Origin of the sequence: Shinella pollutisoli (assembly GCF_024609765.1) — a bacterium.
In the GTDB taxonomy this organism is placed as follows: Bacteria; Pseudomonadota; Alphaproteobacteria; order Rhizobiales; family Rhizobiaceae; genus Shinella; species Shinella pollutisoli.
This window is the reverse complement of the sequence record NZ_JANFDG010000025.1, coordinates 1-55,295: the sequence shown is the minus strand read 5'-3', so window position 1 is coordinate 55,295 and position 55,295 is coordinate 1. Positions and strand designations below refer to the sequence as shown.

Annotated in this window: 51 protein-coding genes, 1 tRNA gene and 2 pseudogenes (1 of these 54 running past the window's edge); 19 read left to right on the top strand and 35 right to left on the bottom strand. The window is 68.8% G+C overall.

The annotated features are described in order from the left end of the window. Positions 1–584 carry the 3' portion of an LOG family protein gene (locus NNZ72_RS19005; protein ID WP_257317104.1) on the top strand. The gene continues 37 nt to the left of window position 1, outside the view, so 584 of the gene's 621 nt are visible here — the last part of the coding sequence; its start codon lies off the left edge, out of view; the stop codon is at positions 582–584. 20 nt (positions 585–604) lie between these two features. Here NNZ72_RS19005 and NNZ72_RS19000 read toward each other — a convergent pair whose 3' ends face one another. The 8 genes from NNZ72_RS19000 to cysS form a co-directional block, all read right to left on the bottom strand. Beyond that, positions 605–2,104: a replicative DNA helicase gene (locus tag NNZ72_RS19000; protein ID WP_257317103.1), complete on the bottom strand. Its 1,500-nt coding sequence runs from the start codon at positions 2,102–2,104 to the stop codon at positions 605–607. A gap of 211 nt (positions 2,105–2,315) precedes the next feature. Continuing rightward, positions 2,316–3,254: an EamA family transporter RarD gene (gene rarD / locus NNZ72_RS18995; RefSeq protein WP_257317102.1), complete on the bottom strand. Its 939-nt coding sequence runs from the start codon at positions 3,252–3,254 to the stop codon at positions 2,316–2,318. 111 nt (positions 3,255–3,365) lie between these two features. Beyond that, the gene (gene cimA, locus NNZ72_RS18990; RefSeq protein WP_257317101.1) at positions 3,366–4,982 is read right to left on the bottom strand and encodes a citramalate synthase; all 1,617 of its coding nucleotides are present in this window, start codon (positions 4,980–4,982) and stop codon (positions 3,366–3,368) included. A gap of 179 nt (positions 4,983–5,161) precedes the next feature. Then, positions 5,162–6,121 carry a prolyl aminopeptidase gene (gene pip / locus NNZ72_RS18985; RefSeq protein WP_257317100.1) on the bottom strand — a complete coding sequence of 320 codons (960 nt, stop codon included), beginning with the start codon at positions 6,119–6,121 and terminating at the stop codon, positions 5,162–5,164. Next, positions 6,118–6,603 carry a GFA family protein gene (locus tag NNZ72_RS18980; protein ID WP_257317099.1) on the bottom strand — a complete coding sequence of 162 codons (486 nt, stop codon included), beginning with the start codon at positions 6,601–6,603 and terminating at the stop codon, positions 6,118–6,120. Before NNZ72_RS18980 ends, pip begins: the two co-directional genes overlap by 4 nt. A 126-nt stretch (positions 6,604–6,729) precedes the next feature. Further along, positions 6,730–7,227 (bottom strand): GFA family protein, encoded by a 498-nt coding sequence (locus NNZ72_RS18975; protein ID WP_257317098.1) that lies wholly within the window; start codon positions 7,225–7,227, stop codon positions 6,730–6,732. After that, positions 7,224–7,706, bottom strand: a complete 483-nt coding sequence (locus tag NNZ72_RS18970; protein WP_257317097.1) for a GFA family protein — start codon at positions 7,704–7,706, stop codon at positions 7,224–7,226. Before NNZ72_RS18970 ends, NNZ72_RS18975 begins: the two co-directional genes overlap by 4 nt. Beyond that, positions 7,703–9,121 carry a cysteine--tRNA ligase gene (gene cysS / locus NNZ72_RS18965; protein ID WP_257317096.1) on the bottom strand — a complete coding sequence of 473 codons (1,419 nt, stop codon included), beginning with the start codon at positions 9,119–9,121 and terminating at the stop codon, positions 7,703–7,705. Before cysS ends, NNZ72_RS18970 begins: the two co-directional genes overlap by 4 nt. A 283-nt stretch (positions 9,122–9,404) precedes the next feature. Here cysS and NNZ72_RS18960 point away from each other — a divergent pair, with 283 nt between their 5' ends. Both NNZ72_RS18960 and NNZ72_RS18955 read left to right on the top strand, forming a co-directional pair. Continuing rightward, a complete protein-coding gene (locus NNZ72_RS18960) occupies positions 9,405–9,530 on the top strand; it encodes a hypothetical protein (protein ID WP_257317095.1) in 126 nt (41 codons plus the stop codon). A 179-nt stretch (positions 9,531–9,709) separates the two neighbouring features. Next, entirely contained in the window at positions 9,710–9,898 is a 189-nt protein-coding gene (locus tag NNZ72_RS18955) for a hypothetical protein (protein WP_257317094.1), read from the top strand. A 2-nt stretch (positions 9,899–9,900) separates the two neighbouring features. On the opposite strand, the gene NNZ72_RS18950 is transcribed toward NNZ72_RS18955, so the two are convergent. Then, positions 9,901–10,701, bottom strand: coding sequence for an SOS response-associated peptidase (locus NNZ72_RS18950; RefSeq protein ID WP_257317093.1), 801 nt, complete (start codon positions 10,699–10,701; stop codon positions 9,901–9,903). Between the two features lie 57 nt (positions 10,702–10,758). Here NNZ72_RS18950 and NNZ72_RS18945 point away from each other — a divergent pair, with 57 nt between their 5' ends. From NNZ72_RS18945 to NNZ72_RS18910, 8 genes are all read left to right on the top strand, one after another. Next, positions 10,759–11,190 (top strand): NUDIX hydrolase, encoded by a 432-nt coding sequence (locus tag NNZ72_RS18945; RefSeq protein ID WP_257317092.1) that lies wholly within the window; start codon positions 10,759–10,761, stop codon positions 11,188–11,190. Continuing rightward, on the top strand, positions 11,187–11,600 hold the full coding sequence (locus NNZ72_RS18940) for a TIGR02301 family protein (protein ID WP_257317091.1): 414 nt from the start codon (positions 11,187–11,189) through the stop codon (positions 11,598–11,600). Before NNZ72_RS18945 ends, NNZ72_RS18940 begins: the two co-directional genes overlap by 4 nt. Before the next feature lie 90 nt (positions 11,601–11,690). Then, complete coding sequence (locus NNZ72_RS18935) at positions 11,691–11,960, top strand: hypothetical protein (protein WP_257317090.1); 270 nt, start codon at positions 11,691–11,693, stop codon at positions 11,958–11,960. Between the two features lie 15 nt (positions 11,961–11,975). Continuing rightward, positions 11,976–12,752, top strand: coding sequence for a hypothetical protein (locus NNZ72_RS18930; protein WP_371747785.1), 777 nt, complete (start codon positions 11,976–11,978; stop codon positions 12,750–12,752). Between the two features lie 69 nt (positions 12,753–12,821). Continuing rightward, positions 12,822–13,667: a CAF17-like 4Fe-4S cluster assembly/insertion protein YgfZ gene (gene ygfZ / locus NNZ72_RS18925; RefSeq protein ID WP_257317089.1), complete on the top strand. Its 846-nt coding sequence runs from the start codon at positions 12,822–12,824 to the stop codon at positions 13,665–13,667. Between the two features lie 220 nt (positions 13,668–13,887). Further along, a complete protein-coding gene (locus NNZ72_RS18920; protein WP_257317088.1) occupies positions 13,888–14,508 on the top strand; it encodes a YfbR-like 5'-deoxynucleotidase in 621 nt (206 codons plus the stop codon). A 2-nt stretch (positions 14,509–14,510) separates the two neighbouring features. Beyond that, complete coding sequence (locus NNZ72_RS18915) at positions 14,511–15,044, top strand: tyrosine phosphatase family protein (RefSeq protein WP_257317087.1); 534 nt, start codon at positions 14,511–14,513, stop codon at positions 15,042–15,044. Beyond that, on the top strand, positions 15,041–16,018 hold the full coding sequence (locus NNZ72_RS18910; RefSeq protein ID WP_257317086.1) for an NUDIX hydrolase: 978 nt from the start codon (positions 15,041–15,043) through the stop codon (positions 16,016–16,018). The genes NNZ72_RS18915 and NNZ72_RS18910 overlap by 4 nt, the downstream gene beginning before the upstream one ends. 277 nt (positions 16,019–16,295) lie before the next feature. Here the strand turns inward: NNZ72_RS18910 and NNZ72_RS18905 are convergent, their stop codons facing one another. From NNZ72_RS18905 to recO, 10 genes are all read right to left on the bottom strand, one after another. Further along, positions 16,296–16,817: a superoxide dismutase family protein gene (locus tag NNZ72_RS18905; protein ID WP_257317085.1), complete on the bottom strand. Its 522-nt coding sequence runs from the start codon at positions 16,815–16,817 to the stop codon at positions 16,296–16,298. An 82-nt stretch (positions 16,818–16,899) separates the two neighbouring features. Further along, positions 16,900–17,805 (bottom strand): carboxylating nicotinate-nucleotide diphosphorylase, encoded by a 906-nt coding sequence (gene nadC, locus NNZ72_RS18900; RefSeq protein WP_257317084.1) that lies wholly within the window; start codon positions 17,803–17,805, stop codon positions 16,900–16,902. Next, on the bottom strand, positions 17,802–18,176 hold the full coding sequence (locus tag NNZ72_RS18895; RefSeq protein ID WP_257317083.1) for a type II toxin-antitoxin system RelE/ParE family toxin: 375 nt from the start codon (positions 18,174–18,176) through the stop codon (positions 17,802–17,804). The genes nadC and NNZ72_RS18895 overlap by 4 nt, the downstream gene beginning before the upstream one ends. Further along, on the bottom strand, positions 18,173–18,430 hold the full coding sequence (locus tag NNZ72_RS18890) for a type II toxin-antitoxin system ParD family antitoxin (RefSeq protein WP_257317082.1): 258 nt from the start codon (positions 18,428–18,430) through the stop codon (positions 18,173–18,175). Before NNZ72_RS18890 ends, NNZ72_RS18895 begins: the two co-directional genes overlap by 4 nt. A 64-nt stretch (positions 18,431–18,494) precedes the next feature. Then, positions 18,495–20,093 (bottom strand): L-aspartate oxidase, encoded by a 1,599-nt coding sequence (locus NNZ72_RS18885; RefSeq protein ID WP_257317081.1) that lies wholly within the window; start codon positions 20,091–20,093, stop codon positions 18,495–18,497. 178 nt (positions 20,094–20,271) lie between these two features. Then, positions 20,272–21,351: a quinolinate synthase NadA gene (nadA, locus tag NNZ72_RS18880; RefSeq protein WP_257317080.1), complete on the bottom strand. Its 1,080-nt coding sequence runs from the start codon at positions 21,349–21,351 to the stop codon at positions 20,272–20,274. 165 nt (positions 21,352–21,516) lie between these two features. Next, positions 21,517–22,746 (bottom strand): MFS transporter, encoded by a 1,230-nt coding sequence (locus tag NNZ72_RS18875; protein ID WP_257317079.1) that lies wholly within the window; start codon positions 22,744–22,746, stop codon positions 21,517–21,519. Positions 22,747–23,043: 297 nt separating this feature from the next. Beyond that, positions 23,044–23,889, bottom strand: coding sequence for an MOSC domain-containing protein (locus tag NNZ72_RS18870; RefSeq protein ID WP_257317078.1), 846 nt, complete (start codon positions 23,887–23,889; stop codon positions 23,044–23,046). Between the two features lie 81 nt (positions 23,890–23,970). Beyond that, on the bottom strand, positions 23,971–26,715 hold the full coding sequence (locus tag NNZ72_RS18865) for a DUF2339 domain-containing protein (protein WP_257317077.1): 2,745 nt from the start codon (positions 26,713–26,715) through the stop codon (positions 23,971–23,973). Positions 26,716–27,021: 306 nt separating this feature from the next. Continuing rightward, positions 27,022–27,768, bottom strand: coding sequence for a DNA repair protein RecO (gene recO, locus NNZ72_RS18860; RefSeq protein WP_257317076.1), 747 nt, complete (start codon positions 27,766–27,768; stop codon positions 27,022–27,024). Positions 27,769–28,104: 336 nt separating this feature from the next. On the opposite strand from recO, the gene NNZ72_RS18855 reads away from it, so the two are divergent. Beyond that, the gene (locus tag NNZ72_RS18855; RefSeq protein ID WP_257317075.1) at positions 28,105–28,821 is read left to right on the top strand and encodes a L,D-transpeptidase; all 717 of its coding nucleotides are present in this window, start codon (positions 28,105–28,107) and stop codon (positions 28,819–28,821) included. Between the two features lies 1 nt (position 28,822). Here NNZ72_RS18855 and NNZ72_RS18850 read toward each other — a convergent pair whose 3' ends face one another. Continuing rightward, positions 28,823–31,108: a Tex family protein gene (locus NNZ72_RS18850; protein ID WP_257317074.1), complete on the bottom strand. Its 2,286-nt coding sequence runs from the start codon at positions 31,106–31,108 to the stop codon at positions 28,823–28,825. A gap of 211 nt (positions 31,109–31,319) precedes the next feature. On the opposite strand from NNZ72_RS18850, the gene NNZ72_RS18845 reads away from it, so the two are divergent. Together NNZ72_RS18845 and NNZ72_RS18840 are read left to right on the top strand one after the other, a co-directional pair. Then, complete coding sequence (locus NNZ72_RS18845; RefSeq protein ID WP_257317073.1) at positions 31,320–32,369, top strand: polyamine ABC transporter substrate-binding protein; 1,050 nt, start codon at positions 31,320–31,322, stop codon at positions 32,367–32,369. Next, a complete protein-coding gene (locus tag NNZ72_RS18840; protein ID WP_257317072.1) occupies positions 32,356–34,719 on the top strand; it encodes a putative bifunctional diguanylate cyclase/phosphodiesterase in 2,364 nt (787 codons plus the stop codon). The genes NNZ72_RS18845 and NNZ72_RS18840 overlap by 14 nt, the downstream gene beginning before the upstream one ends. Positions 34,720–34,920: 201 nt before the next feature. Here the strand turns inward: NNZ72_RS18840 and era are convergent, their stop codons facing one another. The 9 genes and pseudogenes from era to rpoZ all read right to left on the bottom strand — a co-directional run bounded on the left by era (position 34,921) and on the right by rpoZ (position 41,682). After that, complete coding sequence (gene era, locus NNZ72_RS18835; RefSeq protein ID WP_257317069.1) at positions 34,921–35,835, bottom strand: GTPase Era; 915 nt, start codon at positions 35,833–35,835, stop codon at positions 34,921–34,923. A gap of 23 nt (positions 35,836–35,858) precedes the next feature. After that, positions 35,859–36,566 (bottom strand): ribonuclease III, encoded by a 708-nt coding sequence (gene rnc, locus NNZ72_RS18830; protein WP_257317068.1) that lies wholly within the window; start codon positions 36,564–36,566, stop codon positions 35,859–35,861. Next, complete coding sequence (lepB, locus tag NNZ72_RS18825; protein ID WP_257317066.1) at positions 36,563–37,333, bottom strand: signal peptidase I; 771 nt, start codon at positions 37,331–37,333, stop codon at positions 36,563–36,565. The genes rnc and lepB overlap by 4 nt, the downstream gene beginning before the upstream one ends. Before the next feature lie 56 nt (positions 37,334–37,389). Further along, positions 37,390–37,545, bottom strand: a pseudogene (locus NNZ72_RS25600) (endonuclease domain-containing protein); the annotation flags it as partial. Continuing rightward, positions 37,535–37,945: a holo-ACP synthase gene (gene acpS / locus NNZ72_RS18820; RefSeq protein ID WP_257317064.1), complete on the bottom strand. Its 411-nt coding sequence runs from the start codon at positions 37,943–37,945 to the stop codon at positions 37,535–37,537. The pseudogene NNZ72_RS25600 and the gene acpS, both read right to left, overlap by 11 nt. Then, the gene (locus tag NNZ72_RS18815) at positions 37,942–38,517 is read right to left on the bottom strand and encodes a DUF2062 domain-containing protein (protein WP_257317063.1); all 576 of its coding nucleotides are present in this window, start codon (positions 38,515–38,517) and stop codon (positions 37,942–37,944) included. Before NNZ72_RS18815 ends, acpS begins: the two co-directional genes overlap by 4 nt. A 113-nt stretch (positions 38,518–38,630) precedes the next feature. Beyond that, entirely contained in the window at positions 38,631–38,780 is a 150-nt protein-coding gene (locus tag NNZ72_RS18810) for a DUF3563 family protein (RefSeq protein WP_257317062.1), read from the bottom strand. Between the two features lie 172 nt (positions 38,781–38,952). After that, positions 38,953–41,163, bottom strand: coding sequence for a RelA/SpoT family protein (locus NNZ72_RS18805; RefSeq protein WP_257317061.1), 2,211 nt, complete (start codon positions 41,161–41,163; stop codon positions 38,953–38,955). Between the two features lie 111 nt (positions 41,164–41,274). Further along, positions 41,275–41,682, bottom strand: a complete 408-nt coding sequence (rpoZ, locus tag NNZ72_RS18800) for a DNA-directed RNA polymerase subunit omega (RefSeq protein WP_257317060.1) — start codon at positions 41,680–41,682, stop codon at positions 41,275–41,277. Between the two features lie 282 nt (positions 41,683–41,964). Here rpoZ and NNZ72_RS18795 point away from each other — a divergent pair, with 282 nt between their 5' ends. Together NNZ72_RS18795 and NNZ72_RS18790 are read left to right on the top strand one after the other, a co-directional pair. Continuing rightward, a complete protein-coding gene (locus NNZ72_RS18795; RefSeq protein WP_257317059.1) occupies positions 41,965–42,537 on the top strand; it encodes a LabA-like NYN domain-containing protein in 573 nt (190 codons plus the stop codon). Positions 42,538–42,647: 110 nt separating this feature from the next. Further along, positions 42,648–42,986: a hypothetical protein gene (locus NNZ72_RS18790; protein ID WP_257317057.1), complete on the top strand. Its 339-nt coding sequence runs from the start codon at positions 42,648–42,650 to the stop codon at positions 42,984–42,986. A 46-nt stretch (positions 42,987–43,032) separates the two neighbouring features. Here the strand turns inward: NNZ72_RS18790 and smpB are convergent, their stop codons facing one another. Together smpB and dapA are read right to left on the bottom strand one after the other, a co-directional pair. Further along, positions 43,033–43,512, bottom strand: a complete 480-nt coding sequence (gene smpB / locus NNZ72_RS18785) for an SsrA-binding protein SmpB (RefSeq protein ID WP_257317056.1) — start codon at positions 43,510–43,512, stop codon at positions 43,033–43,035. A 2-nt stretch (positions 43,513–43,514) separates the two neighbouring features. Beyond that, entirely contained in the window at positions 43,515–44,399 is an 885-nt protein-coding gene (dapA, locus tag NNZ72_RS18780; protein WP_257317055.1) for a 4-hydroxy-tetrahydrodipicolinate synthase, read from the bottom strand. Between the two features lie 307 nt (positions 44,400–44,706). On the opposite strand from dapA, the gene NNZ72_RS18775 reads away from it, so the two are divergent. Both NNZ72_RS18775 and NNZ72_RS18770 read left to right on the top strand, forming a co-directional pair. Next, on the top strand, positions 44,707–46,767 hold the full coding sequence (locus NNZ72_RS18775; protein ID WP_371747786.1) for a lytic transglycosylase domain-containing protein: 2,061 nt from the start codon (positions 44,707–44,709) through the stop codon (positions 46,765–46,767). Positions 46,768–47,003: 236 nt separating this feature from the next. Then, positions 47,004–47,855: an alpha/beta fold hydrolase gene (locus tag NNZ72_RS18770; protein WP_257317053.1), complete on the top strand. Its 852-nt coding sequence runs from the start codon at positions 47,004–47,006 to the stop codon at positions 47,853–47,855. A 103-nt stretch (positions 47,856–47,958) separates the two neighbouring features. Here the strand turns inward: NNZ72_RS18770 and NNZ72_RS18765 are convergent, their stop codons facing one another. The 3 genes from NNZ72_RS18765 to NNZ72_RS18755 all read right to left on the bottom strand — a co-directional run bounded on the left by NNZ72_RS18765 (position 47,959) and on the right by NNZ72_RS18755 (position 53,710). Further along, positions 47,959–48,969, bottom strand: coding sequence for a porin (locus tag NNZ72_RS18765; RefSeq protein WP_257317052.1), 1,011 nt, complete (start codon positions 48,967–48,969; stop codon positions 47,959–47,961). Between the two features lie 596 nt (positions 48,970–49,565). Continuing rightward, positions 49,566–49,655: transfer RNA gene (locus NNZ72_RS18760), tRNA-Ser, on the bottom strand. An 89-nt stretch (positions 49,656–49,744) separates the two neighbouring features. Then, positions 49,745–53,710: a beta strand repeat-containing protein gene (locus tag NNZ72_RS18755; RefSeq protein WP_257317051.1), complete on the bottom strand. Its 3,966-nt coding sequence runs from the start codon at positions 53,708–53,710 to the stop codon at positions 49,745–49,747. A 288-nt stretch (positions 53,711–53,998) separates the two neighbouring features. Between NNZ72_RS18755 and NNZ72_RS18750 the strand changes: the two genes are divergently transcribed. Next, a complete protein-coding gene (locus NNZ72_RS18750; RefSeq protein WP_257317050.1) occupies positions 53,999–55,114 on the top strand; it encodes a calcium-binding protein in 1,116 nt (371 codons plus the stop codon). Positions 55,115–55,204: 90 nt separating this feature from the next. On the opposite strand, the pseudogene NNZ72_RS25595 reads toward NNZ72_RS18750, so the two are convergent. Further along, positions 55,205–55,295, bottom strand: a pseudogene (locus NNZ72_RS25595) (IS200/IS605 family transposase); the annotation flags it as partial.

Genomic DNA, 55,295 nt, shown 5'->3' with positions numbered 1-55,295 from the left:
TTTACTGCGGCTCCCAGCCGGGCCGCGATTCCGACTATGTCGCGGCCGGGCGCCGACTCGGCAAGGCGATGGCCGAGAACCACCTGCGCCTCGTCTACGGCGGCGGCACGAAGGGCATCATGGGGGCCGTGGCGAGCGGCGTGCTGTCGAACGGCGGCCGCGTGACCGGCATCATACCGCAATTCCTCGTGGATATGGAGGCCACACGGCATTCGCTCGGCCAGCTGAGCGAACTGATCGTCACCCCCGACATGCACGAGCGCAAGCACCGCATGTTCGACCGGTCCGACGCCTTCGTGGCGCTGCCCGGCGGCATCGGCACGCTGGAGGAGATCGTCGAGGTCATGACCTGGGCGCAGCTCGGCCGCCACCGCAAGCCGATGATCTTCGCCAATATCGGCGGCTTCTGGGATCCGATGCTGAAGCTGATCCGCCACATGGCCGACGAGGGCTTCATCCACACCGCCCACCTCGTCCAGCCGCTCGTCATCGACGAGCCGGAGGAGGTCGTCTCCACCCTGCTCGACCACTGGGCAAGCCAGGTCGACCGCGAGGGCGAGCCGGAGATCATCGCGCGGATGTAGGGCGGCGTATCGTACGCCCCTCAATGCTCGTATTGCGTGAAGGACGGGTCGGCGAGGTCGCTGAAGCGGGTGAACTCCGACTGGAAGGCGAGCTTGACCGTGCCGGTAGGCCCGTGGCGCTGCTTGGCGATGATGACGTCCGCGGTGCCCTTCACCTTCTCGAACTGCATCTTCCACTCTTCGTATTTCGGGTCGAACTCGTCGCGCGGCTCCTGGTTCTTCACGTAATATTCCTCGCGGAACACGAAGAGCACCACGTCGGCGTCCTGCTCGATCGAGCCGGATTCGCGCAGGTCCGAGAGCTGCGGGCGCTTGTCCTCGCGGCTTTCCACCGCGCGCGAGAGCTGCGAGAGCGCGATGATCGGCACGTTCAGCTCCTTGCCGAGCGCCTTCAGGCCCGTGGTGATCTCGGTGATCTCCTGCACGCGGTTCTCGCCCGCCTTCTTCGAGCCGGTCATCAGCTGCACGTAGTCGACCACCAGCACGTCGAGGCCGCGCTGGCGCTTCAGGCGGCGGGCGCGGGCGGCGAGCTGGGCGATCGAGATGCCGCCGGTCTGGTCGATGTAGAGCGGCACCTTCTGCATCATCTGCGAGCAGGCGACGAGCTTCTCGAAATCGGCCTCGGAGATGTCGCCGCGCCGGATCTTCGAGGAGGAGACCTCCGTCTGCTCGGAGATGATGCGGGTGGCGAGCTGCTCCGACGACATTTCCAGCGAATAGAAGCCGACGACGCCGCCGTTCTTCGCCTTGAAGGAGCCGTCCGCCTGCACCTCCGGCTCGTAGGAGGCGGCGATGTTGTAGGCGATGTTGGTGGCAAGCGACGTCTTGCCCATGCCGGGACGGCCGGCGAGGATGATCAGGTCCGAGCGCTGCAGGCCGCCCATCTTGCTGTCGAGCGAATGGATGCCGGTGGAGATGCCGGAAAGATGCCCGTCGCGCTCGAAGGCGGCGCCCGCCATGTCGATCGCCAGCGCCACCGCGTCGTTGAAGGACTGGAAGCCGCCGTCGTAGCGGCCGGTCTCGGCGAGCTCGAACAGGCGGCGCTCGGCGTCCTCGATCTGGTTCTGCGGCGGCATGTCGAGCGGCGCGTCATAGGCGATGTTGACCATGTCCTCGCCGATGGTGATCAGCGAGCGGCGCAGCGCCAGATCGTAGATCGCCCGGCCGTAGTCCTCGGCGTTGATGATCGTCACGGCTTCCGCGGCGAGGCGCGCGAGATATTGCGGGATCGTCAGGTCGCCGACCTTGCCGTCGGCCGGCAGGTGCGTCTTCAGCGTGATGGTCGTGGCGATCTTGCCCATGCGGATCGTGTCGCCGGCGAGCTCGAAGATCCTGCGGTGCAGCGGCTCGTGGAAATGGATCGGCTTCAGGAAGTCGGAGACGCGGTAATAGGCGTCGTTGTTGACGAGGATGGCGCCGAGCAGCGCCTGCTCCGCCTCGACGTTGTTCGGGGCCTCGCGATGATGCGGCTCCGCGCTGTCGCGGACCGGCTGGCTGAGCTTGCGCACGGCGTCGTTCATCGTCCCGAATCTCTCCCTTCGCGCTTCACAAGGGCGCTTGTTTGGGTCGTTTGCGCCGGAGGGTCAAGCGCTTCGCGGGAGGCCCTGCGGTTAAGCCCGCTGTTAGACTTTTCCACAGGCGCGCCCGCCGCGGAATCCGCCGTCGGCTTGACTCGGCGAATCCCTCCGCGGGCGATTCTACGCCGGGGACGGGAAAATCAAAATGCCGCGTTCATTCTGCCGGCTTCAGCGCCGCGGCGCGGCGCGCGCGCGCCGACTGCAGCATGGAACCGGAATAGAGGAACAGGGCGGCCCAGATGAAGAGGAAGGCGATGAGCTTCGTCGTGCCGAAGGGCTCGCCGAAGGCGAAGACGGCGATGATGAAGATCATCGTCGGGGCGATGTACTGCATGATGCCGATGGTCGACAGCCTGAGCAGCTTGGCGCCGTTGGCGTAGATCATCAGCGGCACCGCCGTCACGAGGCCGCAGGAGAGCAGCAGCAGCATGTCGACCGGCCCCGTATCGCCGAAATGGCCCTGCCCGCTCGCCTCCAGCCAGACGATGTAGCCGAGGGCGGGCACGCTGAGCAGCAGCACCTCCAGGAAGAAGCCCTGGTTCGGGCCGACGGGCAGCGTCTTGCGGAAGAAGGCGTAGAAGCCCCACGAGATGCAGAGCCCGATCGACACCCAGGGCAGGCCGCCGGCGTCGAAGGCGAGGATGGCGACGGCGGCCGCCGCAAGCGCGATCGCCACGGTCTGCGCGCGGTTCGGCTTCTCCTTGAGGAGCACGGCGCCGAGGAAGATCGAGAAGAGCGGGTTGATGTAATAGCCGAGCGCCGTCTCGATCGCCCGGTCGGCGGCGATCGCCCAGACGTAGATGCCCCAGTTGACGGTGATGAGCACGGCCGTCAGCGTCGCCATCGCCAGCATGCGCGGCGAGCGCAGCGCCGCCTTGATGTCGCCGGTGCGCCCGAACCACACCAGCACCAGGCCCGCGACCGGCACGGACCAGACGATGCGGTGCGCCACCACCTCCGCCGCCGGGATATGCGCCACCGCCTTCATGAAGAAGGGCAGGAAACCCCAGAGCAGATAGGCCGTCAGCGCGAAGGCGAAGCCGCGCGGCGAATCGCCGTTCTGCAGCCCGCTGGAGGTGTTCTCGTCGGCCATCGGCCCTTTTCCCGTCATTTCGAGGATATCCCGCCGTGGTACCCCAACGGAAATGAATGCACCAATTCATTCGGGTGAAATGATGGTCGGGCGGGGCTGAACGTTATCGCCCTACTCCGCCGCCACGCGTCCCGCCTCGCCGCGGTTCTTCAGGAGCTTGTAGACGATGGAATCCATCAGCGCCTGGAAGGACGCGTCGATGATGTTGTCGGAGACGCCGACGGTCCACCAGCGGGCGCCGCTGTCGTCGGTCGATTCGATCAGCACGCGGGTGATCGCCTCGGTGCCGCCGTTGAGGATGCGCACCTTGTAGTCGGCGAGCTCCAGGTCGGCGATCTCGGCCTGGTAGCGGCCGAGGTCCTTGCGCAGCGCCAGGTCGAGCGCGTTGACGGGGCCGTGGCCCTCCGCGACCGACATCATCGTCTCGCCGTCGACCACGATCTTCACCACCGCCTCCGAGACCGTCTTGAGCTGGCCGTTGGCGTCGTAGCGGCGCTCGACCATGACGCGGAAACTGTCGACGTGGAAGAAGTCCGGCACGCTGCCGAGCGTGCGGTAGGCGAGCAGCGCGAAGCTCGCGTCCGCCCCCTCGTAGGCATAGCCGGTCGCCTCGCGCTCCTTGACGATCTGGATCAGCCGGTCGAGCTTCGGGTCGTCCTTCTTCACGTCGATGCCGCGCAGCTTCAGCGCGTTGATGAAGTTCGCCTTGCCGCCCTGGTCGGAGACCATGACCTTGCGCAGGTTGCCGACGCTTTCCGGCGTCACGTGCTCGTAGGTGCGCGGGTCCTTGAGCAGCGCCGAGGCGTGGATGCCGGCCTTGGTGGCGAAGGCGGAGACGCCGACATAGGGGGCCTGGTGGTCCGGCGAGCGGTTGAGCAGCTCGTCGAAGGTGTGGGCGAGCTTGGTGAGGCTTGCGAGCCTCTCCGCATCGATGCCCGTCTCGAAGCGATCGGCATAGACCGGCTTCAGCGCAAGCGTCGGGATCAGCGTGACGAGATTGGCGTTGCCGCAGCGCTCGCCGATGCCGTTCAGCGTGCCCTGCACCTGCCGCACGCCGGCCTCGATCGCCGCAAGCGAATTGGCGACGGCCTGGCCGGTGTCGTTGTGCGCATGGATGCCGAGGTTCCCGCCCGGCACGCCTTCGGCGATCACGGCGGCGACGATATCGCGGACCTCGGCGGGCTGCGTGCCGCCGTTGGTGTCGCAGAGCACGACCCAGCGGGCGCCGGCGGCGAACGCCTCCTTCGCGCAGGCGAGCGCATAGGCGGGGTTCGCCTTGTAGCCGTCGAAGAAGTGCTCGCAGTCGACCATCGCCTCGCGGCCGGAGGCGACGACGGCCTTCACCGATTCGGAAATGCTCTCGAGGTTCTCCTCGTTGCTGCAGCCGAGCGCCACGCGCACGTGATAGTCCCAGCTCTTCGCCACGAGACAGATCGCGTCGCTCTGCGAATCGAGGAGTGCGGCGAGCCCCGGATCGTTGGAGGCGGAGATGCCGGCGCGCTTGGTCATGCCGAAGGCGACGAACTTCGCCCGGCGCGTGCGCCTCCTCGCGAAGAAGGCCGTGTCCGTCGGGTTCGCGCCCGGATAGCCGCCCTCGACATAGTCGAGCCCGAACTCGTCCAGCATGGCGGCGATGGCGATCTTGTCCTCGACGGAGAAGTCGATGCCCGGCGTCTGCTGGCCGTCGCGCAGCGTCGTGTCGAACAGGTGGATGCGGTCTTTCTTCATCTCGTCTCTCCCGATGAACGGGTTTCTCCTCGTTCTTGCCCCTCATCCGGCTGCCGCCACCTTCTCTCCGCAAGCGGGGAGAAGGGGATGCCGCACCGTTTTCAGCCCTCGCCGACCGGGGCTTCGGGCAGGTCCCCTCTCCCCGTTCACGGGGAGAGGGTCAGGGTGAGGGGCATCCCTCAAACCTTCCCCGCGAACTTGTCCGTCGCGTAGATCAGCCGGTCGAGGATGCCGGGCTCCGAATAGGCGTGGCCGGCGCCCTCGATCAGGTGGAACTCCGCCTCCGGCCAGGCTTTGTGCAGAGCCCACGCATATTTCGCCGGGCACGGCATGTCGTAGCGCCCGTGCACGATCAGGCCGGGAATGCTGCGGAGCCGATGGGCGTCGCGCAGGATCTGCCCCTCCTCCAGCCAGCCCGCGTTGACGAAATAGTGGTTCTCGATGCGGGCGAAGGCGTGGGCGTAGTCCTCCTCGCCGAAGGGGTCGCTGGTGGCGGGCTCCGGCAGCAGCGTGATCGTCTCGCCCTCCCACAGGCTCCAGGCCTTGGCGGCGGCGAGCCGCGTGGCGCGGTCCTTGCTGGTGAGGCGGCGGTGATAGGCCAGCATCATCTCGTGGCGCTCCTCCGGCGGGATGGGGGCGAGGAAGCGCTCCCACTTGTCCGGGAACAGTTCCGAGACGCCGAACTGGTAGTACCAGTCGAGCTCCGCCTTCGTCAGCGTGTAGATGCCGCGCACGACGAGCGCGCTCACGCGCTCCGGGTACTTCTCCGCATAGGCGAGCGCCAGCGTCGAGCCCCAGGAGCCGCCGAAGACCAGCCATTTTTCCGCGGCCGCCATCCCGCGCAGCCGCTCGATGTCGTCGACGAGGTGCCAGGTCGTGTTCGCCTCCAGCTCGGCATGCGGCTTGGAGCGGCCGCAGCCGCGCTGGTCGAACAGCGTCACGTCGTAGAGCGCCGGGTCGAACAGGCGGCGGTGGTTCGGCGAGATCGTCCCGCCCGGCCCGCCGTGCAGAAACACCGCGGGCTTGGCGCCCGGCGTGCCGACGCGCTCCCAGTAGACGCTGTGGCCGTCGCCGGTGTCGAGGTGGCCGGACGCATAGGGTTCGATCTCGGGATAGAGGGTACGCAGGGAGGCATTCATAGGTTCAGTCCGTGTTCGGGCCATTGGTCCGTGTCGTGGTCGGGATGCTGGAAGGAGATGATCTCTTCCTGCCGGGCGTAGAAATCCGGGTCGTCGAGCACCGGCGCGGAGAAGATCGTCTCGACCCACGGCAGGCGCGCGGCATGGTTCACCTGGATCTGCGGGGCGAGGTCGTCGCGGATGTCGAAGGCGCCGATCGACAGTTCCAGCCCGCCCGGATGGCGATAGGCGAGCGGCGTGCCGCAATCGCGGCAGAAGCCGCGCTCGATGTTGATCGAGGAGCGGAACCAGGCGGGCGCGCCGCGGGACCACTCCACGCCGCCCTCCGGCGCGGTGACGAGGGCGGAGAAGAAGGCGCCGAACTGCTTCTGGCACATGCGGCAATGGCAGATCGACGGCCGGCCGAGCCTGCCCCTGCTGCGGAAGCGCACGGCGCCGCACTGGCAGCCGCCGCTTCTGGTTTCGCTCCGTCCGTTGCTCATGGCGCTCTCCTCAGCGATAGGACGCGTAGACGACGACCCCGATCACCACCGCGGCGACGAGGACCAGCTTGCCGGCGAAGAGATAGAGCCAGGTGCGGGGGATGCCCGTCTGCGGTCGCTGCGTGCTCATGGCTCCTCCTCCGGCGGCCAGTGGTCGGTGTCGTAGTCGGGATGCTGGCGGTTCGAGGCGAGGATGGCGAGATGGCGCGCCTCGCCGCCCTCGCCGGAATTGCACTCGCTCTCGGCAAGCTCCGGCAGGTGCGCGAACCAGACGACGCGCGATTCCACGCCCGACTGCTCGACGGGACGCACGTCGTCGGGATCGTCGAGCGAGCCGAGCGCGATGCCGAGCGTGGCCGCCGCCGTCTCGTCGAAGAAGAGCGGCGTGCCGCAGTCCCGGCAGAAGCCGCGCCGCACGATGTCGGAGGAGCGGAACCAGGCCGGCTCGCCCCGCGTCAGCGCGAAGGCCTCCCGCGCCGCACCGGCGAGCGGCAGGAAATAGTTGCCGGAGGCCTTCTGGCACATGCGGCAATGGCACAGATGCGGATGGCCGAGCGTGCCCTCCACCCGGTATCGCACCGCGCCGCACTGGCAGCCGCCGGTATAGATGCGGGCGATGCTCACGGCTTTCCCTCCGGCGGCCAGTCGTCCGTGTCGTGGTCGGGATGCTGGTAGGAGACAAGGTCGGCGAGGAAGGAGGTGGCGTCCTGGTCGGCCATCGTGTCCTCGCCCGGCAGCCTGTGGATCGCGTCGACATAGGGCAGCTTCGCCTCGACGCCCCACTGGATGCGCGGCGCGATCTCCGCCGGATCGTCGAAGGCGGCGATCGTCAGCGCGACGCCGTCCGGCGCCTCGTAGGTGAGCGGCGTGCCGCAGTCGCCGCAGAAGCCGCGGAGCGCGACGCTGGAGGAACGGAATTTCTTCGGCGCGCCGCGCGTCCAGGTGAGCTTCGCGTCACGGACGGAGACGAGCGGCAGGTAGAAATTGCCGCTCGCCTTCTGGCACATGCGGCAATGGCAGACCGACGCATCGCCGAGCGCGCCCTCCACATGGAACCGCACCGCCCCGCACTGACAGCCGCCGGTATAGAAGGGCGTGCTCATCGCTTCGCCTCCCAGGTGGTCACGCGCTCGCCGGTCGCGGGGTCCTTTCCGTCCTTGAGCTGGATGCCCTTGGCGAGGAGGTCGTCGCGAATCTTGTCGGCTTCGGCGAAGTTCCGCGCCTTCAGGAGGTCGAGACGCGTGCGGACGGCCGCCGCGATCTCGGCTTCGAGGGCGCCGGACAGCGACGCCTTCTTCGGCGCGATGCCGAGGAGGGCGGCGCTGGCGGCGAAATCGTCCGGCGCGGCGCGGCCGGAAAGCGCGTGCAGCGCCTGCACGGCGGCGACGGTGTTGAGGTCGTCGAGGAGCGGCGCCAGCACCGTCTCGTCGATCCGGCCCTTCTCCGCATCGCCCCCGGCCGGCCATTTCGCAAGCAGCCGCTCGGCCTCCTCCAGCCGCTTGACGGAGAAGTCGATCGGCTCGCGGTAGTGCGTCATCAGCATGGCGAGCCTCAGCACCTCGCCCGGCCAGGCGCGGCCGCCGAACCTCTCCTCGTGCAGGAGCTCGTGGATGGTGACGAAGTTGCCCTCCGACTTCGACATCTTGCGGCCCTCGACCTGCACGAAGCCGTTGTGCATCCAGACGTTCGCCATGACCTTGGTGCCGTGGGCGCAGCGCGACTGGGCGATCTCGTTCTCGTGGTGCGGGAAGATGAGGTCGAGGCCGCCGCCGTGGATGTCGAAGGTCTCGCCGAGATAGGCGGCCGACATGGCCGAGCATTCGATGTGCCAGCCGGGACGGCCGCGGCCCCAGGGGCTCTCCCAGCCGGGCTCCTCCGGCGAGGAGAGCTTCCAGAGCACGAAGTCGCCGGGGTTCTTCTTGTGCGCGTCGACGGCGATGCGCGCACCCGCCTGCTGCTCCTCGAGGTTGCGCTTCGAAAGCTGGCCGTAGTCCTCCATCGACGCCGTGTCGAACAGCACCTCGCCCTCCGCGACATAGGCGTGGCCGCGGGAAATCAGCCGCTCGATGAGCGTGATCATGTCCGCCTTGCCGTCCCGGCGCGGCCGGACGAAATCGGTGGCGCGCGGCTCGTGCGTCGGCGGCAGGCAGCCCAGCGCCGCGACGTCGGCGTGGAACTGGTTCGCCGTCTTCTCCGTCACGCGGCCGATCGCCTCGTTGAGCGAGAGCCGGCCGTCGGAAATCTCCGCGCCGAAATCGCGCAGCGCCCGCGCGTTGATCTTGTCGTCGACGTCGGTGATGTTGCGGGCGTAGGTGACGTGGTCTGCGCCGTAGAGATGGCGCAGCAGCCGGTAGAGCACGTCGAAGACGATGACCGGCCGGGCATTGCCGATATGGGCGAAGTCGTAGACCGTCGGCCCGCAGACATACATGCGCACATTGTCCGGATCGATCGGCGCAAACGGCGCCTTCGAGCGGGTGAGCGTGTTGTAGAGCTGAAGGACCGGCGTGTCGGCCATGAAGATCTCCCGAAATGCATGCACCCGGCTGGCCGGGTCGTTTGTCATCCGGGGATTTCGAGGGACGAAAACGGCCAGGCCAGCGCGTGCGCTAGCGAATAATGCTCCGGCGAATGCAGAGTACCGTTTTCATGGCCTGCTTTATCGCGCTCTCCGTCCGCCCGGTCAAGCCGGCAGCGGCGGGCGAAACGCGAAAAACGTCGAGCCGGCGCTGTTCCCGCGGTGACAGGATGAACGCCCGGCCCGTGCCAGAAAAGAGCGGTCCCAACCAAGGAGAACGACGATGACCGCACCGAAGAAAGACAGCCGCGAACGCATCGACCTTGCCGTGCGCTACAATCCGCTCGGCATCCGCGCCGTGATCGCGGCCGCGATGCTCGTGAAGGTCCGCCGGCTGCCCGGGAAATGATTGTTAAGAACCCGTCACAATTCTTGAACGGGCCAGGCTTGGATTTTCCGGCATCCGCCCCATAGTGATCAAATTTTCGGCAGAATTTGACCAAAACCAATAGGCAATAGGAGGCGGCCGCAGCGCAACGGGGAACGCCAGGCGCGGCGGACGAGGAAAGGCGATAGAGGAGAGTGATCATGCCGACCGCAACGACGAAACAGAGGCCGAAGAACGCTGCGCCCGCGGAGAACCTGCAGGCCCAGTACAAGCCGATCGGCCTGCGCGCCGTCGTCGCCGCGACGCAGTGCCGGAACGACGCCGGGAAGGCGAAGAAGGACGCGCAGAAGCGCGACCGTCCGGCCGTGCTGCATACCTTCGACGACTGAGCTCAGAAGAGCGAAAGCTGGCCTGGCCCCTCGTCGGATCCACCAGGCCCCTGCCCCGATCCGTCGGGCGCCCCGGCGCCCCCTGGCATTTCCTGCGGCGTTTCTTCCGCCACCGGCTCCAGGATCTCCGGTCCCATGTTGGCGACCTTGTTGACCCGGTCCGAGACCGGCACCGCCTCGAAGAACCCCTCCTCCACCGGCGTCATCAGATCGGCCACGTCGCGCGGCTCTTGCGTCCTGCAGTCGAGCCAGCGCGAGAAATCCTCGCGCCGGACGACGATCGGCATGCGGTTGTGGATATGGGCGATGTCGCCGTTCGCCGCCGTCGTCAGGATCGCGCCGGTGTCGACCTCGGAGCCGTCCGGCGAGGACCAGGTCTCCATCAGGCCGGCGAAGGCGACGATCTCGCCGTGCCTCGGGCGGATCCAGTAGGCCTGCGATTTCGCCCCCTTTTCCGCCGGGCGCCGCCACTCGAAGAAGCCCGAGGCGGGCACCAGGATGCGGCGGTGGCGCATGGCGGCGCGGAACGAGGCCTTGCCGACCGCCGTCTCGGCGCGGGCGTTGATGAGGAGCGGGAAGTCGCGCGGGTCCTTCACCCAGCCGGGCAGGAAGCCCCAGCGCACCAGGATCGCCCGGCGCTCCGGCAGGTTGCTGCCGGGCGCCCGCTTCTCGCCCGCCACGACGACGAGGATCGGCTGGGTCGGCGCGATGTTGTACCGCGGCGGCGGATCGTCGAGGTCCGCCACGTCGAGGAATTCGCGCAAGAGGTCGCTCTTGGCGATCAGGGCAAATCGTCCGCACATGGCGTCGTCATCGCACTTTGCCTATAAGGGGTCAATCGAACCGCAGTGAACGGACCCATGACGCGCAACGCCCAGCCCGCCTCCTCCGCCATCCTCGAACGCGACGGCCGCTATCTCCTCGTGCTGAGGCGCAACCCGCCGGCCGCCGACATGTACGCCTTTCCGGGCGGCCGGGCCGAGCCGGGCGAAACGCCGGCCGAGGCCGCGCTGCGCGAGCTCTTCGAGGAGACCGGCATCCGCGCCCGCAATCCCCGCCTCTACGCCACCTACGACCTGCCCGGCCGGCGCGGCGAGGGCGCCGGCGGGCCGGACTTCTTCCTGTCCGTCTTCCGGGTGGAGGCGGACGCCGGGGCCGTGGCCGTCGCCGCCGACGACGCGGCCGGCGTCGGCTGGTACTCGGCCGTCGAGATCGACCGGATGCCCGCGCCCGACAGCGTGCGCGACTGCATCCGCCGCCTGGAGGACGACCGGAAGGACGGACGGGCATGAAAGCGATTCGCCTCGCCCTCCTTTTCCTCCTCGTGCTGCCCGGCGTCCCCGCGCTCGCCCAGCAGGCGGCGGACAAGCCGGCCGAAACGGCGGTCGAGGAGAAGCCCGCGCCCTATGACGAGCGGCTGGAACGGCTCTCGGAGATCCTCGGCGCCGTCCACTATCTGCGCAACCTCTGCGCGGGGTCGCCGGAGGACGCCTGGCGCGCCTCGATGCAGAGGCTGATCGAGCTCGAAGCCGCCAACGAGCCGAAACGGCAGGAGAAACTGACGGCCGCCTTCAACCGCGGCTACCGGTCCTTCGCGGCGATCTACACGGCCTGCACGCAACCGGCGATCGTCGCCGAGGAGCGCTACCGTGCCGAAGGCGCAACACTCGCCGCGGAAATTACCGCCCGCTTTGGAAATTAGCGTTTAATTAACCTCTTTTCGCGGGACCCGGTGCCGTTTTGGGAAAAGGCTGCTAAAGTCGTTAACAGTACAGTAAGGACCGATGCCGGCATGGACCGACCGATGGAACCCACTCTCACCGATATCGACGAGATGATCGTGCATGAGAAGATGCAGGCCGCGCTGGAATACCAGAACGAGGCCTGGGCCGACGGCATGGCGGACGGCATCGAGCCGGAGATCATCGCCGATGCGGCGATCGCGCTCGCCATGCGCGAGACCATCCGCATCCATGGCGAAAGCGGCGCGGAGGCGATGCTCGAATCGCTGCGCACCCGCATGCTCGCCGGAGAGTTCTCCCCCGAGCGCATCCTGCAATAGCTGGAAAGACGGAACATGCGCGTGTCTGGCGGTAAAGGGCTGTTCCTCGGCAGCATCGTCCTGCTGTCGGCGCTGTTTTCCACCACGGCGCTGACGCTGCCGCTCCGCCCGGCCTTCGCGCTCAGTGAGCTGAAGCAGCTTCCGGACCGGACCGGCGAGACGCCGGAGAAGGACGAGCCGCGCGAGCCCGTCGAGGAGGACGGCGGCGAGGATCTCCGCCTGCCGATGCCCGACCCGCTGATCCGCAGGGACGGGAGCGTGACGGGGCAGCCCTCGGAGACGCCGCCCGTCGTCGAGGACGGCGCGCCGGAGGAGCCCGAGGAGCCGGCCGAGGTCCTCTACGACATCGGGAAGGCGCCGGAGCCCGTGCGGCGGATGCGCGAGCTGATCATCGAGGCCGCCGCCTCGGGCGACATCGAGCGCCTGCGCCCACTGCTCGGCAAGGGCGTGACCGAGACGCAGGTCTCCGCCGTCGAGACGAACGAGGGCCCGGTCGAGACGCTGAAGGGCCTTTCGGGCGATCCGGACGGCATAGAGATCCTCGCCATCCTGCTCGACGTGCTGGCGACCGGCTTCGTCCATGTCGGCGCCGGCACGCCCGACGACATGTATGTCTGGCCCTATTTCGCCGAAAAGCCGCTCGCCGCGCTGACGCCGCCGGAGAAGGTGGAACTGCTGCGCATCGTCACGGCCGGCGACGTCGCCGACATGCTGGAATTCGGCAGCTACAATTTCTACCGCGTCGGCATCACGCCGGACGGCCAGTGGCGGTTCTTCGTCGCCGGCGATTGACGGCCTCGTCTTGCGAAAGCGGCCGGGGCGCTCTACCTCTGGGGCCTCGCGAGCAACCTGGACCGAACCATGCCATCCGTCACGCTTCCCGGCCGCGCCTTTCTCCGCCTTTCCGGCAAGGACGCCGAATCCTTCCTGCAGGGCCTGATCACCACGGACCTTCCCTCCCTGCCCGAGGGGGAGCTTCGCCCCGGCGCGCTCCTGACGCCGCAGGGCAAGATCCTCTTCGCCTTCCTGATCGTCCGCGACGGGGAAAGCGCCTTCCTCCTAGAGACCGGCGCGGGCGAGCGCGACGCGCTCGCCAAGCGGCTGACGCTCTACAAGCTGCGCGCCGCAGTCGAGATCGCCGCCGTGGACGGCGACAGCGTCGCCGTCGCCTGGGAGCCGGCCGATGCGCAGGCGCCGCGCGACGCCCGGTTCGCGGCCGCCGGCATCGCCGTCTCGCGCCGGCCGGGTGCCGGCGGCACGGACGATCCTTCCCTCTACGACGCGCTGCGCATTTCGGCCGGCCTTCCCGAGGCGGGCGCCGACTATGCACTGTCCGACGCCTTCCCGCACGACGTGCTGCTCGACCTCTCCGCCGGCCTCTCCTTCCGCAAGGGCTGCTATGTCGGGCAGGAGGTGGTCTCGCGCATGCAGCATCGCGGCACGGCGCGGCGCCGGCCGGTGATCGTCACCGGCGCGGCGGCGCTTCCGCCCTCCGGCACCGAGCTCCTTGCCGGCGGCAAGCCCGTCGGCGCGCTCGGCACCGTGACCGGAAGCACGGGCCTCGCCATCGTCCGCCTCGACCGGGCGGCCGACGCCATGCGCGCCGGCACGCCGGTCACGGCGGCGGAGGTGCCCGTGACGCTCGCCCTTCCCGCCTGGACCGGCCTTACCTTCCCGGACGAGGCTGCCGAGGCCGCCGCGCCATGAGCGTGCTTCACGGGCCGCACCCCCCTCTGCCCTGCCGGGCATCTCCCCCTCAGGGGGGGAGATCGGATGGGGCATCGTCTAGCCCATCTTGGACGGTGCCATTGGAGCAAGGTTCTTCCGTCTTGCCGATCTCCCCCCCTGAGGGGGAGATGCCCGGCAGGGCAGAGGGGGGTATCGCGCGGCGCATTGGAGGGATCGCCATCGGCGATCGCGGCATCCGATGAGCGGGGCGAAGACGGAGCCGCGCGCCTGGCAGCGCATGCTCTCCGGCCGCAGGCTCGACCTCCTCAACCCCTCGCCGCTCGACGTGGAGCTCTCCGACATCGCCCACGGCCTTGCCCGCGTCGCCCGCTGGAACGGGCAGACGGCCGGCGACCACGCCTTTTCCGTCGCCCAGCATTCGCTCGTCGTCGAGACGATCTTCCGCCGGCAGAACCGCTGCAATGCCGACGAATGCCTGATGGCGCTCCTGCACGACGCGCCGGAATACGTGATCGGCGACATGATCTCGCCCTTCAAGGCCGTCGTCGGCGGCGGCTACAAGACGGTGGAGAAGCGGCTGGAGACGGCCGTGCACCTGCGCTTCGGCCTGCCGCCGGCGACCCCCGCGGCGCTGAAGGCGAAGATCAAGAAGGCCGACCGGGTGGCCGCCTTCTTCGAGGCGACCGAGCTTGCCGGCTTCTCGCATGCGGAGGCGACAAAATTCTTCGGCGCGCCGCGCGGCATCACGCGCGAGATGATCGAGATCGCACCGCTGCCGGCCGTCGAGGCGCAGAGGCGCTTCGCCGAGCGCTTCACGGCGATCGAGCGGGAACGCGGCGCCCTCGCCGCGGCGGTGTGAGCATGGGCACGATCGTTGTCGCGCCGCTCGAGAAGATCGCCGAGCTCGCCGTGCGCCACGGCTGTCGCGAGATGCTGAGCCTCGTCGCGCCGAAGCAGGATTTCCACCGGCCGGCGGTGATCGACGCCTCCCGCCACCTGATCCTCGGCGTCAACGACATCGCCTTCGCCGCCACCGGCGACCTCGTCGCGCCCGGCGAGGAGCACGTCGCCGCCATCATCGGCTTCGCCGCGGGCTGGAACCGCGCGTCCCCCCTCCTCGTCCACTGCATGATGGGCGTCTCGCGCTCGCCGGCCGCCGCGCTGATCGCCGCGCTCGCCGTCCATCCGGACCAGGACGAGCGGGCGCTCGCCGCGCGCCTGCGCCGCGCCTCGCCGCAGGCGACGCCGAACGCACGGCTCGTCGAGATCGGCGACCGGCTGCTCTGCCGCGGCGGGCGGCTCGTCGCCGCCGTCCGCGAGATCGGGCGGGGCGCGGACTATGCGGGCGACAGCCCCTTCTCCTTCCCAGCGCTGCCCGAGGACAGCCGGCCATGACGCAGACGCGCGCGCGGCCGCCGGTCGAGATCGGGCTCAACGCGGCGGTGGTCGCCATTTCCGGCCGCAGCCCGTGCATCCTCGCCATCGCCGGCGACGCGGCGAACCCGCGCGACGCGCTGCCCTTCGGCCCGTTCGACCCGCACCAGCACCGCACCTTCGAGACGAGCCTGCGCGCGAGCGTGGAAGCGCAGACGGCGCTGAAGCTCGGCTATATCGAGCAGCTCTACACGTTCGGCGACCGCGGCCGGCAGAAGCTGCCCGACGAGGCCGGCACGCACATGGTCTCCGTCGGCTACCTGGCGCTGACGCGCACGGACGCCGAGGCCAACGACCGGCTGGCCGAGGCCGGCGCCCACTGGCGCGACTGGTACGCCTACCTGCCCTGGGAGGACTGGCGGCAGGGCCGGCCGGCCGTGCTCGACCAGATGATCCTGCCGGCGCTTGCCGCCTGGGCGGGCGAGCCGCCGCGCGACGAGCGCAGCCTGCCGATGCCGGCGCGGCGCACGCGGCTTCGCCTCGCCTTCGGCCTCGACGACTTTCCCTGGGACGAGGAGCGCGTGCTCGACCGCTACGAGCTGCTCTACGAGGCGGGGCTGGCCGAGGAGGCGGTGCAGGACGGGCGCGCCCGGCCGGGCCTGCCCTCGCCCGGCGTCGCCATGCGCCACGACCACCGCCGCATCGTCGCGACCGCCATGGCGCGGCTGCGCGGCAAGATAAAGTACCGCCCGGTGATCTTCGAGCTGATGGCGCCGGAATTCACGCTGACGGAGCTGCAGTCGACCGTCGAGGCGATCTCCGGCCGGCACCTGCACAAGCAGAATTTCCGCCGCCTCGTCGAGGGGGCGGAGCTGGTCGAGCCCACCGGCGCCTCGACCTCGGCGACCGGCGGGCGCCCCGCCGCGCTCTTCCGCTTCCGCCGCCGCATCCTCGAAGAACGACCGGCGCCGGGATTGAAGGTCGGGGTCCGCTGAGCGTCAGGCCTCCGCGCGCAGCCGCCGGGCGCGGATGGTCGGAGGACGAGGCCGGCTCCCGCCGGCGTGGCGGCCCGGACGATCAGGCACAGACCTGCCGGACGCCGAAGCAGCCGTGGAGACCCATAGGGTCCGTCTGGAAACATTATCTGGCCGGGTCTCCGTACCCGTATATCCGCGCCGGTTAAAGAACAGGAACACGCCGACGGCCGGTACGATCCGCTTCGTCACGGGCGCCCCTCCGCCTCCGGCGAGCAGGCGGAGGAACGACGCACCGTCAGCGGATCACGCCGCAGGCGAGCCGCTCGCCGGCGCCGCCGGCCGGATCGCTGCGGTAGTCGTCCGAATTCGCATGGACGATCAGCGCGCGGCCGCGGATGCCGCGGTCGCCCTGGTCGAGGGTGACGAGCGTCGAGTAGACCTGGGCGCGCAGGATGCCGTCCTCGGCGACGTACTGGTTCGGCAGGTCGCCGGCATGCGGGCCGTTCGCGGCGGCAAAGCCGTGCTCCTTGTTGTCCGGGTTGAAATGGCCGCCGGCCGACTCATGGCCGGAGGCGTGGTCGCAGGTGCCCGTCTCGTGGACGTGCAGCGCCACCCACTTGCGCGGCGGCAGGCCGGATATCTCCACCTCGAACAGCACGCCGCCGCGGCCGGCGGTGAGCTGGGCGCGGCCGGTCTCCTTGCCCGACCGGTCGACGAAATCCGCCCGCGCCGTGTCGGTGGCCTGCTGGGCGAGGGACGGACCGCCGAGGAGGACAAGAGCCCCCGTCGCGGCGGCGAGCGCGAATGGCTTCCACATGATGCATCCTTCCGATTGCCGATTGCTCATTCGGACAGGAACGCATCGCCCGCCGGGGTGTTCCCCTTCCCGGTCCCGGTCGTCAGTCCAGCACCACGTCGAGGCCGATGTCGAGCGTCGGCGCGGCCATGGTGATCTTGGAGGTGGAGATGTAGTCGACGCCCGTCTCGGCGATGGCGCGGACGGTGGTGAGGTTGACGTTGCCCGAGGCTTCGAGCTTCGCCCGGCGCGGGTCGCCCGCATAGGTCCGGTCGTTGAGGCCGGCGCTGTCGCGGTTGATCTCGACGGCGCGGCGCAGGAGCTCCGGCCCCATGTTGTCGAGCAGCACGACGTCGGGCCCGGCCTCCAGCGCCTCCTCCAGCTCGGCGAGCGTCGTCACCTCCACCTCGACCTTGACCAGGTGGCCGGCGAAGGCGCGGGCCGCGCGGATCGCGCCCGCCACGCCGCCGGAGACCGCGATATGGTTGTCCTTGATGAGGATCGCGTCGTCGAGGCCGTAGCGGTGCGAGGAGCCGCCGCCCATGCGCACGGCGTATTTCTCCAGCGCCCTGAGGCCCGGAATGGTCTTGCGGGTACAGCAGACCCGCGCCTGCGTGTGGCCGATCTCGGCGGCGAAGCGCGCCGTGTGGGTGGCGACGCCGGAAAGGTGCATCAGGAAATTGAGCGCCACCCGCTCGGCCGACAGCACCGCGCGCGCCGGACCGGCGATATGGGCGATCGCGGTGCCGGACGCAAGCCGGTCGCCGTCGGCGAAGAAGGCCTCGAAGCGGATCGCCGGGTCCATCAGGCGGAAGGCGGCGCGTGCGAGATCGAGCCCGGCAAGGACGCCCTCCTCGCGCACGTTCAGCTCCGCCCGCGCGGTCATGCCCGGCGCGACCGTCGCCTGACTGGTGATGTCGCCCGCCCGGCCGAGATCCTCGGCAAGCGCCGCGCGCACCTGCTCTTCGACCATCAACGGGGACAGGACGGGGAGATGGGGGGTGGTCATGGCGCTCGATCCTTCTCGGGGCTGGTGGCGTCGACGAGCCGCTTCAGCGGCTCCATGCGTTCATGCAGGACGCGGAGGAGGACGAGATCGCGCCCGCCGTCCGGCCGGGTCCGGAGGTGATAGTAAAGGACGTGCGAGGCCGCATGGCGACGGGCGGCGGCACGGGACAGATGCAGCGACCGCACGCCGGGGCGAAGCTCGTCGCGGTTGCGCGACGCGGGCAGGCCCGGATCGGCCGCCAGCAGGCCGAGCGCCCGTTCGATCAATCCCGCATAGCGCATGGCCTGCTCCGCTCCGAAGGTCGCGACCGTGTAGCGGGCGATCTCGACGAGATCGCGCTCCGCCTCGCGCGTCAGCCGGATACGGATCATGCCTCGCGCACGGCAGCGGCGAAGATGTCGGAGACCGGGCGATCGGAAAGGTCGCCGCGCTCCGACTGCGCCAGCCCCTCGTCGACCGCGCGCCGCAGGAGGGCGAGCTTCGCCGCGGCACTTTCCTGCTCCTGCCGCATCATCCGCAGCGCGTCGCGCACGACCTCGCTCGCCGAGACATAGGAGCCGCTGGCCACGGCCTCCTCGATGAAGTCGGCGAATTCGGGCGTCAGGCTCACGTTCAGCGTCGGCATGTCACGCTCCTTTCGCCCTGATCATAGGTCGGCATGCGCCGTTGTCAATTTTTGCCAAGGCACCTCACGCCGCCGCCGTCTCCGCCACCTCGGCGACGACCTTCTCGGCGTCGGCGAGCGTCAGGAAGGTGCGGTGCTTCCAGGCGGGCTTCTGCTCGGGGAAATCGGCGCGGAAATGGCCGCCGCGGCTTTCCTCGCGCAGCCAGGCGGCGGCCGCGATCAGCTTGGCGGTGGTGACGATGTTCAGGAAGCGCATGCGGCTGTTCTCGCGCTCCAGCCGGGCGATCTCCCGCAGCGCGACGGTCAGCCCCTCTCGGCTGCGGATGACGCCGACATGATCGCTCATGACGCGGCGCAGGTGCTTCAGCGCCGGGCTGTCCTCGATGGTGACGAGGTCGTCGCTCTCGCCGGCGTTCTTGCCCCAGTCGTTGAGCTTCGGCTCGGGCAGGATGCCCTTGATGTTTTCCGCGATGCGCGCGGCGAAGACGACGGCCTCCAAGAGCGAGTTGGAGGCGAGGCGGTTGGCGCCGTGCACGCCGGTGGACGTCACCTCGCCCGCCGCCCACAGGCCGTCGATCGAGGTGCGGCCCTCCGCGTCCGTCAGGATGCCGCCCATGTGATAGTGCACGGCGGGCACGACGGGGATCGGCTGGGTCACCGGATCGATGCCGGCGGCCTTGCAGGAGGCGTAGACGGTCGGGAACATGTCCGGGAAATGGCTGCCGACGGCCTTGGTGCAGTCGAGGAAGGCGCCGCGGCCGGCCTGCACCTCGGCGAAGACGCCGCGCGAGACGATGTCGCGGGGCGCGAGCTCGCCGTCCTCGTGGATGTCGAGCATGAAGCGGTGGCCGGCGGCGTTGACCAGATGCGCGCCGTCGCCGCGCAGCGCTTCCGTGGCAAGGGGCGCGGGGTCGCGGCCGATGTCGATGGCGGTCGGGTGGAACTGCACGAATTCCGGGTCGGCGATGATGGCGCCGGCGCGCGCGGCCATGCCGACGCCCTGGCCGCAGGCCTCCCAGGGATTAGTGGTGACGGCGTAGAGATGGCCGACGCCGCCCGAGCACAGCACGACGGCGCGGGCCGGGAAATGCACGCGCTTCTTCGACTGGCCGGCATCCGGCCGCGCCACGACGCCGGAGATGAAGCGGCCCTCGCGCACCAGCTCCTCGACCACGTAGCCCTCCAGCACCCGGATCGACGGCGTTTTCCGCACGGCGGCGATCAGCGCCTCCATGATGGCCTTGCCGGCCATGTCGCCCTTGACGCGGACGATGCGGCGCTCGGAATGGGCGGCCTCGCGCGAGAGCAGGAGCTTGCCCTCCAGGTCGCGGTCGAAGGGCACGCCGTATTCGAGGAGGTCGTGGATGCGCGCCGGGCCTTCCGAGACCATGAAGCGCGCCATCTTCTCGTCGACGATGCCGGCACCCGCCTCCAGCGTGTCGGCGACGTGCTTGTCGAAGGTGTCGCCGGGGCTCATCGCCGCGGCGATGCCGCCCTGCGCCCAGGCCGACGAGGCGCCCTGGCCGATGGGGGCGGCGGCCAGCACCGTGACGGGCCGGGGGCTGAGCTTCAACGCGCAGAACAGGCCGGCGAGGCCGCCGCCGACGATGACGATGTCGTCGATGCCGTTCCACGATTGCGGACGGAAACTTTCCAGGGGCATGTGCTACTCCTCCGACGCGCCTGCCTGCCGATAAGGCCCCTCACCTGCCTGCCGGCATCCTCTCCCCGCAAGCGGGGCGAGAAACGACAGCCTTGCCGTTTTCCGCCTTCTCCCCGTTTACGGGGAGAAGGTCCCGGCAGGGGGATGAGGGGCCACGCAGAACGGACGGCCCGCCATGTTACTGCTTCAGGTTCACCATCCGCTCGACGGCTAGGCGGGCGCGATCGGCGATCGCCGGGTCGACCGTCACCTCCTCCGTCATCGTCACCAGGCTGTCGAGGATCTTCGGCAGCGTGATGCGCTTCATATGCGGACAGAGGTTGCACGGCTTGACGAAATCGACGTCCGGCAGCTCCGCCTGGATGTTGGAAGCCATGGAGCATTCGGTGACGAGCAGCACGCGCTGCGGCCGGTGGTCCCTGACGTAGTTGATCATGCCCGAGGTGGAGCCGGAGAAGTCGCAGACGGCGATGACGTCCGGGTGGCATTCCGGATGGCCGATGATCTCGATGCCGGGATGGGCTTCCTTGTAGGCGAGCAGCTCGTTGGCGGTGAAGCGCTCGTGCACCTCGCAATGGCCCTTCCAGGTGAGGATCTTCTTGTTCGTCTGCTTGGCGACGTTCATCGCCAGATATTCGTCCGGGATGCAGAGCACGGTGTCGCTGTCGAGGCTTTCCACCACGGCGAGCACGTTGGAGGAGGTGCAGCAGATGTCCGTCTCCGCCTTCACGTCGGCCGACGTGTTGACGTAGGTGACGACCGGCACGCCCGGATAGCGCTCCTTGAGCAGGCGGACGTCGGCGCCGGTGATCGAATCCGACAGCGAGCAGCCGGCCTTCGAATCCGGGATCAGCACGGTCTTTTCCGGGTTGAGCAGCTTCGAGGTCTCGGCCATGAAGTGCACGCCGCACTGGACGATGATGTCGGCGTCGACGCGGGTGGCGTCGCGGGCGAGCGACAGCGAATCGCCGACGATGTCGGCGACGCAGTGGAAGATCTCCGGCGTCTGGTAGTTGTGGGCGAGGATGACGGCGCCGCGCTCCTTCTTCAGCCGGTTGATGGCGGCGACATAGGGCGCGTAGACCGGCCATTCGAAGGCGGGGATGAACTGCTTGACGCGCTCGTAGAGATGCTCGGTCTCGCGGGCGACGGCGGGGGTGAAGGAAAGGTCGGGCCGGTCGATGACGCCGAAGCGTTCCGCCGCCGTGAGCGGGCGCTGGGCAACGGCCCCTGCCGCATGCTGGGTCGCAATGGTCATGAACCCCTCCTTCCCGCCGCTTCCCGCGGCGCCGCCATTTTGCTCATATTGAGCATAATAGCCGTAAAACAAAACCGGCATTGCCGGTGGAACTGATTTAGAAACTTTTGTGACGCTTTGCAAGAAGCGCCGCCCGATTTCCCGTCCGGCGGCGCCCCCGATTTTTCACGCCATCGCCGGACGGGCGACGCCGCGCTCCTCGATCGGCCAGTGGACGACCGCGGCGAAGACGCCGAGCGCCACGCCGAGCCACCAGACCGGATCGTAGGTGCCGAAGCGGTCGTAGAGGTAGCCGCCCATCCACACGCCGAGGAACGAGCCGACCTGGTGCGAGAAGAAGACGATGCCGCCGAGCAGGCCGAGGTGGCGCGTGCCGAACATGATGGCGACGAGCGCGTTGGTCGGCGGCACGGTCGACAGCCAGAGCAGGCCCATGACGACGGCGAAGAGGATGACCGAGGCGGGCGTGGCCGGAAGCAGCACGAACACCGTCACCGCCACGGAGCGGGCGAGATAGATGAACGCGAGGAAATAGGGTTTCGAGTAGCGCTGGCCGATGACGCCGGCGGCAAGCGAGCCGATGATGTTGAAGAAGCCGATCAGCGCCAGCGCGATCACCGCATAGCGGGCATCGATGCCGAGGTCGCCGAGATAGGCGGGGAAATGGGCGGTGATGAAGGCGACCTGGTAGCCGCAGACGAAGAAGCCGGCCGTCAGCAGCAGGTAGCTGCGATGGCCGAAAGCCTCCTTCAGCGCCGCGCCGATCGACTGCTGGTATTCGCTCCTGGACGTGATGCCGGAAGAGGAATTGCCGCGCAGCGGGATCGCCAGCAGCGGCACGGCGAGCATCATCACGCCGAGCCAGACGAGGCTGTCCGACCAGCCGTAGGCCGAGATCAGCCCCTGCGACAGCGGCGCGAACAGGAACATGCCGGCCGAGCCTGCCGCGGTGCAGATGCCGAAGGCGAGCGAGCGCTGCTCCGGCGTGACGTTGCGGGCGAAGGCGGAGAGCAGCGTGCCGAAGGAGCCGGCCGCGACGCCGAGGCCCACCAGCACGCCGCCGCCGACATGCAGCCAGAGCGGCGAGGCGCCGGAGGACATCATCACGAGGCCGCCGGCGTAGAGCAGCGCGGAGACCAGCAGGACGCGCCAGGTGCCGTACTTGTCGGCGACGGCGCCGAAGAAGGGCTGGCCGATCCCCCAGCAGAGGTTCTGCAGCGCCATGGCGAGGCCGAAGGTCGTGCGGTCCCAGCCGGTGTCCTGCAGCATCGGCAGCTGGAAGAAGCCCATGGCCGAACGCGGGCCGAAGGTCAGCATGGCGATCAGCGAGCCGGCGATGATGATCAGCCAGGGCATCGGCCGGGCTGCGGCCGGCGTCGGGGAGGTCGGGGACATGGGCTACTCCGGATTTGCGGAAGCGTAAAATACGCTTGCCGGCCGATGCGCGAAAGCGAATTAATTTGACCGGGCGATCAGCGCGATTGATGGATCATATCCAGGGCATCGCGTATGAACCGCAGCGCTCCGTCATGGCGCCTTCTCCCCCGCGGGGAGAAGGTCGCGGCAGCGGGATGAGGGGGACGCCGAAGGCGTAGAATCAAGGAATTTCGTTGGCTTCGCCCCCCTCATCCGGCCCTTCGGGCCACCTTCTCCCCGCGGGGGAGAAGGGGAAAGCGGCAACGGCTTGCCGATTCAGGCGCGGACCTTCATCGGCCAGCGCTCCGCCCGCTCGGCCACCACGCGGACCGCATCGCCGAGCCGGATCGTCCCCTCCCCGCGCGGCACGGCGTTCCAGCCGAACAGCACGCCCGGCACGCGGCGGTCGGCCGACATGCGCTTCTCGGCCAGGCCCTGGATCGGATTGCCGCCGATGCGCTCGCCGGTCCGCTGGTCCTGCGTGGTCATGATGCAGCGGGCGCAGGGCTTGACGAGGTCGAAGCGGATGCCGCCGATCTCGACCGCCGCCCAGAGATCCTCCCGCCAGGGCTCGTCGCAGGCAATCAGCACGTTGGTGCGGAAGCGGTCCATGCCGACCGGCTCCTGACCATTGGCGATCAATGTGCGGTTGAGGTCGGCGAGCGAGCCGGTGGTGGTGATCAGCGCCGGAAAGCCGTCGACGAAGCCGACCGGCACCGGCGCGCCGGCCCATTCCGCGCCCTCGGCGCGGCGGGCGCGGCCGTCCATGTGCACGAGTTGCACGGGACGGCCGAACCAGTCCGAGAGGACGGCGTTCACCGCCGGGTCGGCGACGGCGGCGTCGACCGTGCTGTCCCAGACGGTGACGGCGAGCCGGCGGTCGGGGTCGAAGCGCGCCTGCAGCCGGCGGCCTTCCATTTCGAGCAGCAGGCCGCCGGCCACCTCCCGCGCCGCGACGCGGGCGAGCGCCTGCATCTCGCGCTGAGTGATGAAGCGGCCGCCGCCGTCGACGATCATGAAGCGGCGGTCGCCGGAAAAGCCGTCGAGGCGGACCGCGGCCTCTTCGAGCGCGATGGCCCGGCCGCTCTTCAGCGGATGGATGTTCAGGCCTTCGACATGCATGGCACCGTCCTCGGATTTCGATTCAACGACCTGCCGAAGCGATTCAGCAGGCCGGCACAAAAGCATGTTCTTTCTCGGATTTCACCCTTGCGGCACGGACTTGCCGGAAAGAATCCGCTGGTAGAACAGGCCGATGCCGATCAGCACCGCGCCGAGCCCGATGAAGGAGAGCGCGCGCAGGAAGCCTTCGAGGTTCGACATGTCGATGAGGAACACCTTCACCACGGCGACCAGCACGAGGCCGGCGGAGGCGAGCCGGATGCTCTTCGAATCGAACCTCGAACCGAGCGCCAGCAGCAAGACGCCGAGGAGCAGCCAGACGACCGAATAGGTATAGGTCTCGGCCTGCAGAAAACCCTTCCAGTCGGCGATGCTCTCGCCGTGCCAGTAGCGGCGCACGGTAAGCGTCACCCAGGCGAAGGCGAGCACGACGCCGGCGAGCGCCAGCATCGTCACGTAGGGCATCGGCCGGCGGCCGCGGGCGTAGCGGGCGAGCCCCGCATAGGCCACCCCCGGCAGGAGATAGCCGATCAGGAGCAGGTCGAAGACCGGCCAGCGGCCGAGCAGCTCGCCGGTGAAATAGGGATTGAGGCCGGCGAGATGGGCGCTCGCCACCGACAGCACGGAGAGGACGCCGACCGTCATCGAGCCGTAGCGGAAGACCGGGCTCGGCGACTTCAGGTCGAGCGTCATCATCACCGCCGAGGCGCCGATGACGAGGAGCGTGTAGATCGCCTGCTCGCCGAGCGTCGGCACGGCGCTGTCGAGCACGCCGCCGTTCATGGCGTGGCGGACGAGGATCGCCGCCGTGAGCAGCACGAACAGGCTCGCCAGCGCCTGCAGGAGATTGCGCACCCGCTCGCCGGGCCAGCGGCGCAGTTCGAAGGCCGAGAGCGCGAGGAGTGCGGCGGGAATGCCGTAGCCGGCGAGGAGCTGGTTGAAGACCGGCGTCTTCGCGAGGTTCGCCGCCCCGACGATCGTCGGCTCGACGGCGATGCGGCCGGCGACGACGGCGGCAGCCCCCGCCATCAGCCAGGGCAGGACGGGCCAATGGCGCAGCCGCGTGGCGAAGACGGCGAGCGCGCCGAGGACGGCGACGCCGAGCGTGGTGGCGAGCCCTTCGGTGAGCGCATGCAGCGAAAGCACGAGGAAGGCGAAGCCGCCGGCCGCAAACGTCCATTGCGGCACGAACACCGCCTCCCCCTCCGCCCGGCCGCTCGAGAAAAGCTCGGCGGCGGCGAGGAAGGCGAGGCCGAAGACGAGGGCGACGAGGCCGTGCTTCAGGTCGAAGGCGAGGTTGCCGAAGACGAAGAGGCTCGCCGCCGTCACGGCGAAGGGGACGGCCGGCGCGAGCACGCTCCACAGCGCGGCGAACTCGCGCGACGTCCGCCCGCGCAGCCACGCGCCGGCGATGCCGAGGGCGGCATAGGCGGCGGCGGTGAGAAGCAGCAGGTTCACGGGTGCCGCGGCGGCGAGCGGCAGCGGGGAGACGGGCGTCGCGCCCTCCGGCAGCGGCGGAGCAACGAGACCGAAGCCGTCGAGGAGGGTGACGCCCGGCATGACGGCGAGGATCGCTGTGCCGAGAACGAGGGCGACGGCGGAGAACATCGCCGGATAGACCGCCCAGCCGCGCGCCGCCCCCAGCGCGGCAAGGGAAAGCACGACGAGCGCGAAGGCATAATCGGCAAGGGCGAGGCCCGGCACCTGCGTGGCGAAGACGAGGGCCGGGAACAGGAGCGCCAGCGCGCCGGTGAGCGAGACGGCGGCGGCCGGCGGCGACAACAGGCGCTCCCAGGCGTCCGTCGTGGCCCGCTCCTCCTCGCCTTCGCCTGCCGCACCGGGCCAGAGGAGACCGAGGCCGGCGGCGAGCACGAGGAGGGCAAGCAGCACCGGCGGCGTCTCGACGGTCCCGGCCTGGGTGAGATAGAGCACCGCCCAGAGCGCGAGGCCGGCATTGGCGAGCGCCGGCACGACCTGCCAGCGCCTGAGCCGCGAGGCGGCGAGCGTCGCCAGCCAGGCGACGGCGAGGAAGCCGAACAGCGGCCAGGGCCGCGGCTCGCCGGTCGCCACCAGCCCGGGCGTCGCCATGGAGGCGAGCAGGCCGAGGCCGGCGAGCGCCTGCCCGTGCAGGAGCGACAGGCCGAGGGTGGCGAAGGAGACGGCGGCGAGCAGCGCGAAGGCGGCGAGCGGGCCGACATAGCCGTAGACCGCATAGGCGACATAGGTGACGGCGAAGAGCGTGATGACGCCGGCCGCCGTCAGCACGCCGGGGATCATGGCGTTGCGGAACGCGTTGGCGATCACCGGCTGGGCGCGGCGGCGCACGGCCTCGCCGGCGGCGAGCAGCACGAGGCCGAAGAGGGCGGCGAGCGACAGGCGCACCGCCGGGCTCAAGAGCCCCGCCTCGATCGAGTATTTCACCATGAAGATGCCGCCGAGCGCCAGCGCGATGCCGCCGACCCAGACGGCCCAGCGCGCGCCGATGCGGCTCTCGAAGCTCTCCCGCGCGGCGACGGGCGCCGTCTCGGCCGGCTCCTCCTCCGCCGCGGCCGCTTCCGCCGGCGCACCGCCGAAGATGGCCCGGCCGATATCCTCCTCGCTTGCCGCCGGCCGCGTCCAGGGGCCCGGCTCGGCTTTGGCAGCCGGCTCCTCCTCGGCGGCGACGGCGACGGCCGGCTCGGGCGGCACCACGCCGGCAACCTTCAGCGCCTCCATCTCCCGGCGCAGCCGAACGATCTCCTCGCCGAGCCGGCGGGCGTTCTCGCGCGATGCGTGGAGGGTGTAGAGCGCGAGCGCGACGGCGACGAGGGGGAGGATTTCAAACATGGCGACTCCAGCGCGGGGGACGGGCCCGGGACGGGCGAGATTAAAGGCTTTTGCGCAAAGGCCAAGCCGTTGACGTTTCAAACCGGCCTTTCCAAGCCATTCGGCGTCGGAACGCGGCGCCCCGACTTCCCTTCTCCCCGCCGGGGAGAAGGTGGCCCGAAGGGTCGGATGAGGGGGTGGAGCGCGCCTGAGCGGCCATGATCGCCTGGCGCGCGTCCCCCCTCATCCCGCTGCCACGACCTTCTCCCTGCCGGGGAGAAGGGGGCAAGACGCACCATCATCATTTCACAGACGATGGTCTTGTCGTCACACAGGATCCTTGCCCGCGCCGAGCGCCTTCAGCGCCGCCTGCACGAAGCCGTCGCGGGCGCTGGCGAGCTCCAGCCCGCGCGGCTCGCAGACGTGGCGGTTGAGGAAGAAGGCGGTGAGGCGGAAGCCGTCGGCGAGCGCGTCGGCATCCGCCGCATGCCCGCTGTCGTCGCCGAGGAAGGCGGGAAGGCGCAGCATCCGCTCCGCCCAGGGCGCGCCCGCCGTGCGCGAGACGGCGCGGCCGGATTTCGGCGAGACGTAGGCGAGATCGTCGCGGCTGCCGGTCGCCGCGCATTCGGCGAGGTCGAGGCCGAAGCCGAGGTCGTTCAGCACGGCGAGCTCGAAGCGCACGAAGAGCTCGCCCGCATCGGCCGGCTCGTGCAGATGGTCGAGGATGACGGCGAGCGCCTCGAAGAGATGCGGATGCGGGTCGCGCTCGGGCAGGAAGCGCAGGAGGGCCGCCATCGCCTGCACGCCGTAGACGGCCGTCGCCGTCTCCATCAGCCGCCCTGCCCGCAGTTGCAGCGGCTCGACGCGGAACTCGCCGAGATGCTCGTCGAGCCGCGCCCGCCAGGTGACCTCGACGGAATTGCCCGGCTGCAGCACCGGCTGCATGCTGCGCGAGCGGCCGCCGCGCACGAGGCCGAGATGGCGGCCGCGGCCGCGCGTCATTACCTCGGCGATCACCGACGTCTCGCCGTGGCGCCTGACGCCCAGCACGATGGCCTCGTCGCTCCATTGCATGGAGGGTTTCCCGTTCGTTCCACCGCAGGGGCGCCGCCCCTCATCCGGCTGCCGCCACCTTCTCCCCGCAGGCGGGGAGAAGGGGAAAACGGCACGGCTTCCCTCCTCTCCCCGCCTGCGGGGAGGATGCCGGCAGGCAGGTGAGGGGCAAAAGCCACCGCCCGCTTCTACCCCCTCGCCTCCTCTCCGGCAAGCGCGGCTGTGGCGCGGCGGACACACCCAAGGCCTTGCCGCAATTTCGCTTTCTTCCCGCCCCGCCGTCGCCCGCTTTGCCGCCGATGGAGCCCGCAACGGCCGAAGGCCGACACTGCAATGCGAATCGACAGGTGCCCCCTCATGTGTGTGTCCATGCTCCGCCCCCTCGCCCTCCTTGCGCTCGCCGCGCTGCTTGCCGGCTGCGCCGCCACCGCCAAGCCGGTGAAAAGGGGGCCGGACCCGGTGCATGTCGCCATGTACGGCGCGCATCCGCAGGAGCGCTTCCCGCTGCCGGCGACCGACATCGCCCGCGTCGATCCGAAATATCTGCGCCAGCAGGTGGCCTATCCGACGGCGGAACCCACCGGCACCATCGTCATCGACACGCAGAACCGCTTCCTCTACCTCGTGCAGGAGAACGGCATGGCGATGCGCTACGGCATCGGCGTCGGCAAGGCGGGGCTGGAGTTCGAGGGTGCCGCGCGCGTCGGCCGCAAGGCGGAATGGCCGCGCTGGACGCCGACGCCGGCGATGATCGCCCGCGAGCCGGAGCGCAACGCGCAATGGGCGGGCGGCATGGAGCCGGGGCTGACCAACCCGCTCGGGCCGCGCGCGCTCTATCTCTTCCAGGACGGCCGCGACACGCTGTTCCGCATCCACGGCACGACCGAGGCCTGGTCGATCGGCAGGGCGGTGTCGAGCGGCTGCATCCGCCTCTTCAACCAGGACATCATCGACCTCTACGGCCGCGTGCCGACGGGAAGCCGCGTCGTCGTGCTGCAGCACGCGGCGCCGGCGGCGGAAGAGGCCGTGCCGGTTGCGGCCGCCGACGGCTTCGCGCCGCCCGCGGCGATCTGAATCACTTCCGCTTCATCGCCTCGGCGAGCGCGGCCCCGAGCGCGCCCTGCGCGGGCGCCTGCGGCTTTGCGGCGGGCTGCCTGAATTTTTCGCGCGGGGCCTGGTCGCGGGGTGCGGTGCCGCCGCCGTCCTTGCGCATGGAAAGGCCGATGCGCTTGCGCGGCACGTCGACCTCGGTCACGCGCACCGTCACGACGTCGCCGGCCTTCACCACCTCGTGCGGGTCCTTGACGAAGCGGTCGGCGAGCTGGGAGACGTGGACGAGCCCGTCCTGATGCACGCCGATGTCGACGAAGGCGCCGAAGGCGGCGACGTTCGTCACCGTGCCTTCCAGCTGCATGCCGACCTTCAGGTCCTTGATGTCGTCCACCCCTTCGGCGAAGGTCGCGGTCCTGAATTCCGGGCGCGGGTCGCGGCCGGGCTTTTCCAGCTCCGACAGGATGTCCTTCACCGTCGGCAGGCCGAAGCGCTCGTCGACGAAGGCCTTCGGGTCGAGCGTCTTCAGCGCGGCGCTGTCGCCCATCAGCGTGCGCAGGTCCCGCCCGCAGGCGGCGACGATCTTCTTGGCGACGCCGTAGGCTTCCGGATGCACGGCGGAGGCATCGAGCGGCTCCCGGCCATTCGGGATGCGCAGGAAGCCCGCGCATTGCTCGAAGGTGCGCGCGCCGAGCCGCGGCACCTTCAGGAGCTCCTGCCGGCTGGCGAAGGGGCCGTTCGCGTCGCGGTGGGCGACGATCGCTTCCGCCGAGGCCTTGCCGAGGCCGGAGACGCGGGAAAGCAGCGGGGCCGAGGCCGTGTTGAGGTCGACGCCGACGGCGTTCACCGCATCCTCCACCACGGCGTCGAGCGAGCGCGAGAGCTTGCCCTGGTCGACGTCGTGCTGGTACTGGCCGACGCCGATCGACTTCGGCTCGATCTTGACCAGTTCCGCGAGCGGATCCTGCAGGCGGCGAGCGATGGAGACGGCGCCGCGCAGCGACACGTCGAGGTTCGGGAATTCGGCCGCCGCCGTCTCCGAGGCCGAATAGACCGAGGCGCCCGCCTCCGAGACGATCACCTTGGTCGGCTTCGGCGCGGGGAGTGCGGCGAGCATGTCGGCGACGAGCTTCTCCGTCTCGCGGCTGCCGGTGCCGTTGCCGATGGCGATCAGCTCGACCTTGTGCTTGCGCACGAGGCTCGCGAGTTCCGCCTGCGCGCCGCGCACGTCGTTCCTCGGCGGGAAGGGATAGACGGTCGTGGTGTCGAGGAGCTTTCCGGTGTTGTCGACCACGGCGACCTTGACGCCGGTGCGGATGCCCGGGTCGAGGCCCATCGTCGCCCGCGTGCCGGCGGGTGCGGCAAGCAGCAGGTCCTTGAGGTTGCGGGCGAAGACGCGGATCGCCTCCTCCTCCGCGCGCTCGCGCATCTCGCGCATCAGGTCGAGCGAGAGCGACGGCGACAGCTTCACCCGCCAGGTCCAGCCGATCGCCTCGGCGAGCCACTTATCGCCGGGCTTCGTGCCGAGGGAATAGAAGGAGGCGATGATGCGCTCGACCGGCTTCACCGGCTCGGCATTGTCCTGGTCGACGACGATGTCGACCGACAGCACCTCCTCGTTCCAGCCGCGCAGCATGGCGAGCGCGCGGTGCGAGGGCACCGTCGCCCAGCGTTCGGTGTGGTCGAAATAGTCGGAGAACTTCGCGCCGGCCGCCTGCTTGCCCTCGACCACGCGGGAGCGCAGGAAGGCGTTCTGCTTCATGTGCTCGCGCAGGCGCTTCAGGAGGTCGGCATTCTCGGCGATGCCTTCTGCGACGATGTCGCGCGCGCCGTCGAGGGCCGTCTTGACGTCCGGCACTTCGGCCGAGAGGAATCCCCCCGCAAGGTCCGCCGGCACCGCCGACCGGTCGGCGAGGATGCGCTCGGCGAGCGGCCCGAGGCCGCGCTCGCGGGCGATCTCGGCCTTGGTGCGCCGCTTCGGCTTGTAGGGAAGGTAGATGTCCTCCAGCTCCGCCTTGGTGGAGACGGCGTGTATGCGGGCGGAGAGCTCGTCCGTCAGCTTGCCCTGGCCGGAAATCGATTCGAGGATCGCCGCGCGGCGCGCCTCCAGCTCGCGGAGATATGTCAGCCGCTCGGAGAGCACGCGCAGCTGCGTGTCGTCGAGGCCGCCCGTCACCTCCTTGCGGTAGCGCGCGACGAAGGGCACCGTCGCGCCGCCGTCGAGGAGATCGGCGGCGGCGGAAACCTGCGCCGGCGTCGCCTTGATCTCGGCGGCGATCAGGTTCGCGATCTTGGGCGGTGTCGAGGTCATGTCGGTGTCCTTCAGCGGTTTGCGCGCGGGCGGCGACCATAATGCGGCGGCTCGCGCGCGCCAACCGCAAGGCCCCGCCGCGTCCACATGTTTTCCGGCAACCAGAGGGCGCATTCCCCCACCCATAGCGAGAATTCGGCCGCCCCCCGTAACCATTCATAAAGCCTTGCCGCCTAATCTTTCTTGACGTAACGGCAACGGGGCCAAGGTCATGCGCGGTGCGCTTCTCGCAGCAGTTTCCCTGACGGCCCTCACGGCCGCGGCACCTGCCCATGCCATCACCCTGAACCTGCTCATCTGGGAAGCCTATATCGAGGGCTCGATCCTGGAGGACTTCAAGGCGAAGACCGGCATCGAGGTCCACCAGACCTATTACGACAGCGGCGATGCCCGCGACGAGATCCTCTCCGACCCGAACAGCAATGTCGACCTCGTCGTGACCAGCGAGAACGGCGCCAAGCTCTACGGCAACCGCGGCGTGCTCCTGCCGCTCGACCCCGCCGCCGTGCCGTCGGCCGCCGACTATCCGGAAAGCTGGACGCGCCGCTGCGGCGGCTACGGCCTGCCCTATCTCTGGGGCACGATGGGCATCCTCTACCGCTCCGACAAGGTGACGGCGGCCCCCTCCTCCTGGTCCGACCTGATGGCGCCGGACGAGCCGCTGCGCGGCCACATCGCCATGTACGACGACCATGCGGAAGCATTCGTGGCGCCGCTGATGCTGCTCGGCAAGTCGGTCAACGCCAACGACAACGAGACGCTGAAGCAGGCCTACGAGGTGATGAAGGCGCAGTCGCCCTACGTGCTCACCTACGACTACATCATCACCTCGATCCAGAGCCCGGAGCACGGTCAGGACATCTACATGGCGCTCGGCTACAGCGGCGACCAGCACGTGCTGAACGAGAAGGTCTCCGCGCCCGGCCTGTGGCGCTACGTGGTGCCGAAGGAGGGCACGCTCTCCTGGCTCGATTGCATCGCCGTCAGCGAGCGCTCGCAGAACCGCGAGGCGGCGCTGAAGCTGTTCGATTTCATCACCAACGCCGAAAACGCCGCCCGCAACGCCCAGAGCCTCAACATGCCCACGGCCAGCACCGCCGCCCTCGCGCTGCTTCCCGAGGAGATGCGCTCCAATCCCGAAATCTATACCGCGCCGGAAATCCTCGCCCGCAGCCAGTTCCAGGAAGAACTGACCGTCCAGTCGGTCCAGGCCCGTCGTCGCATCATCAGCAGTCTGGCCCAATTCAGTGACGCTCGATAAACGCGCCCTCGCCCTCATCTTCCCCGTCATCCTGTCGGGCTACGTGCTAGCGGCCTCGCTGATCTACTTCGTCCAGGGCTCCTCGGTGCTCGGGCTGGAAAGGGCGCGGCTGTGGCAGCAGATGGGCCTGCTCACCGCCGTCTTCCAGAACGAGGTGACGCAGAACCGTTCGCTGATCTACTCGCTGGTCGAGGGCAACGCGGTGCGCCTCTTCGTCAACGAGACGGACGCCAGCTACCGCAGCAACGCGCTCGGCGCGCGGCTGCAGCAGAGCATCACCTCGCTTTCCGACGAGAAGCAGAAATTCGTCTCGGTCGCCATCATCCGCCCGCCGCTGTCGGTCGACTACTATTACGAAAACAGCGACGATCCCTTCGCCGAGCTGACGCCGCAGCAGCTGAAGCACGCCCGCGCGGTCATCGAGAGCCCGCGCCTCTCCTCCTGGACCTATCTCGACGTCGACGGCATCGAGCCGCTGATCGTGCATTCGGAGTTCATCGACCCGCTGACCTTCAACCGGCCGCTGCCGACCGCCAAGCAGAGCGCCATCCTCGTCCAGACCGCCGTGCGCCCCGCGCCGTTCCTGGAGATGAAGCAGACGCTCGAGAAGGAATACGGCGCGCGGCTCGAGATCTCGCGCCATCCGCTGCTCGCGCAGGGCGCGCTGTCGGCGACGGCCAAGCTCAGCCCGTCGCTCTTCGCCCGGCTGACGCCGCGGCCCGACTTCCTCGACCAGCGGCTCGGCACGCTGAAGACGCTGCTCGCGCTCGGCGCGATCGCGCTCAGCCTGTGCTCGATCGGCCTCGTGCTCTTCCTGCTGCGCCGCTACATCACCGAGCCGATCGCCCGCCTCGACCGTCGCCTCACCGACGTGATGAACGGCAGCCTCAGCGCGCTGCCGGACATGGGCGAGGCCGGCGAGATCGGCCGGCTCTCGGCCAACGTCAAGCGGCTGCACGACAATTCGCTGCGCTCCTTCGACCTCGTGCGCAACGCCTCCTGGACGGACACGCTGACGGGCATCAGCAACCGCGAGCACTTCAACATCCGCTCGACCCAGATCATCGCCGAGGCCGAGGCGCAGGGCGCCGGCTGCACGCTGCTGTTCATAGACGTCGACAACTTCAAGTTCGTCAACGACAAGCACGGCCACAAGGTCGGCGACGAGCTCCTGAAGACGCTCGCCGCGCGCATCGCCGCGATCGTCGAGCGCACCGTCACCGCGCGCGGCCTGCCGGAAGGCCTGTTCGCCCGGCTTTCCGGCGACGAGTTCGCCATCATGCTGCGCAGCCAGCCCGGCAACGGCACGATCGCCGAGGTGTCCGACGCGATCCTCGCCCTGTTCGCCGAGGGCTTCGAGGTGCTCGACAAGGCCTATCCGGTGACCGCCAGCATCGGCATCGCCGTCTATCCGGACGACGCCCGCACGCTGCCGGAGCTGCTCGCCAACGCGGACGCCGCCATGTACCAGGCGAAATCCTGCGGCAAGAACGGTTCGGCGCGCTACTCGCGCTCCCTGCACGAGAAACGCAACCGCCAGCGCCGCATCGAGGAGGAGCTGCGCGTCCTCGATCCCGACCGCGAGTTCCGCCTCGTCTACATGCCGATCGTCGACGGGCGCGGCAAGGTGACGGGCTGCGAGGCGCTGCTGCGCTGGGAATCGCCCTCCCTCGGCCGGGTGACGCCGGACGAGTTCATCCCGATCGCCGAGACGACGGGCCTGTTCAGCAAGATCGACTGGTGGGTGATCGACCGCGCCATGGCCGAGAGCGGGCAGCTGCGCAAGCTGTTCGGCCCCGAGATGATCCTGTGCATCAACATCTCCTCGGCCGAGCTCTACACCCGCTCGATCTCCGACCATTTCTGCGAATGCGCCGAGCGCCACGGCGTCGACCCGCGCACCATCGAGATCGAGCTGACGGAGACCTTCGCCGTCAAGCTCGGCGAGCAGTTGCGCCGCAACATCGACGTGCTGCGCGCCAGGGGCTTCCGCATCTCGATCGACGATTTCGGCGCGGGCTACACCTCGGTGCAGCAGATCATCGAATACCCGGCCGAGACCATCAAGCTCGACCGGGCGCTGGTGGAAAGCCTCACGGTCGCCGCGGCCCTGCCGACGCTGCGCGCGCTGATCGCGCTCTGCCACGCGCAGGACATGTCCGTCATCGCCGAGGGCGTCGACACGACCGAGAAGATGGGCCTGCTCGCCGCCGCCGGCTGCGACTTCTACCAGGGCTACCTGATCACCCCGCCGCTCTCGCTCGACGACGTCGGCGTGTGGGCGATGCAGCGCCTCGTCGAGAAGGCGCGCGAGGCGGCGCAGACGCCGGAACGGCGGGCGCGGGCTTAGGAAACGTGACGCTGCCGCCTCCCCTTCTCCCCGGCGGGGAGAAGGTGCCCGAAGGGCGGACGAGGGGGTGAAAGCGCACGCCGTCACTATCTTGATTTCGCTTGGCGCGCGTCCCCCTCATCCCGCTGCCGCGACCTCTCCCCGGCGGGGAGAAGGGGCACAAGGCACCGTCGTCAATCCAGGACGATAGCGCTTAAGGTATCACGACGTCGGGAAATCCAGGCCCATCTCGCGGAAGCGGGCGGGGTCGTCGCCCCAGTTCTCGCGCACCTTGACGAAGAGGAAGAGGTGCACCGGCTGTTCGAGGATCTCCGACAGCTCCTTGCGCGCGGACATCGAGATCGCCTTGATCGCCTCGCCGTTCTTGCCGAGCGCGATCTTCTTCTGGCTGTCGCGCTCGACGTAGATCACCTGCTCGATGCGCACCGAGCCGTCCTTGCGCTCCTCCCACTTCTCCGTCTCGACGTGGGAGGAATAGGGAAGCTCCTGGTGCAGCCTGAGGAACAGTTTCTCCCGGGTGATCTCGGCGGCGAGCTGGCGCATCGGCAGGTCGGAGATCTGGTCCTCGGGATAGTACCAGGGGCCTTCCGGCAGCGTGGCCGAAAGATGGTCCATCAGGTCGTCGCAGCCCGAACCGGTGAGCGCGGAGACCATGAAGGTGCGCTCGAAGGGGACCGCCTCGTTGGCGGCGGCGGCGAGCTTCAGCAGGTCCTCGGGCTTCACCCGGTCGATCTTGTTGAGCACGAGGATCTTCGGCTGGCGGACCTCCTTGAGGCCCTCCAGGATCGTCTCGGCGTCGCCCTTGAGGCCGCGCTCGCTGTCGATCAGGAACAGGATGACGTCGGCGTCCCTGGCGCCGCCCCAGGCGGTCGTCACCATGGCGCGGTCGAGCCTGCGGCGCGGCTTGAAGATGCCGGGCGTGTCCATGAAGACGATCTGCGCGTTGTCGTGGATGGCGATGCCGCGCACGATGGCGCGCGTCGTCTGCACCTTGTGGCTGACGATCGTCACCTTGGCGCCGACGAGGCGGTTGACCAGCGTCGACTTGCCGGCGTTCGTCGCGCCGATCAGGGCGACGAAGCCCGAGCGCGTGGGCTTTGCGTTTTCTTCCGTCATGGCATCCGTCAATCCGGGGCGTGTCAGGCTTTCCGCCAGATGCCCTCGCGTTCCAGTATCTTCGTCGCGGCCGCCTGCTCGGCGGCCCGTTTCGAGCGGTCCGTGCCCGTCTCGGGCGGAACGCCCGGGATCTCCACCGTGACGGTGAAGCGCGGATCATGATCCGGACCCGAGCGCTCGTCCACCCGGTAGAACGGCGTCACGCCGAATTTCGCATGCGCCCATTCCTGCAGCTCGGTCTTGGCGTCGCGCCGCGCGCCCTCGGCACGCACCGCCCTCTCCTCCCAGTTGCGCAGGATGAAGCCGCGCGCCGCCTCCAGCCCGCCGTCGAGATAGATCGCGGCGATCAGCGATTCCACCACATCGGCGCGCACGTTTAGCATCGCCTTGCCGGTGAGCTTCTTGACGTCCGCGCCGGTGCGGATGAAGCGGTGCAGGCCGAGGTCGTCGGAGACCGCCGCGCAGCTCTCGGCGCTGACGAGCTGGTTGAGGCGCACCGAGAGCTCGCCCTCCTTCGCCTCGCGGAAGGTGCGGAACAAGAGCTCGGCGACGCAGAGGCCGAGCACCCGGTCGCCGAGGAACTCCAGCCGCTCGTAGTCGACGCCCTTGCCGGGGCGCGTGCTCGAATGGGTGATCGCCCGGTCGAGCCGCTCCTTGTCGGTGAAGGCGTAGCCGATCAGGCCTTCGAGCAGCGCGCGGTTCTCCTCGTCGAGGGGTCTGGCGCCCTTCATTCCACGACCTTGAACAGGCGGTCCCAGCGCAGGTTCGTCGGCCATTTCCAGATTTCGCGGAAGGCGGTGTCGTTGCCGAGCGAGAAGAAGATCAGGCTGGCGCGGCCGATCAGGTTCTCCGCCGGCACGAAGCCGACGTCGAAGCGGCTGTCGGCCGAGTTGTCGCGGTTGTCGCCCATCATGAAATAGTGGCCTTCCGGCACGATGAACTCGCGCGTGTTGTCGCCGACCGTGCCGGGGCGCGTGTCGAGCGTGTCGTAGGTCACGCCGTTGTCCATGGTCTCGCGGAAGACCGGCACGTCGTCGCCGGTGTCGTACTGGTCGTCGGCGCGGAAGAAGCCGTTGTGCTCGCGCTTGACCGGCACGCCGTTGACGTAGAGCTCGCTGTCCCTCACCTGGATGCGGTCGCCGGGCAGGCCGACGAGGCGCTTGATGTAGTCGATGTCCGGGTTCGGGGGAAAGCGGAAGACGACGATGTCGCCGCGCTCCGGCTCGCTCGCGAAGATGCGGCCGGAGAACAGGTCGGGCGAGAACGGCAGCGAATATTTCGAATAGCCGTAGGAGAACTTGTTGACGAACAGATAGTCGCCGACGAGCAGCGTCGGCATCATCGAACCGGAGGGGATGGTGAAGGGCTGGAACAGGACGGTGCGGATCACGACGGCCAAGAGCAGCGCCTGGATGATGACCTTGACGTTTTCCCACAGGCCGCCATGCGCCTTTTCAGTCTTCTCTGCCACGCCGGACTTTTCCTTATCTGCAAACATGGGGCCCTCTATAGATCAAAGGACGGCGGATGGAAATCGCATCGGCCAAAAAGAGGCCGGGTGCAAGCACCAGCCCCCTCATCCGCCCTTCGGGCACCTTCTTCCCGCCGGGAGAAGGAGAAACGAAACGTCGGCGACCCTCCCTTCTCCCCGGCGGGGAGAAGGTGGCCCGAAGGGCCGGATGAGGGGGCGGGCGCAAGACTATTCCACATTTTCCACCGGCAGCGCCTCGATGATGACGAAGGCCTGGGCGAGCGGGTAGTCGTCGGTGATCGTGACGTGGATGCGTGCCTCGTGGCCGGCGGGAAGCATATGCTTCAGCCGCTCCAGCGCGCCGCCGGACAGCCGCATGGTCGGCTTGCCGCCGGGCAGGTTGACGACGCCCATGTCCTTCCAGAACACGCCCTGCGCCAGCCCCGTGCCGAGCGCCTTGGAACAGGCCTCCTTGGCGGCGAAGCGCTTGGCGTAGGATTCCGCGCGGTTCTTCCGCCCGTCGGACTTCGCCCGCTCGATGTCGGTGAAGCAGCGGGCGGTGAACCGCTCGCCGAAGCGCTCCAGCGACTTCTCGACCCGGCGGATGTCGATGAGGTCGCTGCCGATGCCGATGATCATGAGGGACGGTCTCCGTGAGAGAGGATGGAGGCGGCCGCATGCAGGCGGGCGCGGCGGCGCGCCTTGAAGCCGCCGACGGCAAGCCGCGTGACGGCATAGGACAGCAGCGCCGCCGCAAGGCCGAGCAAAGCCGCGCCCGCGAGCATCGGCTTCAGCACGGGCTGCCAGAGCTCGGAGAATTCGAGATGCTCCAGCATGTCGAAGAGCTCGCCCGCGGTGACGGCCTGCGCCGCATGCACGCCGAGCAGGCCCTCGCCCGTCCTCAGCGTGCCGACCGCGATCACCGGGATCGTCAGCGGATTGGCGATGGCCGTCGCGAGCACCGCGGCGACGAGGTTGCCGGCCAGCAGCCAGGCAAGCGCCAGCGCCAGGATGGCATGGAAGCCGAGGAGCGGGGTGAAGGCCGAGAAGGTGCCGGCCGCAACCCCCGTGGCGACGGCGTGCGGGGTGGCCGAAAGGCGCAGGATGCGCTTGGCGAGATAGCGCGCGGGACGCGTGAAACCCTTGCGCGGCCAGAAGAATTCGCGCACCCGCTCGGGCCAGGAGGCCTTCTTTCGGCGTCTGAACAACATGGGTCAGACATAGCCGATCCGGCGATGGCATTTCAATGGCGCCCGGACGGCGCCACGGGAACATTTCAATGGCGCCCTTGCGGCATCGGGCCGGGGCGCCATCGGTGCGGCACTCAGAACTTGCGGAAAAGGCCGCGGTCGATCTGGCGCTGGCGGTACTCGAGATCGATCCGGTCGATCGAGCCGTTGAGATAGGCCATCTCGCGCTCTTCGGTGCTGGGAACGCGCAGCGCGCGGGCGAAATTCTTGAACTGCTTCAGCATGTGTCGAACCCCTGTCGGTTGACCTCCCGACGCTGAAGATAGTGGCGGAACCCCCGGAAAACCAGCGTTTCTATCCGGGATCAGCCATGCGTTCAGCGCATATCGACTGGTCAAACCTTGGGCAAACCTGCCTCGATCGGGGCAGAATGCCCACGAAAGCGCATGACGGCCCCTATGCGAACACGCGGGCGATCGTCGAGACGCAGGAGAGCTCCTTCAGCTGGCCGATGAGCTGGTTCAGCTGCCGCAGGTCCCAGACCTCCAGGTCGATCTGCACCTCGGTGAAGTCGGCCGCCACCCGCGTCATCGACATGGAGCGGATGTTGACGTCGCCGGTGGCGATCGCCTGCGTCACCTCGGCGAGCGTGCCGGGCTCGTTCAGCGCGTTGATGAGGATGCGCGCCATGAAGCGGGTGTTGTTGGCCTCGTCGAGGTCCCAGCGCACGTCGATCCAGCGCTCCGGCTCGTCGTCGAACTTCTGCAGCGCCGGCGACTGGATCGGATAGATGGTGATGCCCTTGTCCTTCTCCATGATGCCGACGATGCGGTCTCCCGGCACGGCGCCGCCGGCGGAGAAATGCACGTCCGCATTGCCGGAGAGGCCGCGGATCGGCAGCGCCTCGGGGCCGCTCTCGCCGTCGGCGCGCGCCCGGCCGGGCAGCTTGAAGACCATGCCGGCGGCGCTGCGCATGTTGAACCAGCCCTCGTCCGGGCTCGGCTTCACCGTCACGCGCTCGTCCTGGTAGTCGGGGAAGACGGCGCGCAGCACGTCGAGCGAGGAGAGCTCGCCGCGGCCGACGGCGGCGATGGCGTCCTCCACGTCCTTCTGGCCGAGGCGGTGGAGCACCGGCTTCAGCGCGTCGCGCGAGAAGGACTTGCCCGCCCGGTCGAAGGTGCGCTCCAGTATGCGGTAGCCGAGGCCGGAATACTGCTTGCGCACGGCGGCGCGGGTGGCCCGGCGGATCGCCGCGCGCGCCTTGCCGGTGACGACGATCTCCTCCCAGGCCGGCGGCGGCACCTGGATGCCGGAGCGGATGATCTCCACCTCGTCGCCGTTGTTGAGGCGGGTGACGAGCGGCATGATGCGGCCGTTGATCTTGGCGCCGACGCAGGTGTCGCCGACATTGGTGTGGACGGCATAGGCGAAGTCGATCGGCGTCGCCCCGCGCGGCAGGTTGATGAGCTGGCCCTTCGGCGTGAAGCAGAAGACCTGGTCCTGGAAGAGCTCGAGCTTGGTGTGCTCCAGGAACTCCTCGGCATTGTCGCCCTCGGCGAGCGATTCGATCGTGCGGCGCAGCAGCGCATAGGCGTTGGAGCGCGGCGAGGCCGCTTCGCCGTTCGCCCCCTCGCCGTCCTTGTAGAGCGAATGGGCGGCAATGCCGTATTCGGCGATCTCGTGCATGCGCCTGGTGCGGATCTGCAGCTCGATGCGCTGGCGCGAGGGCCCGACGATCGTCGTGTGGATCGACTGGTAGTCGTTCTGCTTCGGCGTCGAGATATAGTCCTTGAAGCGGCCGGGCACGACGCGCCAGCGCGTGTGGACGATGCCGAGCGCGCGGTAGCAGGAGGGGATGTCGTCGACGATGATGCGGAAGGCGTAGACGTCCGAGAGCTGCTCGAAGGAGAGCGACTTCGACTGCATCTTGCGGAAGACCGAATAGGGCGTCTTCTGGCGGCCGCGGACCTGCGCGCCGGTGAGGCCGTTGGCGACGAGCAGCTCGCCGAGCTCCTCCTCGATCTTGCGGATCAGGCCCTCGTTCCTCTGCGACAGTTCCTTGAGCTTGCGGGTGACGGTCTCGTAGGCCTCGGGGTTGATGTGGCGGAAGGAGAGGTTCTCCAGCTCCTCGCGCATGTCCTGCATGCCCATGCGGCCGGCGAGCGGCGCATAGATGTCCATCGTCTCTTCCGAGATGCGGGCGCGCTTCTCCGGCGACATGTGGTCGAGGGTGCGCATGTTGTGCAGCCGGTCGGCGAGCTTGACGAGCAGCACCCGCACGTCGTCGGAGATCGCGAGCAGCAGCTTCCTGAGGTTCTCCGCCTGCTTGGCCTTCTTGGAGACGAGGTCGAGCTTCTTGATCTTGGTGAGACCCTCGACCAGCGCGCCGATGTCCTCGCCGAAGATCTCGTCGATCTCCGCGCGGGTGGCGCTCGTGTCCTCGATCGTGTCGTGCAGGAGCGCCACCGCGATGGTGGATTCGTCGAGGCGCATGTCGGTGAGGATGGCGGCGACTTCGAGGGGATGGGAGATGTAGGGGTCGCCGCTCGCCCGCTTCTGCTGCCCGTGCTTCTGCATCGCATAGACATAGGCCTTGTTCAGCAGGGCCTCGTTGGCGTCCGGCTTGTATTTCTGAACCCGTTCGACGAGTTCATATTGGCGCATCATCCCAGGTCGGCTCCCTCGCCTTCGCTTACGGGGCAAAGAAAAAGTGCGCCCCGATCATCGGGGGCGCACCGGCAGTCTCGTCCACGACGTTTTCGGCAAATGCGCCGAAAATCAATAGTCGTCGCTCTTTTCCGGCGGCACGAGGCCCTCGATGCCGGCCAGCAGCTCCTCCTCCGACATGCGGTCGAAGGCGATGGTCTCCGGCTGGTCCTCGTCCTCGTCGGCGACGACGATGCCGGTCTCCGCGTCGGCGGAGATCAGGCTCGCCGGATCGGGTTCCGGCTCGTCGACCTCGACGTGCTTCTGCAGCGAGTGGATCAGGTCCTCCTTGAGGTCGCCGGGCGACAGCGTCTCGTCGGCGATCTCGCGCAGCGCCACGACGGGGTTCTTGTCGTTGTCGCGATCCACGGTGATGGCGGCCCCCTGCGAGATGAGGCGGGCGCGATGGCTTGCAAGGAGAACCAGCTCGAAACGGTTGTCTACCTTGTCAATGCAATCTTCAACGGTGACACGGGCCATTGCCTGTCCTTTGTGATCGAGAATTTTCAGGAGTTTGCATGCCCGATACAGGGAACGGACGGCAAATTCAAGTTTTTCCTTGCCGGGCCCGCCGCCGGCGGCGGCGCGACGGTGCAGCGAAAAAACGTTTCGCAACCCAGATTTGCTTGGAAAAATGCCGCATCTGCCCTAAATGGGGTATATATCACGAAGACATAATGCAAGCGGCCGCGTATTCCCTCCGGCCGCCGATTTGGGAAGCGTGAGCCTTTTTCGTCCAGCCATTTCAAAGGATTGATTGAGATGTTCGATCCCCGCGAGAAGATCGCCCTGTTCATCGACGGCGCCAATCTCTACGCCGCCTCCCGCACGCTCGGCTTCGACATCGACTACCGCAAGCTGCTCAAGTCCTTCCAGTCCCGCGGCTATCTGCTGCGCGCCTACTACTACACGGCGCTCGTGGAGGACCACGAATATTCCTCCATCCGCCCGCTGATCGACTGGCTCGACTACAACGGCTACAAGGTCGTCACCAAGCCCGCCAAGGAGTTCACCGACTCGCTCGGCCGCCGCAAGATCAAGGGCAACATGGACATCGAGCTGGCGATCGACGCGATGGAGCAGTCCGAGACGGTCGACCACCTCGTGCTCTTCTCCGGCGACGGCGACTTCACCACGCTGGTCGAGGCGCTGCAGCGCAAGGGCCGCAAGGTCTCCGTCGTCTCGACCATGCAGACGCAGCCGCCGATGATCGCCGACGACCTGCGCCGCCAGGCCGACTATTTCATCGACCTCGCCTCGCTGAAGGCCGAGATCGGCCGCGATCCGTCCGAGCGCCCGGTGCGCGCCGCCGAGCCGGTCGAGGAAGCCTCCTGAACCTTTCGTTAAACATCGATTGAAAGGCGTCGGGATCGGCTCAGCCTTTCTCAACACTCCTCTGCTATTGCGAAGTCCGGGCGGTTCATTCCCTGGGGACATTCGGGACGATGGTAGACGCGGTATCGCTTTCAGGAAACGGCTTCGGGGTGGCCGGGCCCCGGCCTGCGGCCGAGACGCGCCCCGCGGCGGTGCCCGCGCCGACCCCGGCGGCCGCACCGGTCCCGCAGGCCGATGCCGCGGACGTCGGCGACCTCGACTTTCTCTATGGGCCAAGCGGCGAGCCGCAGGGCAGCGGCCGGCTCGCCATGACCAGCGACACGCTCACCGCCTTCCTCACCTCGCTGATGCGCCCCGCCGCGGATGCAGGCGAAGCGGCGCAGGCCGGCGAGGCCGCACCTGCCGCCGCGGGCCGCTCGGTCGTCGCGCAGCTCTACGGCCAGTTCTGACCGGCCGTTCGGCAAGCGCCCCGCCCGTCTGCCGGACCGGATCCGGTCAGCCCTTCTCGCGCAGCAGCCGCCCCTTCTGGCGGTTCCAGTCGCGTTCCTTCTCGGTCTCGCGCTTGTCGTGCAGCTTCTTGCCCTTGGCGAGCGCGAGCTCGAGCTTGGCGCGGCCAACATCGTTGAAATAGATGCGCAGCGGCACCAGCGTCATGCCCTCGCGGTTGATGGCGTTGCGCAGGCGATGGATCTCCCGCTTCGACAGCAGCAGCTTGCGGCGGCGGCGCGTCTCGTGGTTGAAGCGGTTCGCCTGGAGATATTCCGGCAGGTAGGAGTTGATCAGCCAGATCTCCCCGCCCTCGTCGGAGGCGTAGGATTCGGCGATGTTGGCCTTGCCCTCGCGCAGCGACTTGACCTCGGTGCCGGTCAGCACCAGGCCGGCCTCGTAGGTGTCGAGGATCTCGTAGTTGAAGCGGGCCTTGCGGTTCTCCGCCACGACCTTCTTCACCGTCGTCGGGCGCGCCTTGGTCGCCATGGTCAGTTCAGGAGCCCCGCATGCACGAGGGCGGCGTCGAGCGCGGCCTCCGTGGCGGGCTCCAGCGTGGAGAGCAGCGGCGAGCGCACGACGCGGTTGCCGCGGCCGAGGCGGTGCAGCGCGTATTTCGCGCCGCAGACGCCGGGCTCGAGGAAGATCGCCTTGTGCAGCGGCATCAGCTTGTCCTGGTAGGCGAGCGCCGTCGCGTAGTCGCCGGCAAGCGTGGCCTGCTGGAACTCGGCACAGAGCCGCGGGGCGACGTTCGCCGTCACCGAGATGCAGCCCGTGCCGCCATGGGCGTTGAAGCCGAGCGCGGTCGCGTCCTCGCCGGAAAGCTGCACGAAATCCTTGCCGCAGGCGATGCGCTGCTCGGAGACGCGCTCGATCCTGCCGGTCGCGTCCTTGACGCCGACGATGGTCGGATGCGCCTTGTGAAGCGCGCCCATCGTCTCCGGGCTCATGTCGATCACCGAGCGGCCGGGGATGTTGTAGATGACGATCGGCAGCCCGACGCTCTCGGCGACGGCGGAAAAATGCGCGAAGAGGCCCTTCTGCGTCGGCTTGTTGTAATAGGGGGTGACGACGAGGATCGCGTCGGCGCCCGCCTTCTCGGCGTGCTGGGCGAGCTCGATCGCCTCGCGCGTGTTGTTGGAGCCGGCGCCGGCGATCACCGGCACGCGGCCCTTCGCGACCTCGATGCACAGCTCCACCACCCGCTTGTGCTCCGCATGCGAGAGCGTGGGCGATTCGCCCGTGGTGCCGACCGGCACGAGGCCGTGGCTGCCCTCCGCGATCTGCCATTCGACATGGGCGGCGAAGGCCTCCTCGTCGACGGCGCCGGCAGCGGTGAAGGGGGTGACGAGAGCGGGAATGGATCCCTTGAACATCGAGAACTCCTGAGACCAGAGCCGCCCGGCGGGCACCCAGCTTTGGCCGTATTCCATGGTTAAAAGCTGCCGCACAATAATCATGTGGCAGGCGGGCGGCAAGCGCGGCGCAGGCCGGAAATTCACGAATATCCGGCGCGCGCGGGCCGTCCTCTCCCCGGGGCCCCGCCCTCACCGGAATGTGAGGGCGGCGGGTAATCTTTCGTTAAGGTCGGGAAGGGTTAATGATTGTCGAAGATCGGGCCGCACGGCGCGCGGGAAAGGCCGCCAGCACGCACGGCCGCGTCGGCAGCCGGGATGTGACATGATCTCGAAAAGCGCGTTCCTCCTTTCCGCCCTGATGCTCGCCGGCCTCACCGGCCTGTCGCTGCGCCCCTCGCCCGTCGAGGCGGACGGCGGCGAGACGCGGATCGAGCCGCTCGGCTTCTCCGCCGGCCTGCCGTCGCGCGAGGCGACCGGCGCGATCCCGCGCATGGGCCGCCTGCCGCAGGCGAACCCCGCGCTGAAGGCGGGGCTCGACGCGCTTTCCGGCGGAGACGCCGCCGCCGCGCTCGCCGCCCGCGACAGCCTCCCCCCGGCAAGCCTCGACCGGCACATCCTCACCTGGGCGATCGCCGTCTCCGGCCAGGCCGGCGTGCCGTCGCGCGAGATCGCCGGCGCCCAGCGCGAGCTCAAGGGCTGGCCGGGACTGAAATCGCTGCGCGCCCATTCCGAGCGGGCGCTCGCGCGCGAGAACCCGCCGACCGACGAGGTGCTCTCCGCCTTCGGCACGACGCTGCCGGAGACGGCGGAGGGGGCGATGGCGCTCTGCCGGGCGCTGATCGCCACCGGCGACACGGCGCGGGCGGCGGAGATCCTGCGCGCCTTCTGGCTGAAGGAGCCGCTGTCGAAGGGGCTGGAGACGGCCATCCTCGACCGTTTCGGCACGCTGCTGACGCCCGCCGACCACAAGGCGCGCATGGAGATGCTGCTCTACCGCGACCGGGTGGACCAGGCCGCGCGCTTCGGCGACCTCGGCAAGGCGCAGTCGCTGTTCCGCGCCTGGGCCGCCGTCATCCGCAAGGCGAAGACCGCCGACGCGCTGATCGCCGCCGTCGACCCGAGCTGGCACAAGGACCCGGCCTACACGTTCCTGCGCATCCGGCACCTGCGCAACAAGGAGGCCTATCGCGCCGCCGGAAAGCTCTTCGCCGGGATGCCGGACGATCCGGCGCGCCTCGTCGATCCCGGCGCCTGGTGGAACGAGAGCCGCATCGTCAGCCGCGGCCTCGCCGACCTCGGCGACCACCGCGACGCCTACCGCATCGCCGCGCGCCACCATGCCGAGGAGCAGACGGACATCGTCGAGGCGGAATTCCACGCCGGCTGGTACGCGCTGCGCGACCTGAAGGACCCGGCGACCGCGGCCGGCCATTTCCGCAAGATCCTCCAGGCCTCCGACCGGCCGCTGTCGCTGTCGCGCGCCTGGTACTGGCTCGGCCGCGCCGCGGAGAAGGGCGGCCCCGGCGATGCCACGGAATTCTTCGCCAAGGCCGCCAACTTCCCCGGCACCTTCTACGGCCAGCTCGCCGCCGCGCGGCTCGGCCGCACCACGCTCAACGTCGCCTATCCGAAGCCGACGGCGGAGGAGCGCGACCGGTTCCGCGCCCGCGAGGCGGTGCAGGCGATCGGCCGGCTGGCCGAAGCCGGCCACGCGCGGCGCGCCGGCAGCCTCTACCGGGCGCTCGCCGAGGAACTGACGAGCCCCGGCGAACTGGCGCTGCTTGCGGCGGACGCGGAGCGGGACGGCAACCACCAGCTCTCGCTGCAGGTCGGCAAGATCGCGTTCAGCCGCGGCATCGACGTCGCGGCACTCGCCTTCCCGATCGGCGTCATCCCCGACAGCGCCGATATCGCGGGCTCCGGCAAGGCGCTCGCCTATGCGATCGCGCGGCAGGAGAGCGCGTTCAACCCGGCCGCCGTCTCGCCGGCGGACGCGCGCGGCCTGCTGCAGCTGATGCCGGGCACGGCGCGCGGGGTGGCGAAACGCTACGGGCTTGCCTATTCGCCGGAGAAGCTCACGACCGACGCCGCCTACAACGCCACGCTCGGCGCCCATTATCTCGGCGAGCAGATCAGCGGCTTCGGCGGCTCCTACGTGCTCACCTTCATCGCCTACAATGCCGGCCCGCGCCGTGTGCCGCAATGGATCGCCCGCTACGGCGACCCGCGCGGCAAGCCGATCGACGAGGTGGTCGACTGGATCGAGCGCATCCCCTTCTCCGAGACGCGCGCCTATGTGCAGCGCGTGATGGAGAACTACCAAGTCTACAAGACCCGCCTCGGCCAGAAGGCCGACATCGTGCAGGATCTGCGCATGGGGCGGTGAGGGTCGGCTGCGCCATCCCCTCTGCCCTGCCGGACATCTCCCCTTGGGGAGATCGGCAGGACGCAGAAACGTCACTCAAACTGTTCCGCCAGCGATGGGCGGGACATTGCCTCAACCAGTCTCCCCCCTTGCGGGGGAGATGTCCGGCAGGGCAGAGGGGGTGGCAGCCGAACGACACCCCTTCCCTCCCTTGCGAAAATCGCCATGATCGTCCCCGCAACCACCAGCGAGGCGCCATGGACGACGGTTTCCGCGATCTCTTCTTCACCGCCGAGGACGGGCTGAGGCTGCATGCGCGCGACTACGGAAGCACGGATGCCGCGCGTCTTCCCCTCGTCTGCCTGCCGGGGCTCAGCCGCAACGCCCGCGACTTCCACCGCTTCGCGCGCGCCGTGCCGGACCGCCGCGTCGTCGCGCTCGACTATCGCGGCCGGGGCGGCTCGGCCTGGGATCCCGATCCCGCCAACTACACCGTCGCCGTCGAGTGCCGCGATCTCCTCACCGTCTGCGCCGCGCTCGGCATCGCGCGCGCGGTCTTCGTCGGCACCTCGCGCGGCGGGCTGATCCTGCACGTGCTCGCCGCGATGCGACCGGAGCTGATCGCCGCCGCGGTCCTCAACGACATCGGCCCCGAGATCGAAGGCGCCGGCCTGAGCGAGATCCGCGACTATCTCGGCCGGTCCGGCGCCTATCCCTCCTTCGAGGCGGCGGCCGACGCGCTCGCCGGCATCCACGGCGCGACCTTTCCGGCGCTTGCGCGGGAAGACTGGCTGGAGATGGCGCAGGCGATCCACGCGGAGCGCGACGGCCGGATCGTGCCGGATTTCGACCCGGCGCTGACGGCGCAGCTCCAGGCCATCGATTTCGGCAAGCCGCTGCCGACGCTCTGGCCGCAATTCGCGCTTCTGGCGGAAAGGCCGGTGCTTGCGATCCGCGGCGCGCATTCGCGGCTTCTCTCGCCGGCGACGTTCGACCGGATGGCGGCCGCCGGCGCCCGCACCCTCACGGCACCCGGCCAGGGGCACGCGCCCCTCCTCCATCGCCCGGAGGTCCTCGGCCCCGTCCTCGCCTTCCTCGACGGGGTCTGACCGGCCCGCAGGGCCGGCGGCTCGCAGTTCCGCGCCATGCCCCGAATGCAAAAAGCCCGGCCTTTCGGCCGGGCTCTTCCTGACTGGCGGACGCCAGATCAGATTAGAAGTCGCGCTGCAGACGCAGGAAGCCCGTGACAGCGTCCGGCTCGTCCTGGTAGTTGATCGTCGCCAGCGTGGACAGGCCTTCGGTGATCTGGTAGCCGGCCGTTACGCCAACCTTCCAGTCGTCGCCGCCAGCCGGCAGAACGCCGCCGCCGAAGCGATCCCAGGCGTACTGGAACGCCGGGGTAACCGTGAACTTGTCGGTGACCTTGGCTTCGTAGGCAACAACAGCGGTCCACTCGTATTCGTCGCCGAGAGCGCCCGAGTAGTTGGAAACGCCCGAGAAGTAGGCGATACCAGCCTGGAACGTGCCCGGGCCGACTTCGGCCGAGATACGAGCCTGGACGGCGCCTTCTTCGAAGCTGGTGTCGTACGAGCCGATCACGTCGAAGGTGGCCGGACCGAAGGCAGCCTGGATCTTGCCAGACAGGCCGACGTGGTCGGTGTCGATCGTGTTGTAGACGTCGAGCTCTTCAACAGCCAGACCGGCGCCGAACTGGCCACCGTCGTACCAGTAGCGAGCAGCCGTGCCTTCGGTCAGGAAGCCGATGGAGTCGGTTTCACCGACGAAGCCGTCGTCCCACCAGTTCATGAAGTAACCGACGCGGAGGCCGGCGATGTCGATGTAGGCTTCGTCGACTTCGACCTGGGTGTTGTCGTTGTTAACGGCGTTGCCCTGGAACGAGATGAAGCTGCGCAGCGTGCCGTATTCGGTGTCGTTGCGGGCGTCGAAGAATACGTGACCGCGGGCCAGCGTGTTCAGACGGTTGTCGCCACCAGCGAGGTTGACGCCTTCCGAGTTGAAGCCGAGTTCGACACGAGCGTAACCGCCTACGCGAAGGCAGGTTTCGGTGCCCGGGATGTAGAAGAAGCCGGCGCCGAACGCGTCGCAGACGCGGACGTATTCCAGCGGTTCCGGCTCGGCGGCGACGATGGCGTCGGCAGCCTGAGCGCCGGAAACTGCGACGAGGGCCGCAGCGGAGCCGATGAGAAGGCTCTTGATGTTCATTTCTGACCTCCAGTCAAAACGTTTCAAGCGGGTCTGGGTTTTTTGCTGAAGGACAGCGTTCCCTGCCCCATCCCCTTGGTTCAGGAAGCGGACGATCAACCGCCCCTGCTTCCGGAGTTGAAAATACAAGACGCGGTTCGGTACGCAATCACCAAACTGAACGCGGAGCGCGTTTGTGGCAGCCTTCGCCCCGTCCTGTTGCCCAAACGACACAAATTCGCGATCCGGACCGTTAAAAGTTTATCGAACGTTAACAAAATCCCTTATAGGGCCGGCACTTAGCGCGGCGCAACCCCTGCCGTCCGCCGCCCGATGCGGGGCGAAAAGGCGGCGGAAAGCCGGTTTCGCCCGCCCGAATCCCGCCCGCCGCACGACGGCCGCCGCGTCGCGGGCGGACGACCCGCCGAATCGCGGCCGGCACCCGGACGGGAATCAGCATGCGCGAATCCGGAATGGAGGCGGGCGACCGCGACCGCGGCACGCCCGCAGACGCATCGCCCGCAACGGACGCGCCTGCGTTGCGGACCGGGGGCGGGCGAAAGGGCTCAGCGTCGCGTGCGGCGCTGCGGCAAGGCTCTGGAAATCCGAGGGAAACGTGGCGGAGAGGAAGGGATTCGAACCCTCGATACCGTTTCCGGTATACTCCCTTAGCAGGGGAGCGCCTTCGACCACTCGGCCACCTCTCCGCTCGCGGCTTCACTATGCGGCGGAGCTTGCGATTGCAAGGCTTTTTTGACGGCGCGCACGAAATGCGCGCCGCGGGCGAATCCGCGCCTCAGAGCAGGAAGTCGGAGCCGCGCAGATCGAGCGACGCGTCGATGACGACGGAGACGTCGGCGCGGCCGTCGCCGTCGACGTCGCCCTGCACGTGGGTGTCGCCGCCCTTCTTCTCGTAGCGCAGCTCGCCGGCCCTGCGGTGGAAGGCGTCGTCCGCGATGAAGCGGAAGGCCTGGTTGCCGCCGGCCTTCGTGTCGGCGTCGATCCCCGTCAGGTCGATCCTGTCGCGCTGGGCGCGGGAGAAATCGTCGATCACGTCCCGGCCCGACGCGCCTGCCGTCGAATCGCGCGCGCCCGCGAAGACGAATCGGTCGGCGCCGGAACCGCCGTGCAGCCGGTCCGCGTCCGTGCCGCCCAGCAGCGTGTCCGCCCCCGCGCCGCCGTCCAACCGGTCGTTGCCGGCGCCGCCCCGGAGGACGTTCCCGCCGGCATTGCCGGTGACGACGTTGGCGAGCGTGTTGCCGGTGCCCGAGAGGCCGGCGCTGCCCGTCAGGACCAGGTTCTCGACATGCCCGGCGAGCGTCAGGGTCACGGAGGCGCGGATGGTGTCCGTGCCCTCGCCCGCGCGCTCGACCACCGTGTCGCTGCCGCTGTCGACCACATAGCTGTCGTTGCCTGTGCCGCCCTCCATCCGGTCGGCGCCCGTGCCGCCATCGAGCGTGTCGTTGCCGCCGTTGCCCGCGAGCCGGTCGTTGCCGGCACCGCCCTTTAGCGTGTTGGCGCCCGCGTTGCCGGCGAGGCTGTTGGCAAGCGTGTTGCCGGTGCCCGAAAGGCCGGCGCTGCCTGTCAGGGCCAGGTTCTCGACATGCGATCCCAGCGTCAGGCTCACGGAGGCGCCGACGGTGTCCGTACCCTCGCCCGCACGCTCGACCACCGTGTCGCTGCCGCTGTCGACCACATAGCTGTCGTTGCCGGTGCCGCCCTCCATCCGGTCGGCGCCCGTCCCGCCGTCGAGCGTGTCATTGCCGCCGTTGCCCGCGAGCCGGTCGTTGCCGGCACCGCCCTTCAGCGTGTTGGCGCCCGCGTTGCCGGCGAGGCTGTTGGCGAGCGTGTTGCCCGTGCCCGAGAGGCCGGCGCTGCCCGTCAGGACCAGGTTCTCGACATGCGCGGCGAGCATCAGGCTCACGGAGGCGCGGACGGTGTCGGTTCCCCCGCTTGCGCCCTCGACCACCACGTCGCCGCCGCTGTCGACGACATAGCCGTCGTCGCCGGCGCCGCCGTCCAGGCGGTCGGCGCCGGTGCCGCCGTCGAGCGTGTCGTTGCCGCCGTAGCCGTAGAGCGTGTCGGCGCCGGCCCGCCCGCTCAGCACGTTGGCGGCCTGCGTGCCGGACAGCACGTCGCCGAAGCCGCCGCCGGAGAGATTGTCGATGGAGCGGAACAGGTCGCTGCCCTGCCCTCCGCCGACCGCCTGCCCGCTCCCGGCGGAAAGGGCGGCGGTGACGCGGCCGGTCGCGGCGGCGTAGTCGACGGTGTCGCTGCCGGCGCCGCCGTCGAAGATGTCGTCGCCCGCCGTCGCAAGGAAGGTGTCGTTGCCGCCGTAGCCGACCATGCGGTCCCTGCCCGCCGTGCCGTGCAGCGTGTCGTTGCCGCTGCCGCCCTCGACGGTCGGCCGGCGGACCAGCGCGAAGCCGCCGCTGCCGTTGTCGACCACGTCCAGATGGGTCTGCGTCAGGCCCTTGAAGACGAAGTCGTGGGTGTCGCCATAGGCATGGAGACGGTACACGCCGTCGCTGCCGGTCTGCTCCCACTCGAAGCCGTCCGGCGAGGCGAGCGAGAGGCCGCTCGCAGGGCCGAGATCGAGCCGGTCGCCGACGCCGAACCCCTTGAGCGTCAGGCTGGCCCCGTCGCCCCAGCTTCCGGCATTTTGCGTGTAGCCGACGGTCTCCTGGCCGGCGCCGGAGAAGGTGACGGTGCCGCTCCAGTCGCCGCGCACGAGGAGCGTGCCGCCATTGGTCGCCCCCACCGTGCCCGCGCCGCCGATCGCGTCGCGGATGTCGAGCGTGCCGCCATCCGCCTCCAGCACGCCGGCGTTCCCGATCGTGCCGGCGGTGTCGATCACCAGCGTGTCGCCGCCCGTGGCGCGGATCACGCCGTCCGCGCGGTTGTCGAGCGTCAGCAGGTTCCGGTGGCCGTGGATGCCGGCATCGCCGCCGATGAAGCCGGTACCCTCGATGAGGCTGCGGTTCACCAGCTCGGCCGCGTCCGTCCCGCTCGATCCCGTCACGACGGCCGGCCCGGCCATCTCGAGGATGCCGTCGCCCGACAGGGTGACGCCGTCCCTGTCCATATAGAGGACGGAGCCCGCCTCGCGGTCGAGGACGATCCGGTGGTCGTTGACGATGCCGCCCCGCAAGAGGCCGGCGTCGACCCGGACCACCCCCTGGTTCGTCACGGCGCCCTCGTCCGTGCCGCCGTCGAGGATCGAATAGGTATGGTTGACGAGGCGGATCACGCCGCCGTCGTCGGTGTCGAGCGTGCCGCCGCGGACGGTGCCGCCGAGGACGACGACCTCGGAGCCTTCGCCGCGCGCGACGATCCGGCCGCCCCCGTTGTCGATGGCCGTCGTGTGGTCCGGATTGCCGATATTGCCGCCGATCGACAGTTCCGCGCCGTTCGAGGCGCGCAGCACGCCTTCGTTGGCGAAGCTCGCGGTGCGGTTGATGACAAGCGGCGCATCCGGATTGTCCGCCTCGATGACGCCGCCGCTGCGGTTGATCACGGCGAGCAGCTTCTCGCTGTAGCCCGAATAGCCGTAGCGGCCGATGTGGCCCGCGCCGTGGATGTGGTTGTCCACGTTCTCCAGCGTGGAGACCACGCTGTCGCTCGCGCCCTGCAGCATGGCGCCGCCGATCTCGTCGGCGCCGCCGGCGGCATAGCTGAGCAGGATGTCGCCGCCGCCGGTGAGCGTCGCGGACGAGACGATGCGCAGGACGGTCCAGTAGCCGAGCAGGCCGATCTCGCCGTGGTTGACGATGTCGCCCCTGATCCCCGCGTCGGCGCCGGTCTGGCCGGCGAAGCCGAGGCGCACGAGGCTGTCGCGGGTGATCGTCACGGCGCCGTAGCCCGTCGAACCGTCCAGCATGCCCGGCTGCGCACCGGCGCTGCCGCCGTAGCCGAATGTGTTGCTGAGATAGATCGCGCCGCCGCCGGAGGTGTCGAGGACGCCGCCGCGCACGGTGACGGCGTTGAGCACGACGACCGATCCCGATCCGTAGGCGCCGACCTTGCCCTCGCCGGACTGGAGCAGCAGCGCGCCGTCGACGATCAGCCGGCCGCCGCCGCTCGCCATCAGCGTCCCGGAATTCTCGAGCGGGTTGGCGTCGGAGGTCTCCTGGATGATGCGGAGGTCGTGGCCGCCCTCGTTGGCGTCGATGATGCCGCTGTTGACGATGTGGACGTAGCCGCCCGGATAGTAGATCTCGTTGCTCCAGCCGATATAGCCCGCGCCCGAGACGCGGCCCTCGTTGTGGAAGTCCGTTATCAGGCCGTCCCGGCCGGTGAGATAGGCAAGGCCGTCCTGGTTGCTGGCGAGGCGCAGGTCGCCCGTCCCCGCGAGATGGAACGCGCCTGGCCCCATCAGGAGATAGGCCTTGTCGCTCGCGCCGTCGATCGTCATCACGCCGTTGTTGACGATGCCGTCCAGCACCGCGACCCTGTCGGTCAGGATCGTGAAGTCGCCGTCGTTGGTCAGCGTGCCGTTGACCGTCATGAAGGAATAGTCGGCCTTGAGCGAGCCGCCTGCGAGGATGTGCAGGTCGTTCGTCGCCACCAGCCCGTTCGGCGCGGAATGATGGTCGAAGATGTAGCTGGAGATGACGACGTCCTTCACGCCGATCTCGACGTCGTCGCCCGCGCCCGGAACCGCCTCGTTCTCGAAGTTGGTCCAGACGATCGCACCCGAGTCCTCGTCGATGACGACCTTGGTCCATTCCGGACCGAGGTTGCCGGTGAATGCGATCGCCATGTCGTCCTCCCGTCGAGCACGCGGGCCGGACCGGAGGGCGCGCATCTGCTCACCGAGCAGTTATTCTCCTCGCGCGCGGTTCTGTCAATGTGGGGAAATGCAACCGGAGCTAATTTAAGAAGATCGCATTCGCGGGCCTCCGTCAATCGGGGCAACCGCGGCCGCCTTCAAAATTCCCGCAAATCGCCGCGAAGACGCCTCCGGTTCGTGCGATCCGTTCAGCCCGCGTTAAGCAAGACGCCGGCAAAGTCCCGTCAACAGGCAATCTGATCCGGAAAGGAAAAGGGAATGACCTATCTCATCGAAGGTTCGGAATACTCCGACTACATCGTCCAGAACAGGAAGATCAAGTTGGAAGTCTACGCCTACGGCGGCAATGACGACATCGTGCTCAACCGGACCGACAAGTACGGCGGCCTCAACTACGTCGACGCCGGCAGCGGCAACGACTTCGTCAAGAACTATTTCGAGGGCGGCAACGACATTTTCCTCGGCAGGGGCAACGACATCTACCATCACACCGGCACGGCCGGCTTCGGTGACGAGTACGACGTCGTCAGCGGCGGCTCCGGCAACGACATCTTCAAGGTGAAGACGCTGCACAGCGTCTACAAGGGCGACAGCGGCAACGACACGTTCTACTCGGTCGGCTACGAGAACACGTTCAAGGGCGGCCGGGGCCGCGACACGATCAACTACTCGCTGCAGGATTCGACCTCCGGCGAGCGCGGCCGCGGCATCTATGTCGACCTCGACAAGGGCTTCGCCGAGGCCCTGTCCGGCCGCGAGGAGACGCTCGAGAGCATCGAGAACGTCGTCGGCACGAACTTCCGCGACACGCTGATCGGCACCGACGGGTCGAACATCATCAAGGGCCGCGGCGGCAACGACCAGCTCGAGGGCCTCGGCGGCAACGACCGGCTCTATGGCGGCGCCGGCAAGGACGTGATCTACGGCGACAGCGGCAATGACGACCTCTACGGCGACAGCGGCAACGACCGGCTCTACGGCGGGTCCGGCAAGGACGACCTCGTCGGCGGCTCCGGCAACGACCTGCTGGTCGGCGGGTCCGGCAAGGACTTCCTGGTCGGCGGCTCGGGTGCCGACGTGTTCCGCTTCACCAAGGTCTCCGACAGCCGGACCGGCTCGCAGCGCGACGTCATCGAAGACTTCAAGCCGGACAGCCAGGGCGACGTGATCGACCTGCGCGGCATCGACGCCGACGTCAACACGTCGCGCAACGACGCCTTCGACTTCATCGGCAAGGCGGCCTTCTCGGGCACGGCGGGCGAGCTGCGCTATTCCGGCACGATCATCGCCGGCGACGTGGACGGCGACGGCCGCGGCGACTTCCACATCGACGCCGGCCTCGTGCGCTACTTCGAGAGCGACTTCCTGCTCTGAGCCGCCGTCCGCACCGAAAGTCATGACCTCCACCAGAGGTGGAGGTTTGAAACGCTGCGCTTGAACCGCTAGAAGCGGTTTTGTTATAAGTTAGTAGCTACGATTAAAGAGGTCGGCAAAGTCGGAAGCTTTGTCGGCCTTTTCCTGATTACGGATATAACGTCTGACGACCTGCTGATCA

What these genes read in the sequence shown, in the direction of transcription:
- NNZ72_RS18970 (WP_257317097.1), bottom strand. Translation starts at nt 7,706, where the DNA reads ATGAGCACGCCCTTCTATACCGGCGGCTGTCAGTGCGGGGCGGTGCGG.
- NNZ72_RS18910 (WP_257317086.1), top strand. Translation starts at nt 15,041, where the DNA reads ATGACGCAGACGCGCGCGCGGCCGCCGGTCGAGATCGGGCTCAACGCG.
- NNZ72_RS18960 (WP_257317095.1), top strand. Translation starts at nt 9,405, where the DNA reads ATGACCGCACCGAAGAAAGACAGCCGCGAACGCATCGACCTTGCCGTG.
- rpoZ (WP_257317060.1), bottom strand. Translation starts at nt 41,682, where the DNA reads ATGGCCCGTGTCACCGTTGAAGATTGCATTGACAAGGTAGACAACCGT.
- cysS (WP_257317096.1), bottom strand. Translation starts at nt 9,121, where the DNA reads ATGGCCGACACGCCGGTCCTTCAGCTCTACAACACGCTCACCCGCTCG.
- nadA (WP_257317080.1), bottom strand. Translation starts at nt 21,351, where the DNA reads ATGACCATTGCGACCCAGCATGCGGCAGGGGCCGTTGCCCAGCGCCCG.
- dapA (WP_257317055.1), bottom strand. Translation starts at nt 44,399, where the DNA reads ATGTTCAAGGGATCCATTCCCGCTCTCGTCACCCCCTTCACCGCTGCC.
- NNZ72_RS18895 (WP_257317083.1), bottom strand. Translation starts at nt 18,176, where the DNA reads ATGATCCGTATCCGGCTGACGCGCGAGGCGGAGCGCGATCTCGTCGAG.
- nadC (WP_257317084.1), bottom strand. Translation starts at nt 17,805, where the DNA reads ATGACCACCCCCCATCTCCCCGTCCTGTCCCCGTTGATGGTCGAAGAG.
- rarD (WP_257317102.1), bottom strand. Translation starts at nt 3,254, where the DNA reads ATGGCCGACGAGAACACCTCCAGCGGGCTGCAGAACGGCGATTCGCCG.
- acpS (WP_257317064.1), bottom strand. Translation starts at nt 37,945, where the DNA reads ATGATCATCGGCATCGGCAGCGACCTCATCGACATCCGCCGGGTCGAG.
- NNZ72_RS18770 (WP_257317053.1), top strand. Translation starts at nt 47,004, where the DNA reads ATGGACGACGGTTTCCGCGATCTCTTCTTCACCGCCGAGGACGGGCTG.
- ygfZ (WP_257317089.1), top strand. Translation starts at nt 12,822, where the DNA reads ATGCCATCCGTCACGCTTCCCGGCCGCGCCTTTCTCCGCCTTTCCGGC.
- NNZ72_RS18795 (WP_257317059.1), top strand. Translation starts at nt 41,965, where the DNA reads ATGTTCGATCCCCGCGAGAAGATCGCCCTGTTCATCGACGGCGCCAAT.
- NNZ72_RS18765 (WP_257317052.1), bottom strand. Translation starts at nt 48,969, where the DNA reads ATGAACATCAAGAGCCTTCTCATCGGCTCCGCTGCGGCCCTCGTCGCA.
- NNZ72_RS18850 (WP_257317074.1), bottom strand. Translation starts at nt 31,108, where the DNA reads ATGACCTCGACACCGCCCAAGATCGCGAACCTGATCGCCGCCGAGATC.
- NNZ72_RS18950 (WP_257317093.1), bottom strand. Translation starts at nt 10,701, where the DNA reads ATGTGCGGACGATTTGCCCTGATCGCCAAGAGCGACCTCTTGCGCGAA.
- cimA (WP_257317101.1), bottom strand. Translation starts at nt 4,982, where the DNA reads ATGAAGAAAGACCGCATCCACCTGTTCGACACGACGCTGCGCGACGGC.
- era (WP_257317069.1), bottom strand. Translation starts at nt 35,835, where the DNA reads ATGACGGAAGAAAACGCAAAGCCCACGCGCTCGGGCTTCGTCGCCCTG.
- NNZ72_RS18955 (WP_257317094.1), top strand. Translation starts at nt 9,710, where the DNA reads ATGCCGACCGCAACGACGAAACAGAGGCCGAAGAACGCTGCGCCCGCG.
- NNZ72_RS18930 (WP_371747785.1), top strand. Translation starts at nt 11,976, where the DNA reads ATGCGCGTGTCTGGCGGTAAAGGGCTGTTCCTCGGCAGCATCGTCCTG.
- NNZ72_RS18940 (WP_257317091.1), top strand. Translation starts at nt 11,187, where the DNA reads ATGAAAGCGATTCGCCTCGCCCTCCTTTTCCTCCTCGTGCTGCCCGGC.
- NNZ72_RS18790 (WP_257317057.1), top strand. Translation starts at nt 42,648, where the DNA reads ATGGTAGACGCGGTATCGCTTTCAGGAAACGGCTTCGGGGTGGCCGGG.
- NNZ72_RS18920 (WP_257317088.1), top strand. Translation starts at nt 13,888, where the DNA reads ATGAGCGGGGCGAAGACGGAGCCGCGCGCCTGGCAGCGCATGCTCTCC.
- NNZ72_RS18805 (WP_257317061.1), bottom strand. Translation starts at nt 41,163, where the DNA reads ATGATGCGCCAATATGAACTCGTCGAACGGGTTCAGAAATACAAGCCG.
- NNZ72_RS18885 (WP_257317081.1), bottom strand. Translation starts at nt 20,093, where the DNA reads ATGCCCCTGGAAAGTTTCCGTCCGCAATCGTGGAACGGCATCGACGAC.
- NNZ72_RS18750 (WP_257317050.1), top strand. Translation starts at nt 53,999, where the DNA reads ATGACCTATCTCATCGAAGGTTCGGAATACTCCGACTACATCGTCCAG.
- smpB (WP_257317056.1), bottom strand. Translation starts at nt 43,512, where the DNA reads ATGGCGACCAAGGCGCGCCCGACGACGGTGAAGAAGGTCGTGGCGGAG.
- NNZ72_RS18945 (WP_257317092.1), top strand. Translation starts at nt 10,759, where the DNA reads ATGACGCGCAACGCCCAGCCCGCCTCCTCCGCCATCCTCGAACGCGAC.
- NNZ72_RS18870 (WP_257317078.1), bottom strand. Translation starts at nt 23,889, where the DNA reads ATGCATGTCGAAGGCCTGAACATCCATCCGCTGAAGAGCGGCCGGGCC.
- lepB (WP_257317066.1), bottom strand. Translation starts at nt 37,333, where the DNA reads ATGTTTGCAGATAAGGAAAAGTCCGGCGTGGCAGAGAAGACTGAAAAG.
- NNZ72_RS18845 (WP_257317073.1), top strand. Translation starts at nt 31,320, where the DNA reads ATGCGCGGTGCGCTTCTCGCAGCAGTTTCCCTGACGGCCCTCACGGCC.
- NNZ72_RS18755 (WP_257317051.1), bottom strand. Translation starts at nt 53,710, where the DNA reads ATGGCGATCGCATTCACCGGCAACCTCGGTCCGGAATGGACCAAGGTC.
- NNZ72_RS18865 (WP_257317077.1), bottom strand. Translation starts at nt 26,715, where the DNA reads ATGTTTGAAATCCTCCCCCTCGTCGCCGTCGCGCTCGCGCTCTACACC.
- pip (WP_257317100.1), bottom strand. Translation starts at nt 6,121, where the DNA reads ATGAATGCCTCCCTGCGTACCCTCTATCCCGAGATCGAACCCTATGCG.
- NNZ72_RS18915 (WP_257317087.1), top strand. Translation starts at nt 14,511, where the DNA reads ATGGGCACGATCGTTGTCGCGCCGCTCGAGAAGATCGCCGAGCTCGCC.
- NNZ72_RS18980 (WP_257317099.1), bottom strand. Translation starts at nt 6,603, where the DNA reads ATGAGCAACGGACGGAGCGAAACCAGAAGCGGCGGCTGCCAGTGCGGC.
- rnc (WP_257317068.1), bottom strand. Translation starts at nt 36,566, where the DNA reads ATGAAGGGCGCCAGACCCCTCGACGAGGAGAACCGCGCGCTGCTCGAA.
- NNZ72_RS18815 (WP_257317063.1), bottom strand. Translation starts at nt 38,517, where the DNA reads ATGTTGTTCAGACGCCGAAAGAAGGCCTCCTGGCCCGAGCGGGTGCGC.
- NNZ72_RS18905 (WP_257317085.1), bottom strand. Translation starts at nt 16,817, where the DNA reads ATGTGGAAGCCATTCGCGCTCGCCGCCGCGACGGGGGCTCTTGTCCTC.
- NNZ72_RS18875 (WP_257317079.1), bottom strand. Translation starts at nt 22,746, where the DNA reads ATGTCCCCGACCTCCCCGACGCCGGCCGCAGCCCGGCCGATGCCCTGG.
- recO (WP_257317076.1), bottom strand. Translation starts at nt 27,768, where the DNA reads ATGCAATGGAGCGACGAGGCCATCGTGCTGGGCGTCAGGCGCCACGGC.
- NNZ72_RS18810 (WP_257317062.1), bottom strand. Translation starts at nt 38,780, where the DNA reads ATGCTGAAGCAGTTCAAGAATTTCGCCCGCGCGCTGCGCGTTCCCAGC.
- NNZ72_RS18935 (WP_257317090.1), top strand. Translation starts at nt 11,691, where the DNA reads ATGGACCGACCGATGGAACCCACTCTCACCGATATCGACGAGATGATC.
- NNZ72_RS19000 (WP_257317103.1), bottom strand. Translation starts at nt 2,104, where the DNA reads ATGAACGACGCCGTGCGCAAGCTCAGCCAGCCGGTCCGCGACAGCGCG.
- NNZ72_RS18855 (WP_257317075.1), top strand. Translation starts at nt 28,105, where the DNA reads ATGTGTGTGTCCATGCTCCGCCCCCTCGCCCTCCTTGCGCTCGCCGCG.
- NNZ72_RS18890 (WP_257317082.1), bottom strand. Translation starts at nt 18,430, where the DNA reads ATGCCGACGCTGAACGTGAGCCTGACGCCCGAATTCGCCGACTTCATC.